We start from the raw sequence: 55797 nt of genomic DNA, 5'->3' as shown, positions 1-55797 counted from the left end.
TGCGGCACCGAACGGATCCGACGACGCGGAGTCCTACCTGCGGGCCGGACGAACGGCCATCACCGCCAACGCGGCAGCGACGACGTGCGGTTGGGTGCTGGACCTCAGCGACAACAGCGGAGGCAATGGGCTCACGATGCTGGATGTCATCGGGCCGCTGCTGGATACCGACCAGGCGATTGGGCTCCGCTATCCGGATGGGCGCGAAGAGTGGCTATCGCCTCAGGGCGACGACGCTCCGCATGGCCTCGGGCCGGTTGCGATCGTCACCAGCGGGGTGACAAGAAGCGCCGCGGAGATGGTTCTCGCCGCATTCGACCGTCAGGCCGACACGGTGCGTGTCGGGCAGCCCAGCGCGGGCATGACGACGAGCAACCAGGTCTTTCCGTTGGAGGACGGAGCAGAGATCGTTCTCACCACTGCGTGGTTCATGAACCGCAATGGCGAGAAGCTGGACGGCCCGATGGAGCCGGGAGTCGGCGTTCCCCGCGGAGAGGGGACGCAAGCTGCGAAGCTCGCGGCACAGGGTTGGGTCCGTTCAACATGTCTCGGGAAGTGACTGAGTCGCTTCGTGCCGCCGGATCCTTGTCAGCGGATCATCCGCGGCATGGTCGCACCGTTGTGACCATGATCAGCGGCTCCGCGAGTCTGCACAACGCGAGCAGACGGTCCTTCGCTCGGCCGGCGGGTCCTGTGAACACGATCACGTCGTCCACGCAGAGAGCCAGCAGGACATCGAGCACCGGCATCGCGAGCGGGCGCAGCGCGGCGCCCGACGGCACCAGGATCCCTGCTAGGCCCCGAGCACGATCGCCGCGAGGTAGAGCGTCACCTGATGGCGCTCCGCCCAGACCGTGATCCGCTCCACGAGTCCAGCTTGTCCGGTCGGGGTCAGTGGCGCGAGACCTTGCGTGCGACGTGGGGCGCAAGTGAGAATCATCCCCATTCCCGACTAGGCGAAAAGGCCTCCGACCGGGAGATCCCGGCTCTACCCTTGAAGCATGCACGACCACGCACCCGCCACGGGGATCCGCTCTGCAGGCCACCGCCGCCTGCTTGCGATCTCGCTGACGCTCACGTCCGTGATCATGATCGTGCAGGTGGTCGGCGCGATCCTCAGCGGCTCCCTCGCCCTGCTGGCGGACGCGGCGCACATGTTCACGGATGCCTCCGCGCTCGTGATCGCCCTCATCGCGAGCACCGTCGCCGCGCGCCCGGCCGACGATCGGCGCACCTTCGGCTATCAGCGCGCCGAGGTCTTCGGCGCGCTGATCAACGCGATCATCCTCATCCTGCTCTCCGCCTGGGTGGCGTTCGAGGGGATCACTCGGCTGGTGAACCCGGGAGAGGTCGAGGTCGCCGGATCCCTCATGCTGATCGTCGCCGCAGTCGGCCTCGTCACGAACGCGATCTCGATGTGGCTGCTCAGCGCCGCGCAGCGCGAGAGCATCAACGTGCGAGGGGCGTATCTCGAAGTCATGGGGGATCTGATCGGATCCGCCATGGTCATCGTCGCGGCGATCGTCATCATCACGACCGGCTGGATGCCCGCCGACGCGATCGCCTCGCTCGTGATCGCCGCCATGATCATCCCCCGCGCGATCGCGCTGATGCGGGAGGTGTTCTCGGTGCTCGCCGAGTCGGCGCCGAAGGGCACCGCGGTCAGCGAGATCCGTCAGCATCTGCTCGGTTACCCGGGCGTGACCGGCGTGCACGACGTGCACGTGTGGCAGCTCACGCGCGGCGCACCCGTGTTCACGGCGCACGTCTCGGTGCAGCCCGCGGTGCTCGCCGGCGGGGGAGCGGCGGCGCTCCTCGTCCAGATGCAGACCTGCCTCGCGCAGCACTTCGACGTGGAGCACTCCACGTTCCAGATCGAGCCCGATGCGAGCGGCGCCGGAAACGCGGGCGACTGCGAGGCCGTGCACACCTGAGCCGTGCGCCTGAGTCTGTGGGGTCAGGACTCGACGACGACCTCGTCCGGCCGCTTGTCGGGACGGAGCCCCCGCCATCGGGCGTGGCGCAGCACGCCGTCGTCGGTCCAGTTCGCGAACTCGACCTCGCCGACGAGCTCCGGCCTCACCCACAGCGCGTCCGAGGCGTCCGCGACGGGCACGCCGTCGACGGACGCCGACGGCGTGCGCAGCGCCTCCAGCCGCGCGCCGAGGTCCTGCAGCACCCGGTCGGTGAAGCCCGTGCCGACCCGGCCGACGTAGCGCAGCCCGGATGGCAGCGCGGGTTCGGGGATCGCGAGCAGCAGAGATCCGATGCGCCCGGCGCGGTCTCCCTTGCCCGGCCGGATGCCGACGATCACGACCTCCTGCGCCCGGGTGAGCTTGATCTTGAGCCAGCGCGGGGAGCGCCCGCCCGACGCGTAGGCCGAGGCGGGATCCTTCACGACGACCCCCTCGAGGTCGAGTGCGGCGCTCGTGGCGAGGGCCGCGTCGACGTCGTCGAACACCGGCGGCACGAGCACCGGGGCGGGCAGATCCGCGGCGATCTGCTCCAGGAGCTCGCGCCGGTCGCGCAGCGGGAGCGGGGTGAGGTCGTGGCCCTCGAGGTGCAGGAGGTCGAACAGGTGGTAACGCACGGGGGTGCGGACGACCTCGCGCTCGATCTCTCGCGCGCGGGTGAGGTGCATCCGGTCCTGCAGTCGGTGGAAGCTCGGCCGGCCGGCCGCATCCAGCGCCACGATCTCGCCGTCGACCACGGCCTCGCCGACGGGGAATCCCGGCGCGCCGTCCGCGGTGAGCTCGGGGTAGCGGTCGGTGATGTCGGTGCCGCTGCGGGCGTGCAGCCGGAAGCGCCCTTCGGACCAGCTGCCGATCGCGCGAACACCGTCCCACTTGATCTCGGCCCAGCCGAGTCCCCGGGCCGTGCCGGGGGTTCCGCGTTCGGCCAGCATGGGGGAGTACACGGGGACGGGGGATCCTCCGGTTCCCCGAATCGGGGCTGGCCCGCGCTCGCGCGCGTCCGGCCGGGGCTCCGAAGGCGCATCGGTCGGAGTCGCGCGAGCCGGAGTCGCGCCGGCCGGAGTCGCATCGGTCGCGGCCGTGATCGCCGCGAACGGATCCAGGCCCCGCCCCGCGCGCTCGAGCACCTCGTCGAATCGCAGCTGACGGAGGTCCGGGTCTTCCAGCTCGGCCCAGGTGCGCGGGGCAGCGACCCACGGCTGCGGCCGGCCGCGCAGCGAGTAGGGCGCGATCGTCGTCTTCTTGCCGTTGTTCTGGCTCCAGTCCAGGAAGACCTTGCCCGCGCGCAGGGTCTTCGTCATGACGCTCGTCACGAGGTCAGGACGATCGGCCTCGATCGCGCGGGCGAGGGCGTGCGCGAAGCCGGAGATCTCGTCGCTCGTGCGATCGCCGGGGAGATGCGCGTACAGGTGGATCCCCTTGCTCCCGCTCGTGACGGGGACGGCATCAAGGCCCATGCCGGTGAGGATCCCTCGGGCGAGGAGCGCGACCTCGGCGCACTGGGTGAGCGTCACGCCGGGACCCGGATCGAGGTCGAGCACCAGCCGATCCGGGTTGCCGCGGCCGCCGCCTGGGGCGAAGCGCCACTGCGGGATGTGCAGCTCGATCGCGGCGACCTGCGCCATCCAGACGAGCGTCGCGACCTCGTCGACGAGCGGGTAGTCCTTCGCGCCGCCCGAGTGCGGGATCTCCTGACGCGGGATCCACCCCGGCGCGCCGGGTTCGAGCTGCTTCGCGAAGAAGGATCCCTGCGGATCCGCCGCGGTGCCGATGCCCTCCACCCAGCGCTTGCGGGTGACAGGGCGTCCGGCGACGACGGGCAGCAGCCGCGGGGCGATCCGCGCGTAGTAGTCGATCACCTCGCCCTTGGTGGTTCCCGTCTCCGGGTACACCACCTTGTCGAGGTTCGTCACGCGCAGCCGCCGCTCTCCGATGCGCACGAACTGCGGGCCGTCTGCCATGTGGTCACAGTAGTGCGCACGGAGGTATCCGTCGTGAGCGCCGGTGGTGTGTACTGGTGCCATGAGGACGATCTGGAAGGGCTCGCTCACCTTCGGCCTGGTCAACGTGCCGGTCAAGGTGTACTCGGCGACGGAGGACCACGACGTCGCGCTGCACCAGGTGCACGACGCCGACGGCGGGCGGATCCGGTACAAGAGGGTGTGCGAGATCTGCGGGCAGACCGTCGCCTACTCGGAGATCGATCGGGCCTACCAGGATGAGTCGCAGACCGTGGTGCTGACCAAGGACGACCTCGAGTCGCTGCCAGCCGAGCGCAGCCGCGAGATCGACGTCGTGGAGTTCGTGCCGTCCGACCAAGTGGATCTGCTGACGCTGGACAAGGCCTACTACCTCGAGCCGGATTCCACCTCGCCCAAGGCTTACGTGCTGCTGCGCAAGACCCTCGAAGCCACGGACCGCACCGCGATCGTGCGCTTCACTCTCCGCCAGAAGACGCGGCTTGCGGCCCTGCGGGTGCGCGGCGACGTGCTCGTGCTGCAGACCCTGCTGTGGGCCGACGAGGTGCGCGAGGCCGACTTCCCCGCGCTGCAGGAGGAGGTCACGGTCTCCGACAAGGAGCTGGAGCTGTCGGCGTCGCTCGTCGACGGGTTCTCCGCGGACTTCGATCCGAGCGCGTTCGTCGACGAGTACCAGGTCGAGCTGCGCGCGCTCATCGACGCCAAGATCGAGAAGGGCGAGGCCTTCGAGACCGAGGAGACGTTCGCGCCGGCCGAGAAGGGCGGCGAGGTCATCGACCTCATGGAGGCGCTGCGGGCGAGCGTCGAGAAATCGAAGGCCGCGCGGGCCGCGGCCTCCGCGAAGGGCGACGCGGACGGAGCCGCCCGCGACGCCGGCTGAGCCCGGGTCAGGTCTCCGGCTCGACGGCCGGGATCCCGGCAGCCGCCTCCTTCTTCGCCTTGCGGCGCTCGTTGAGGTAGTGCCAGACGGTGACCGCGAGCGTGAGCGCGACGACGCCGAGCAGGATCACGTCGATGTACTTGGTGACGAGATCCGCAATCCAGGGGATGTACGCGATCAGGTAGCCGACGTAGGTGAGTCCGAAGCCCCAGATGAGCGCGCCGATGAGGTTGTACAGGCTGTACTTGCGCCACGGCATGTGCCCGACGCCTGCGGCGACGGGCGCGAAGGTGCGCACCACCGGGACGAAGCGCGCCATGATCACCGTCAGGCCGCCGAAGCGCTCGAAGAAGTGGTTCGTGCGTTCCACGTTCTTCCGGCTGAACAGCCCGGACTCCTTGCGCTCGAAGACCGCGGGTCCGCCCTTGTGCCCGATCAGGTAGCCGACCTCGCCGCCGAGGAACGCCGCCAGTGCGATCAGCAGGCCGACCGCCCAGATGTCGACCCCGAACACGTGGTTCGTGTGGGTCAGCAGGCCAGAGATGATCAGCAGGGTGTCGCCCGGGAGGAGGAACCCGATGAGCAGGCCCGTCTCGGCGAAGATGATGAACAGCACCACGGCGAGTGCCCAGGGGCCGGCGCCGTTGATGATGACGTTCGGGTCGAGCCAGGGGATGAGGGCGGCGTGGTGCACAGGTGGTTCCCGTCCGTGGAGTCGTCGCTGGAATGACCGCCGAGATCTCGGCGTCCCTGAAGTCTAGAGCGGGCTCCGCCAGCAGTGCCTGAGAGGGTGCCGGGGGCTCGGCGCCGGCGGGGGCTCGACATAGACTGGGGATCGCCGCGCGGGAGTGGTGAAATCGGTAGACACGCAGGATTTAGGTTCCTGTGCCTTCGGGCGTGTGGGTTCGAGTCCCACCTTCCGCACACGGGCGCGTTCCCGGTGGCGGCCGCGTGGCCGGCCCCGGGAACGCGCGCATCCGTCAGCCGTGGAACTCGTGCGGATGCGGGCCGCTGCGGCCGTCGCGGTCCAGCGCATCGATCGCCGCGAGCTCGGTGGCGTCCAGTTCGAAGCCGAACACGTCGAAGTTCTCCGCGATGCGACTCGGCGTCACCGACTTCGGGATCACGACGCGCCCCTGCTGAAGGTGCCAGCGCAGTACCACCTGGGCCGGAGTGCTGCGGCCGTGCCGGGCGGCGATCGCCGCGATGGCAGGATCCTGCAGCACCGCGCCCTGGGCGAGCGGACTCCACGCCTCGGTCACCACGCCCGCCTCCGCATCCGCATCGATCACTGCGCGGTTCTGGAAGGCGGGGTGCAGTTCCACCTGGTTGACCGCGGGCACGACGGATCCGGTCTCGAGGATGCGCGTGAGATGTATGGGCTCGAAGTTCGAGACGCCGATCGCGCGCACGCGGCCCTGGGCGTACAGCGCCTCGAGTCCGCGCCAGGTGCCGGTGAAGTCGCCATCGCCGAGCTCGGGCCAGTGGATCAGGTAGAGGTCGAGCGCATCGAGGCCGAGCTTGTCGAGGCTCGCGTCGTAGGCGCGCAGAGTCGCGTCGTATCCCTGCTCGGCGTTCCACGCCTTCGAGGTGATGAACAGCTCGTCCCGAGCGATGCCGGACTCGGCGATCGCGCGGCCGACGCCGCGCTCGTTGCCGTAGATCGCGGCGGTGTCGATGCTGCGGTAGCCCGTCTGCAGGGCGGCGGCGACGGCCGCAGTGGTCTCGTCGTCAGGAACCTGGAACACGCCGAAGCCGAGCTGGGGCATCGCGATGCCGTTGTTGAGCGTGAGGGAGGGGACGGTCATGTCGTTCGTCTTTCTCTGTCGTTGCGGAGTGGAGGAGGGGTGGATCAGCGCGCGGCGACGGGAATCGGATTCGTGGCGGTGGGCGCGCTTGCGGGGCCGGGTCGTGCGGATCCGCGCCGGGCGAGCATCGCGGCGATGATCATCACGAGGAGCGCCAGTGCGGTGATCCCGGCGCCGATCCAGATGGGGGAGGTGTATCCGAATCCCGCGGCGATGCCGACTCCTCCGGCCCAGGCGCCGAGGGCGTTGCCGACGTTGAACGCGCCGATGTTGGCGCCGGAGGCGAGTGTCGGAGCCGAGGACGCGTAGCCCATGATCCGGGACTGCAGGCCCGGCACGGTGCCGAACCCGAAGCCGCCCATGAGGAACAGGGCGACGGTGGTCGCGGCGCCGTTCGACGCCACGAGCGCGAAGCCGACGAGCACGAGGACGAGAGCCGCGATGAAGACGATGAGGGTCGCGTCGATCGACCGGTCCGCCGCCTTGCCGCCCGCCCAGTTCCCGAGGAACAGGCCCGCCCCGAACAGCACGAGCAGCCAGGGGACCATGCCGGACGCGAAGCCGCTGACCTCGGTGAGCGTGTACGCGATGTAGGTGAACGCACCGAACATGCCGCCGTAGGCGAGCACCGTCACGGTGAGGGAGAGCCACACCTGGCTCGACCGGAAGGCGCCGAGCTCGTCGCGCAGACGCGTGGGGGCGATGTCATGCGCCGTGGGCACGAGCAGGGCGATCCCCGCGAAGGCGACGACGCCGATGATCGCGATCGCCCAGAACGTGGCCCTCCAGCCGAACTGCTGGCCGAGGAAGGTGCCGAACGGAACGCCGAGCACGTTCGCGGCGGTGAGGCCGGTGAACATGATCGCGATCGCCCCGGCCTTCTTCGCGGCGGGCACGAGCGAGGCGGCGAGGACGGATCCGATCCCGAAGAACGCGCCGTGCGTGAGGGCGGCGACGATGCGGCCCACCATCGCCAGGCCGTAGCCGGGGGCGAGGGCGGTGAGCGCGTTGCCGATGACGAAGAGGACGATGAGGCCGAGCAGCACGGGCTTGCGGGGAAGTCGCGTCGTGGCGGCGGTGAGGAACAGCGCGCCGACCACGACGCTCAGCGCGTAGCCCGAGATGAGCCAGCCGGCGGCGGCCTCGGTGACGCCGAAGTCGGCGGCAACCTCGGGCAGCAGGCCCATGATGACGAATTCGGTGAGGCCGATTCCGAAGGCGCCGAGGGCGAGGGCGATCAGGCCGAGAGGCATGGGGGAACTCCTGGTACAGTGAGATAGTTGCAGGCGCGGGTTGTTGCGTCGGTGATCACAATACTTGCACGCGCAAATAAAAAGCGCAAGCAACTACCTTTGGAGGATCCATGGGCATCGCCGATGACGCCGTCGAGATCCGCGCCCGCGGATGGCGCACGATGGCCGCTCTGCACGCCATGATCGAGGCCGAGCTGGAGCGTGCTCTGTCGACCGAGGCGGGGCTCTCCGTGGTCGAGTACACCGTGCTGGAGGCGCTGAGCCGGCAGGACGGCTGGCACATGCGCATGCAGCAGCTGGCCCGTGCCGCGGCGCTCAGCCCGAGCGCGACCACGCGCCTGGTGAACCGGCTCGAGGACAGGGGACTGCTCACCCGGATCCTCTGCGCCGACGACCGTCGCGGGATCTACACGGAGCTCACCCCGAGCGGGCAGAAGCTGTACGAGCGCGCCCGACCGGTGCACGACGAGACGCTCGAGCGCGTGCTCGCCGATGCCGCGGAGCAGCCCGAGTTGCTGCCGATGGTCGACGCGCTGCACGACGTCGCCCGCGTCGGCTGACGCGCGTCCGGCGCGCTGAGCCGCGGCGCCTGTGGATAACTTCCGAGGCAGCTCCGCGGATCCTGCGACGATGCGGGGATGAGCCCGACCACTGCCTCCGTCGCCGAGAGGGTGCGTGCGCGGCTGCGTGCCGAGCGGACGGATCCTTCGTCCCATCCCGATGAGGCGCGGCGGATCGCGCAGTTCGAGGTGCGCCGGCACAACGATCAGGCGCTCGCCCGCGGCACCGCCACGATCGATGACGAGGCGGCGTGCGTGCGGGACGTCCTCGCCGGTGTCGCCGGCTACGGGCCGCTGCAGCCGCTGCTCGAGGACGACACGATCGAGGAGATCTGGCTCAACGGCCCCTCACGCGTGTTCATCGCCCGAGAGGGGCGCAGCGAGCGCGTGCCGATCACCCTGACCGAGGCGCAGCTGCGCGATGTCGTGGAGCGGATGCTGCACTCCGCGGGGCGGCGGGTCGACATCGGGCAGCCGTTCGTCGATGCGTCCCTGCCGGACGGATCCCGGCTGCACGTCGCGATCGCGGATGTCGTGCGCGGATCGTGGGCGGTCAACATCCGGCGCTTCCTCCCGCGGTACCGGAGCCTCGACGCACTGGTGTCGCAGGGCATGGTCCCCGCATCGGTCGGTGCGTTGCTGTCCGACGCGATGCGCGCGGGCCGCAGCGTGGTGGTCTCCGGGCCGACGCATGCCGGCAAGACCACGCTCCTGGCCGCGCTCGTCGCCGAATGCGGCCCGCAGCGGGTGATCACCGTGGAGGAGACGTTCGAGCTGGGCGTGCAGGCACCGGATCTCGTGGCTCTGCAGGGGCGTCAGGCGAGCCTCGAGGGCACGGGGGAGATCACGCTGCGACGTCTCGTGAGGGAGGCGCTGCGGATGCGGCCCGACCGGCTCGTCATCGGCGAGGTGCGCGATGCCGAGGCACTCGATCTGGTGCTCGCGCTCAACACCGGCGTACCCGGTGCGGCCACCGTGCACGCGAACTCGGCTGCGGAGGCGCTCGACAAGCTGACGATGCTGCCCCTGCTCGCGGGGCGCAACATCGACCGGGCGTTCATCGCACCGGCGCTCGCCGCCTCCGTGCACCTCGTCGTGCACTGCCGTCGGGAGGAGGACGGCGCTCGACGCGTCGCCGAGGTGATCGAACCGCTCGGCATCGACGCCGCCGGGCGCATCACGCACCGCGTCATCCACACAGAGCCGGAATCGTATGCCGCTTCGGGCATGCTCAGTCGCAGGGGCGTCGCATGACCCTGTTGCTGGGCGCGCTGCTCGCTGCAGGCGTGGTGCTGGCGGTGTCTGCGTGGCTGTGGCCCGCGAGGGAACGCACGGTGCGCACTCCGCGCCGGGGCGCTGCGACCCGGCTGCTCCGGGAAGCCGGGTTCCGGTCGGATGCGCGCGTGCTCGTGGTGAGCGTCGTGGCGGTCGGGCTCGTGACAGGGTCCGTGGCGTGGTTGATGACGGGGACACCTGCCTTCGCCCTCGTGCTCGCACTCGCGGGCGCCGCGATGCCGGTCGTGTTCCTGCGCACCCGGCGTCATCGGCTGCTCCGGCTGCGGCGCGGGTTGTGGCCCGACGTCTGCGACCTGCTGATCGCGTCGATCAGGGTGGGGATGCCGCTGCCCGATGCCGTCGCCGCGCTGGAGGAGGCCGCCCCTGCGCTGCTGCGCCCCGCGTTCGCGGCGTTCGCGCGCGACCTGCACGCGACGGGCCGGTTCGACGCGGCAGCGGCGCAGCTCAAGGAGGCGCTCGCGGATCCCGTCGGAGATCGGATCGTGGAGACCTTGCGCATGGCGCGGGAGGTCGGCGGCACCGAGCTCACTGCGGTCCTGCGCGCGCTGTCGGGTTCGGTACGGGCGGAGGCCGCCCTGCGCGCCGAGGTGGAGGCCCGGCAGTCCTGGATCCGCGGCGCCGCCGTGCTCGGTGCGATCGCGCCGTGGGTGATCCTCGTGCTGCTTCTTCTGCGCCCCGAGGGCGCCCGCGCGTACACGACCCCCGAGGGCGTGGCGCTCATCCTCGCCGGTGCCGCGGTGTCCTTCGTCGCCTTCCAGGTCATGCTGCGCATCGGCCGCCTGCCGGAGCCACGGCGGTGGTTCCGATGAGCTCGCTGTCCGACATCGCCGTCTCGGTCCTGCTCGGCGGCCTCCTGGCCGCGGGGTTGCTGCTCACGCTCGCGGCCTTCCCCCGCTGGCGGTGGGCGAACCTCAGCATGCGGATCGCACCGTACGTCCGCGACGTCGCCGACCTCGTGGATCCGACCGCGCGGCTGCCGTGGCGGATGCCCGCCGGGGGATCCTGGACCGTGCGGATCACCGGAGCGTTCGCGCTGTTCGGCGGTGGTGACGCGGGCGTCGCGCGGCGGATGAGTCAGGCGGGGCTGTCCGGCGGATCCGGCGCCTTCCGCCGCCGTCAGCTGGTCTGGGTGCTGTGCGGACTCGGAGCGGGTGCCGGTGCGACGGTCCTGCTCGTGCTGATCGGTCGGCTGTCGGCGCCGGCCGTGTTCCTCCCGGTGATGTCCGCGGCCACCGCCGGAGCCGGCTGCGATGCGCTGCTCGGCGTCCGGGCGAAGGCGCGCGTCCGCCGGCTCACCGAGGAGCTGCCGACGGTGCTGGAGTTCCTGGCGCTGTGCCTGTCGGCAGGGGAGGGGCTTCCGGATGCGCTCCGCCGTGTGGGGCAGGCCGGATCGGGCGAGCTGAGCGGGGAGCTGCGGGGCGTGATCCTCGCCGTCAACACGGGATCCTCGCTCGCCGATGCGCTCGGCGAGTGCGGGCAGCGGCTGCAGGTCCCGCCATTGACCCGCGCCATGGATCAGGTCATCGCCGCTCTCGAGCGCGGCGCCCCGCTGGCTGCGGTGCTGCAGGCGCAGGCATCGGATGCGCGCGACGAGACCAAGCGGGATCTCATCGAGCGGGCCGGGCGCAAAGAGATCCTCATGATGCTCCCGTTGGTGTTCCTGATCCTCCCGCTCAGCGTGCTCTTCGCGGTGTTCCCCGGTGTCTTCATTCTGCGGCTCGGCATCGGCTGACACCGTCCTCGTCTTCCGCCTCTTCGAAGGGAACCCCTCATGTCCGCAGATCGCCTGTCGCTCCGTCCCTCTTCGCTGCGTCTCGATGCGCGCGAGGACCCGGAGCGCGGAGACGTGCCCGGCTGGGTCCTGATCACACTCATGACCGCCGGGCTCGTCGTGCTGATCTGGGCCGTCGCGGGGCCGGCGCTCACGAACCTGTTCGAGCAGGCGATCGCGCGTGTGAGCGGACTCTGACACGCCATGCGTCATGTTGCGGGACGGATCGGCAGGATCGATGACCGAGGATCCAGCCCGGTCGAGTTCGTGCTCATCGGCGCGCTGCTGACCGCGCTCACGCTGGGCGTGCTGCAGTTCGCCCTGGCGGTCTACGTGCGCAACGTCGTGCACGACGCCGCTGTCGAGGGCGCGCACGTCGCGGCCCTCGCCGACACCGAGCCCGGTGAGGGCGTGCAACGCACCCGGACGGTGATCGGGCGCGCCATCGGAGCGGACTACGCGCAGGGTGTGACGGTGCGCGAGACGACCGTGCTGGGCATGCCGACGATGGAGGTCACCGTGCGCACGACGCTGCCGCTCATCGGGTTGCTGGGAGTGCCCTCGGGGCTGGAGGTGGTGGGCCGTGCTCCGGTGGAGTCGTTCACAGATGAGGGGTGACCTCGCCGGTCCGGCATCGGACGAGACCGGATCCGCGGCGCTCGAGTTCATCGGGCTCGGGGTGATCCTGCTCGTGCCGCTGGTGTACCTCGTGCTCGCGCTCGGCGCGATCCAGGGGCAGATGCTGGGGGTCGAGTCCGCGGCACGGCACACGGCGCGCACGACGAGCGCAGCGAGGGGTTCGGCCGAGGCCACCGCTCGGGCGGATGCCGCCGTGCGGTCCGCGATCGAGGAGTACGGGATGGACGCGGCCACCGTCGACGTCGCCATCCGATGCGCTCCGGTCGCCGCCGAATGCCCGGCTGCCGGCGCGACTGTCGTGGTCACCGTGACGGCGGAGGTCGCGTTGCCGTTCGTGCCGCCGGTGCTCGGCCTGGATCGCGTAAGCAGGGTGCGGGTGCAGGCGTCCTCGGCCTACAAGGTCTCGCGCACCTGGACGGACGGATGAGCGCGGTGGGGGCAAAGGAGCATCTGCTCGACGACGACCGTGGCAGCACGATGCCGCTCATCCTGGGCTACCTCGTGCTTGCGATCGCCGTGATCTACGTGTGCGTGTGCGCGACGGATCTGTACATCGCGCAGAAGCGACTCGACTCCGTGGCAGATGCGGCCGCGCTCGCCGGAGCCGACGGCTTCCGCCTGCAGGTCGAGGGCGAGGCGATCCGCGCCGAGCTCGACGATGGTGAGATCGCGGATCAGGCGAACGCGGTGATCGGGATCGTCGGCGGCGGCGCAGAGCTGGTCTCTGCAGGCAGCCCCGACGGGCGCTCGGCGCGGGTGACGGTGCGCGCGGCGTGGTCGCCCCCGCTGCTCAGCGAGCTCGTACCGTCGATGGTCATGATCCAGTCCACCGGCACCAGTCGCACGGCACTGGAGTGACGTCGGTGCGGAGGCGGTACGGGCTGCTGTCAGGCCGCGGGCCGCCGGGGCACGAACCGCGGGATCCACCGCAGGAACCCCACCGCGCCGAGCACGCCGATTGCGCCGATGACGGCGGCGCCGATCGCGAGGGAGCTGATCGCGGCGATGCCGGAGAACAGCAGGGGAGCGACGGCGCCTCCGGCATCGGTGAGCGTGCGCCAGGAGCCGAGGAACGCCGCGGGCTCCGACTGCGGGGCGACGTCGGCGCCGAGCGTGAGCAGGATGCCGCTGGAGAGGCCGTTGCCGACGCCGAGCACGGCGGCGATCATGCCGAACCAGAGCACGTTCGTCGATGCATCGTGCGTGAGCGAGAGCACGAGGAAGCCCGCCCCCATCAGCACCATCGCCGGCAGCGCGGCCCAGAGCCGGCCGAAGCGGTCCATGACCTGGCCGCTCGCGTAGAAGAGGGCGAAGTCGATCGCGCCGGAGACGCCGACGACCAGCGCGATCGAGGAGGCGTCCAGGCCGATCGAGACGCCCCACAGCGGCAGCACCACCTGCCGGGCCGAGCGCACCGCCGACAGACTCGCCGCGGCGAGGCCGAGGCGGCCCAGCACGTCGCGGTTGCGCCACATCGTGCGGAACACGCCCGCGCGTTCGATCGTGGGGATCGACCCGCTCACCGGCTCGCCGGTGTCCTCGACCGCGTCCGGCGCGCGGTCGGCGGCCGCGGCCTGCGCCTCCGGATCCGGCCCGAACAGCACGAGCAGGATCAGCGCGACCAGCAGGACGGCGAAGAACCAGAGGGTCGCATTCTCGGTGTGGAACAGTGCGAGCAGCGCGGCGGCGAGGAAGGGGCCCACGAACATGCCCGCACGGAAGGATCCGCCGAGCAGCGACAGCGCTCTGGCGCGGAACTCGAGCGGCACCCGGGTGGTCATGAAGGCGTGGCGGGCGAGGCCGAACGCCGCGGCCGACATGCCGACCACGAACACCGCGATCGTGAACACGACGAGGCTCGACGCCAGGGCTCCCGAGATCACCCCGATCAGCGAGAGCATACCCGCGATGACCATCGTGAGGCGTTCGCCGACCTTCGCGACCAGCCAGCCCGCGGGGATGTTGCCGCACAGCTGTCCGACTACGAGGGCCGAGGCGATGAGGCCGGCGGAGGCGAGCGACGCGCCCCGGCTCGCCGCGATCACGGGGATGAGCGGCAGGACCGCGCCTTCGCCGAGCGAGAAGAGCAGCGTCGGCAGGTACACCATCGGGCCGAACTTCCAGAGCACTGAGATCGACCGTTCCGCCACGTCTCCACGGTAGACCCGTGCACCGTCCGAGGCGGAGCGGCCGAGTCGTTCAGAACGGCGCAGGCGCGGAAGTGCGGAACCCGGTCGGCGTGATGACCTGAACCGTGCGCTCCTCGGGGCGGGTGCGATACCTCGCTCGCGTGCGATGTCTCAGGCGATGATCCCGGGGGCAGAGGGGCCGCAGCAGGCGGATATCGGTGGTCCCGCCGTCGGCCCAGGGACGGTCGTGGTCGATGTCGGCATCGAGCGCAAGGCGGGTGCAGCCGTCGCGGGAGCAGGTGCCGTGCTGCAGGATCAGCCAGTCGCGCTGCGCCCGGGTAGGACGGTAGGTGCGGCGATCCATGTCGACGATGACGCCCTTGACCGGATCCGTGATGACGCGGTGGAAGGATCCGGCGTCGAGGAAGATCTGCGCGGCCGTGAGCGGGTCGATGGGACCGACGCCGACGATCTCCGCCTGCTCTGCCGGAGGACGCTCGCCCGCGAGCAGCTGCACGGGCACCGTGACGAACACCTTCGTCGTCACCGCCGTCGGGGTGCCGTCGCCCTTCAGCCAGGCCGCGGCGAGGTCCGCACGGAGCTGATCCCGCGTGCGGTCGCCCCGCTCCGCCTTCTGCATGTGCTTCGCGGTCGTCGAGAGCCGGTGATAGGCGGCGTGCAGGTCGGCGGTCGGACCGTAGATGCTCAGCCACGACATGCCGTCACCGGCTTCGGTCAACGTCACCGCCCTGTCCTCCATCGCCCGCGCATGATGGCGCACGGTGCGGTCGCCGAGCAGCCTGTCCACGAGGGTGCGGACCTTGCGCCGCAGCATCGCCGGAGGGCAGGTCAGCACCCAGTCGGCGGCCGCCTCGTCGGCGGCCGCGATCGCCGTGAGCGCCTCCGCCCGGACGTCGTCCGGTGCATCGATCGGCGCCTGAAGCACCCGCACGCGAGAGACGACGTCCTGTACCGCCGCGGGGGAGGCGAAACCGGAACGAGCGCGTTCCCAGACGTTCGGCAGCAGCGTCATCGCGAATTCGGCGGTCGCCTGCATGGTGCGCACCTGGTCTTCGGAGAGCTGCAGCCGCAACGCCATGTCCAGCACCGCCGCCCGCTCGGCGAAACCGGGATCCGCGTCGGCCGTGTAGAGGTCGGGGTGTCGGCGCGCCAGTTCGATCACCTCGAGGATCCGCTCCGCGCGCAGAGCCGCCCGGCGGTTCACCTCATGGTCGTGGCGGGCGAGATCGCCCAGCACGAAGCCGACGATCTCCGCCGCGGACGCGAGTCGCGGGGCCGGATCGTCGATGTTCTCCATGATCCGAGTATAGTACAAAAGTGCGAACAAAGCCAGGGTTCGACGCCTGCCCCGGCGGTCGTTCCCGGCCTCTTCCGGAGGGGGAGAGGCCGATGGGTCGTCAGGGCGTCGCCGCGCGCGATACTCTGAGGTGCCATGCTCGAACTTGATCTCTCCGCCGAAATCGCGGCCCTCCGTCAGACCTTCGGCGACATCCGCGAGGTCGCCGACGTCGAGGGGCTCCGCGCCGACATCGAACGCCTCAGCGAGGAAGCCGGCGCGCCCGACCTCTGGGACGATCCCGAGAAGGCCCAGAAGGTGACGAGCGCACTCAGCCACCGCCAGGCGGACCTGAAGCGCGTCACCGAGGTGGAGCAGCGTCTCGACGACCTCGAGGTGCTCATCGAGCTCGCCAACGAGATGGAGGATGAGGACTCCGCCGCCGAGGCGCGCGCCGAGCTCGCCTCCCTCACCGAGACCGTGAACCAGCTCGAGGTGCAGACCCTGCTGGACGGCGAGTACGACGAGCGCGCCGCGATCATCACGATCCGCTCCGGCGCGGGCGGCGACGACGCCACCGACTTCGCCGAGATGCTGCTGCGCATGTACCTGCGCTACGCCGAGCGCCACAAGTTCCCCGTCAAGATCATGGACACGTCCTACGCCGAGGGTGCGGGCATCAAGTCCACGACGTTCGAGGTCGACGCGCCGTACGCGTTCGGCACGCTCTCGGTCGAGGCCGGCACGCACCGTCTCGCCCGGATCAGCCCGTTCGGATCCGCCGACAAGCGGCAGACGTCGTTCGCCGCGGTCGAGGTCATCCCGCTCATGGAGGAGGCGACCGAGGTCGACATCCCCGAGGGCGACATCCGCGTCGACGTGTTCCGCTCGTCCGGCCCCGGCGGCCAGTCGGTCAACACGACCGACTCCGCCGTGCGCCTCACGCACCTCCCGACCGGCATCGTCGTCTCGATGCAGAACGAGAAGTCGCAGATCCAGAACCGCGCCGCCGCCATGCGCGTGCTGCAGACCCGCCTTCTGCTGCTGCAGAAGGAGGAGGAGGCTGCGAAGAAGAAAGAGCTCGCCGGCAACATCACCGCGAGCTGGGGCGACCAGATGCGCTCCTACTTCCTCTACGGCCAGCAGCTCGTGAAGGACCTCCGCACGGGACACGAGTCGGGCAACCCGGCGACCGTGTTCGACGGAGACCTGGACGGCTTCATCTCCGCGGGGATCCGCTGGCGCAAGCGCAAGGATGACGACGACTGACCTTCGGTATCGTCGATTCAGCGACTTTCCAGGGCGTGGCGTCCGCGCGTGTCATAGGGTGGTGACCCGATGGCTGTGACACGGAGAACCCCGATGACTGTGACACGGAAGACGGCGGCCGGCTGCGCGATCGCGGCGCTGATCGTCCCGGTGGCGGCGACGGCTGCGTACGCCTTCGCACCGGGAGCATCGGCGTCCCCGGCGCACACGGTGTCGCTCGTCGTCGCGCCGCAGACCTACACGGTCGCGTCCGCCGCGCAGGAGCCCGGTACGACGAGGGCTGTCTTCGACGTGCTGTACACCCCGCCGGCGCCGGTCGTCGAGCCGAGCGCCGCACCTGCGCCCGCCGCGAGTTCCCCGACGTCCGTGGCATCCGCGGCTCCGGCGCAGGAGTTCTCCGGGGACGCGGTCGTCGCGTACGCGCAGACGTTCGTGGGCGTCGTCCCCTACGGCTGGGGCGCGGATCCGAGCGACTCCTTCGGCTGCGACGGGCTCGTGCAGTACGTGTACGGGCGCTTCGGCATCAGCCTTCCCCGCGGCGCCGACAACCAGGCGGCGCTGGGCACGGTGATCTCCGCCGACGAGGCGCGCGCCGGCGACCTGGTGTGGTGGCCCGGCCGGCACATCGGCATCTGGGACGGCGCGGGCGGCATCATCGACGCGCCGGACTGGGGCCGCTACGTCGAGCACCACGCGCCCTGGGCGAGCTCTGGTCCGCCGATCTTCATCCGGCTCTGACGCGCGAGGACCCATCCCAGGCACCTCATAGCCGGGGAACCCGCCGGGGTGGGGTGTCGCTCGCGGGCTGCGTGCGGTGCCCGTTTAGGCTCGACACGCCATGATCCGATTCGAGAACGTCACCAAGCGCTATCGCGGCACCAAGCGTCCCGCGCTGTCCGGGGTCGATTTCGAGGTGCAGCGAGGCGAGTTCGTCTTCCTCGTCGGCGCGTCGGGATCCGGGAAGAGCTCCTGCCTGCAGCTGATCCTCCGTGAGGAGTCGCCCACGTCCGGCCGCGTCGCCGTACTCGGGCGCGACCTGAAGTCCATCGCGAACCGCAAGGTCCCGTACTTCCGCCGCAGCATCGGATCCGTCTTCCAAGACTTCCGCCTGCTGCCTTCCAAGACCGTCTACCAGAACGTCGCCTTCACCCTGCAGGTGACCGGCGCCTCCCGCGGATTCATTCAGCAGGCGGTGCCGGAGGCGCTCGCGCTCGTCGGTCTGAGCGGCAAGGAGAAGCGCCTCCCGCACGAGCTCTCCGGCGGTGAACAGCAGCGCGTGGCGATCGCCCGTGCCATCGTGAACCGTCCGCAGATCGTGCTCGCCGACGAGCCGACCGGAAACCTCGACCCCGGCACCTCGGTCGACATCATGCAGCTGCTCGCCCGGATCAACGCCGGCGGCACCACGGTGCTCATGGCCACGCACGAGGCCGCATTCGTCGACCAGATGCAGCGCCGCGTGATCGAGCTGCGCGACGGCGAGATGGTGCGCGACGAGGTCGGCGGCGGCTACGGCGACACGTCCAACGTCCCGCGCCTGGAGCCCGAGGCGATCCGCGGAGCCGCAGCCACCGCCGCCCTCCAGACCGTGCGCGAGGTGCACCGCCAGACGGAGGCCGCGATCGCGGATCCGGGTTCCGCGCCCGCTCCGGCCGTGGACCACCACGCGGCGGCAGCGACCGCCGCACCGCAGCAGGCGACGGTCAAGCCGTCCGACGACGCGCGTCCTGCGACGCATCCGATCACGATCCCCGCCGTCGACCTGGCCGAACTGGGCGTGGCGGACCGGCTCGGACTCGATACCGGCGACGACGAGGAAGTGGGTCCGACGTCATGAGGTTCGGACTCATCCTCGGCGAGGCGCTCACGGGCCTGCGCCGCAACGCCTCCATGGTCATCTCGGTCGTGCTCGTCACGTTCGTCTCGCTCACCTTCGTGGGCGCGGCGATCCTGATGCAGGCGCAGATCGGCACGATGCGCGCCTACTGGCAGGACCGCGCCCAGGTCGCGATCTACATGTGCTCGTCGGTCTCGACGTCGCCGGGCTGCATCGGCGGCACCGCGACGGAGGACCAGATCAAGGCCGTGCAGGCGGAGCTCGACGGCTCCACCCTCAAGCCGCTGATCTCCCAGAGCAGCTTCCAGACCGCCGACCAGGCCTATCAGGAGACCCTGAAGCTCGTCGGCAAGGACTATGCCGGCGTGCTCACCGCCGATCAGGTCAACGCGGTCTTCAAGGTCAACCTCAAGGACCAGACCCAATCCGCCGTCATCGCCGACGCCTTCAGCGGCGTCAAGGGCGTGGACGAGGTCAAGGACCAGCTCGAGTATCTGGATCCGCTCTTCAACGCCCTGACCGTCGCGACCTACATCGCCGTCGGGATCGCGGTGCTGATGCTGATCGCCGCGGTGCTGCTGATCGGCACCACGATCCGATTGTCGGCCTACGCGCGACGGCGGGAGATCGGGATCATGCGCCTCGTCGGCGCCTCGAACAGATTCATCCAGACCCCGTTCGTCCTGGAGGGCGTCTTCGCGGCCGTGATCGGATCCGTGCTCGCGAGCGCCGCGGTGCTGTTGGGCGTGCACTTCGGCGTGCAGGACTACCTCACCAAGCGGGTCTCCTTCATCACGACCTGGGTCGGGCTCAACGAGGCGATGCTCGTGGTGCCGGTGCTCATCGGCATCGGCGTGATCCTCGCCGCGCTCAGCGCCGGGTTCGCGATCCGCCGCTGGCTGCGCGCCTGAGCCGACCGTGCGGCAGGAGCCCTTCCGTGTATAGACTGGCGGGCTGGCCTTCTCGGGCCTGACCGGCGCGTGCCGGATCCGTCACACGAACAGCAGGAGACAACCATGCCCAGGGAACGCGGGGAGAAGGTCATCGCGACCAATCGTCGCGCACGTCACGACTACAACCTGGAGAAGTCGTACGAGGCGGGGCTCGTGCTCACCGGCACCGAGGTGAAGTCGCTGCGCCAGGGGCGTGCGAACCTGACGGACGGATACGCGTTCATCAAGGGCGACGAGGCGTTCCTCGACGCCGTGCACATCCCGGAGTACTCGCAGGGGCACTGGACGAACCACTCCGCCAAGCGGATCCGCAAGCTGCTGCTGCACAAGGAGGAGATCGCGAAGCTCTCGCACGCGGTCTCCGCGGGCGGCTACACGCTCATCCCGCTGCGGCTGTACTTCTCCGACGGGCGCGCCAAGGTCGAGATCGCCCTCGCGAAGGGCAAGCGCGAGTACGACAAGCGACAGGCCCTGCGCGAGCGTCAGGACTCCCGCGAGGCGGAGCGCGCGATGCGTTCGCGCAACCGCCTCGGGGAGTAACCCACGCCACCGGGTCGGATCGGAGCCGGTTACGGCGCCGGGTCGAATCCGAACGCCGAACCGAGGAACCGCAGCTCGGCCTCGGCCGCCGCGATGATCGTGTCCGCCTGCCGGAATCCGTGCCCCTCGCCCTCGAACAGCACGTACTCGTGCGGCACCCCGCGCGCGGCGAGCGCATCGCGGATCGCCTCCGACTGGGACGGCGGCACGACCGCGTCGTCGGCACCCTGCAGGATCAGCACGGGCACGTCGATGCGATCGGCGTGGGTGAGCGGGGATCTGTCGATGTACGTCTGCTCGGCCTCCGGCAGCGGTCCCACCAGGCCGTCGAGGTAGTAGCGCTCGAAGTCGTGCGTCTCCTCGGCGAGCAGGCGAAGGTCCACGACGCCGTACCGGTCCAGGCCCGCGGCGAACATCCCGCCGCGGACGAGGGCGGACAGCACGGTCCAGCCGCCGGCGGATCCTCCGCGGATCGCGATGCGGGCGGGGTCGGCGAGGCCGGCGTCCGCGAGTCCCTGAGCCGCGGCCAGCACGTCGTCCACGTCGACGACGCCCCACTCGCCGTCGAGCCGTGTGCGGTACTCCCGGCCGTAGCCGGTGGATCCGCCGTAGTTCACCTCGAGCACGCCGATGCCGCGGCTGGTGAAGTACGTGATCCATCCCGCCTGTGCGCCCGAGGAGTGGGCCGTCGGCCCGCCGTGCACCTGCACGACGTAGGGCGGCAGCGAACCCGGATCCGGATCGGCATTCGGGTTGGCCGGCGTGTGGTCGAACGCGTGCACCGGGCCGTGCGGTCCATCGAAGGTCACCGCGCGCGCGCCGGGCACCCACGCGGGGTCGACGGGATCACCGCCGCGGATCGCGCGCGCGACGCCCGCATCGATATCCAGTTCCCAGAGGCCCGGTGTGACCCGTCGTCCCTGTCCGGTGATCAGCACGCGGGACCCCTGCGCGTCCTCCAGGCTGAGGTCGCCGTCGAAGGGCACGTCGAGTTCACGCAGGAGCGCGCCGTCGGCGTCGAGCAGCACGAGTGCATCGGATCCGTTCGTGCGGACGGCCAGGATCCTGCCGTCCTCGAGCACCCGGAACCATCGTTGGCCGAGCACCCACAGTCCGCCGCCGGTGTCGGCGTCGGCGGGCGAGACGGCGGTGGGTATGCCGCCGGGTGTCGCGCGGTAAAGGTTCCATCGTCCGGTCGCGTCATGGCTGAACAGCAGCTCGTGGTCGCTGAGCCACTCGGGCTGCAGCGCGGCGCAGCCCGTCATAGTGGCTCGCGATCCCGTCACCAGATCCACGACGAGCGCTTCGGACGCCTCCCACGGCATTCGCCGCACATCCCACGTCACGAGTGCGAGCCTGGTCCCGTCAGGAGAGAGCGCCGGATGGGCGAAGAAGCCATCGTCGTCGAGGATCGTGGTGACAGCGCTGTCGTCTTCCGCCGCGGACCCGTCGAGCGGGATCTCCACGATCGCGCGCTCGTGCGGGTCGGCGCGCAGATCTTCGCGCACCGCGAACAGACGCCCCTGCTGCACCCGCAGCCCGCCGTACCGCGGACCCGGCGCGGTGAGCGGGACGGGCGCGTCCGTCTCGGGATCCAGCCGGTGCACGCGCTGATCCTCGCCGTCGACGAAGAGCAGAGTGCCGTCCTCGGCGACCGTCCACGCGCCGCCGCCGTACTCGTGCACGCGGGAGCGCGCGCTCCACGGCGCGCGCAGCACCTCGCGCGCGCCGCCGTCGCCGTCGCGGCGCATCACGCGCATGCGCCCTCGCTCCTGCGGCACGGATTCGCTCCACCAGATCCCGCCCGCGGCGTAGCGGGCGCCGTCGATCTTCGTGCCGGCGACGGCGAGGTCGGCCGCGGAGAGCGGGGAAGGCCAGGATCCGTACGGAGTCGTCATGATTCGAGCCTAGGAGAACAGGCGCTCGCGGTCTCATCCGGCGCCGCGTGCCGGGCACGCCCGGGGCGCCGACACATGGCGAAACACAGCATGCGTCGCATGGCGGCGCCGCCTAGCGTGGGGTGACCGCCCCGACCCAGGAGAGAGATGTCCTTCGACGCGCCGCCGTTCGCCCCCGTGGGGGCCGTCGTTCCGCGCGTCCCGATCTCCTTCGAGCTGTATCCGCCGCGCACCACGGCGCCCATCGAGGCGCTGCACGAGACGATCCAGCAGCTCGCCTCGACCGCGCCGCGATTCATCTCGGTGACCTACGGCGCGGGCGGATCCGTCGGCGGGCGCTCGCTCGACGTGCTGCGCTACATCCGCGAGCACACGTCCGTCGACCCGCTCGCGCACCTCACCTGCGTGGGCAACACGTACGCCGGAGCCTCGCGGCTGATCCGGGAGTTCCTCGACGCGGGGATCCTCAGCTTCCTCGCCCTGCGCGGCGACCCGCCGCTCGACGAGAGCCAGCCGTTCCTCGGAGACCTGGAGAGCTCGGCGCAGCTCGTGCAGCTGATCGACCGCGCGCAGGCCGAGCGGGCGCCGTACCAGGAACGACCGATCCCGGGCGTTCCCGGAGCCGTGCAGGTCACGCCGCGCCGGAAGGTGAACATCGCCGTCGCCGCCTATCCCAACGGGCATCCGCGCTCGACCTACCGCAACCAGGACATCGACGCGTTGCTGGCCAAGCAGGCCGCGGGGGCGACACTCGCGATCACGCAGCTGTTCTTCCACCCGGACGACTACTTCGCCTTCGTCGAGCGCGCGCGCCGCGCGGGCGTGACGATCCCGATCCTGCCCGGCATCATGCCGATCACGTCGCCCGCGCGCCTGCGCCGCGTGCTGGAACTCAGCGGCGAGGAGCTTCCCGCCGAGCTGTCGATCGACCTCGAGGTCGAGCCGACCGCCGAGGGCCGCACCGAGATCGGCGTCGCGCATGCGTCGGAGCTCGTGCGGGAGCTCGTGGACGGCGGGGCGCCGGGGATCCACCTGTACGCGTTCAACCAGCACCGCACCGTGCTGGACGTGCTCACGGCCGCCGGGGTCCTCCCCGAAGGCTCGGCGGCGTCCTCCACGGGCGCCGCCCTCCCGTTGGCAGAGACCCGCGGCGCGCACTAGGCCGCATCCTTCCCCCCTTCCGTCAGAGAGGACCGTCATGACCGCATTCCCCGAGGGCACCGTCCTGGGCTACCCGCGCATCGGCCGTCGCCGTGAGCTCAAGAAGGCCGTCGAGGCGTTCTGGGCCGGACGGATCGACGAGGCCGAGCTCGAGCGCACCGCGGCCGAGCTGCGCGCGACGACGCGCGAGCGCCTCGCCGCGCAGGGCCTCGGCCGCTCCGACTCGGCGATCCCCGAGTCCTTCTCGTACTACGACCAGGTGCTCGACGCCGCGGTCACCGTGGGCGCGATCCCCGCCCGCTTCGAGGACCTGCGGTCCGCCGACGGCACGATCGGCCTGCCGGCGTACTTCACCGTCGCCCGTGGCGAGGGCGAGCGCGCGCCGCTCGAGATGACGAAGTGGTTCGACACGAACTACCACTACCTCGTGCCCGAGATCGGTCCCGACACCGTCTTCTCCCTGTCCAGCGACCGTGTCGTGCGTCAGGTGCAGGAAGCGGCGGAGGCCGGCTTCCGCACCCGCCCCGTGCTCGTCGGCCCCGTCACGTTCCTCGCGCTCGCCAAGGCCGCCGACGAGGCGCCGGAGGGCTTCGACCCGCTGTCGCGCCTGGACGACCTCGTCGCGGTCTACGCCGAGGTGCTCGGTGCGCTCAAGGCCGCCGGCGCCGAGTGGGTGCAGCTGGATGAGCCGGCGCTCGTGAGCGAGTCGCTGCCCGCCTCGACCGCCGCGCTCGGCACGGCTGCGGAGCGCGCGTACGCGGTCCTCGGCGGTCTCGCGGAGCGCCCGGCGATCTTCGTCGCGGCCCCGTATGCGGCCCTCGACGCGAACCTCGCGGTCCTCGCCGCCGCTCCGATCGAGGCGATCGGCCTCGACCTCGTGCGCGGCGCGGTGCCGGCATCCGTCCCCGGTCTCGCCGACAAGGTGCTCGTCGGTGGCGTGGTCGACGGCCACAACATCTGGCGCGGCGACCTCTCCGCGGCGTTCGACACCCTCGAGGCCCTGCGCGGTCTCGGCGCGGCCGGCGTGGCCGCGGCCACCTCCACCTCGCTGCAGCACGTGCCGCACGACGTCGAGGACGAGACGAAGCTCGACGCCCGCCTCGTGAGCTGGCTGGCGTTCGCCGACCAGAAGGTCGCTCAGGTCACGACCCTCGCCAGGGGCCTCGCCGAGGGTCGCGCCGCGATCGCCGCCGAGCTCGACGCCGCCTCCGCCGCCCTGGCTGACCGGCTCAGCGCTCCCGGCGTGCGGGTGGACGCCGTCCGCGCGCGCACCTCGGCGCTGACGGACGCCGACTTCGACCGCGGCGACTACGAGGCCCGAGTGGCCGCGCAGTCGATCGCGCTCGACCTGCCGGCGCTGCCGCTCACGACGATCGGATCCTTCCCCCAGACGGGCGAGATCCGTCGCGCCCGCGCGCAGTTCACCAAGGGCGAGATCACCGCGGACGAGTACGACGGCTTCCTCCGCGAGGAGATCGGCCGGGTCGTGACGCTGCAGGAGGAGCTGGGCCTGGACGTGCTGGTGCACGGCGAGCCCGAGCGCAACGACATGGTGCAGTACTTCGCCGAGAACCTCGACGGCTTCGACGTCACCGAGAACGGCTGGGTGCAGTCCTACGGATCCCGCGCCACGCGCCCGTCGATCCTCTGGGGCGACGTCTCCCGTCCGGCGCCGATCACCGTCGCGTGGTCCGAGTACGCGCAGTCACTCACCGCGAAGCCGATGAAGGGCATGCTGACCGGTCCGGTCACGATCCTCGCGTGGTCGTTCGTCCGCGACGACCAGCCGCTCGCCGAGACGGCGAACCAGGTCGCCCTGGCGCTGCGCGACGAGATCGCGGACCTCGAGGCCGCCGGGATCGGCGTCATCCAGGTCGACGAGCCGGCACTGCGCGAGCTCCTGCCGCTCAAGAAGGCCGACCAGCCGGCGTACCTGGACTGGTCCGTCGCCTCGTTCCGCCTCTCCACGGCGGGTGCGGAGACGGCCACGCAGGTGCACACGCATCTCTGCTACTCGGAGTTCGGCGTCGTGATCGACGCGATCCGTGCGCTCGACGCGGACGTCACCTCGATCGAGGCCGCCCGCAGCCGTATGGAGGTCGTCACGGACATCGCCGCGGCGGGCTTCGACCACGGCATCGGCCCCGGCGTGTACGACATCCACTCGCCGCGCGTGCCGGACGCGTCCGAGGTCGAGGCGCTTCTGCGCCGCGCGGTCGAGGAGATCCCGACGCGTCAGCTCTGGGTCAACCCGGACTGCGGCCTGAAGACGCGCGGCTACGAGGAGACCAACGCCTCGCTGCGCAACATCGTCGAGGCCACCCGCCGCGTCCGCGAGGACGTGTCGGTCGCCGTCTGATCCCTCCGCGTCGGGCGTCTTCACCGAAGCCCCCTCGCAGCACCGAGGCCCCCTCTCAGATACGGATCTGAGAGGGGGCCTCGGTGCTGAGAGGGGGCCTCGACGTGGACGGGGTGGGATCAGACGGCGCGCAGCACCGCCACGATCTTGCCGAGCACCGTGGCGTCATCGCCCAGGATCGGCTCGAAAGCGCTGTTGCGGGGGAGCAGCCACACGTGGCCGTCCCGGCGGCGGAACGTCTTGACCGTGGCCTCTCCGTCGAGCATGGCTGCGACGATCTCGCCGTTCTCGGCGGTGCCCTGCGAGCGCACGACCACCCAGTCGCCGTCGCAGATGGCGGCGTCGATCATCGACTCGCCCGAGACCTTGAGCATGAACAGGTCGCCCTTGCCGACGAGCTGACGGGGAAGGGGGAAGATCTCCTCGACCTGCTGCTCGGCCGTGATCGGCACGCCGGCGGCGATCCTGCCCACGAGGGGCACGAGCGCGGCATCGCCGACCGAGGGGGCGGCGTCGGCGGGGTTCTCGGTCGAGAGGCCCGGCAGGTCGATCAGGACCTCCATGGCGCGGGTCTTGCCCGCGTCGCGGCGCAGATAGCCGCTGAGTTCGAGCTGACCGAGCTGATGCGTCACGCTGCTGAGGGACTTGAGACCCACGGCGTCGCCGATCTCGCGCATGCTCGGCGGGTAGCCGTACCGGGCGATCGAGGTCTGGATGACCTCGAGGATCGCCATCTGCTTCGCACTGAGGCTCTTGCGGCGCCGCGTCCGCGGGGCCTCGGAGCCGAGGTTCGCACCGTCGCTCATGCCATCTCCTTCGTGTGCGTCGGGCCCTCACGGATCCGGGGATCGGCATGGATTCGCGGGCGGCGATTCGAATGTCGGTGGTCCGTGATGGGGTCTTCGTATCGAAACCGTATCCGAGATCGGGGCGGAATCGATAGATCTGTTCGAGCGTGTCGGCGAATCATCGGAACCGATATTCGAAGACCGCTTGACAGATGTTCGAACTCGAAAGTAGTTTCGGTACGTAGGTTCGCCTCTCCAGAGGCCCGGATTCGAAGATCCTCCACACGGGATCCCGATCCGGGGAGAGGCGGACCGACACAGACACTGAGGAGAAGCACCATGAGCAGCATCACCTTTGCCGGTCCGGTTCCCGCCACGCGACTGCGGATCACCGCACGCGGTCGGCGCGTGCTCGCCGCGCTGGTCGCGCTCCCGGTGGCCGCGGCGATCGCGTTCGCGGCGCTGAGCGGCGGATCCGCGCTCGCCTCCGGTGAGCAGACGACGGGCAACACGTTCACGACCATCACCGTGCAGCCCGGCGACACCCTGTGGTCGATCGCGGGCGAGGTCGCTCCGAACGCCGACCCGCGCGATGTCGTCGCCAAGATCTCCCAGCTGAACCTCGTCGACGGCGGCGTGATCGAGGTCGGGCAGCACCTGGCCATCCCCGCGGAGTACGGCGCGACCGGACGCTGATCTTACTTCGACGGAGCTCAGCAACCGCGGTCATCTGTGCGATCGGCCACAGCCGGGCCGCCTAGCATGGCAGGGTGACTGTCTCGCTCGACGACTTACCCCTTCGTGACGACCTCCGCGGGCTGCGCCCCTACGGCGCCCCGCAGGCGCCTCTGCCCGTGGCGCTGAACGTGAACGAGAACACGCATCCGGTTCCCGAGCGGGTCGCGAGCGACATCCTCGACGACATCGCCGTCGCGCTGCGCGACGTCAACCGCTACCCGGACCGCGAGTTCACCGAGCTCCGTGAGGCGTTCGCCGGCTACCTCGGCCACGATCTCGTGGCCGCGAACATCTGGGCGGGCAACGGATCCAACGAGGTTCTCCAGCATATCCTGCAGGCCTTTGCAGGTCCTGGCCGCACCGTGTTCGGATTCGCGCCGACCTACTCGATGTACCCGCTGCTCGCCCAGGGCACGGGTGCCACCTGGGTCGCCGGCGTCCGCCACCCCGACTACGAGCTGACCGTCGACGAGGCGGTCGCGCAGGTCCGGGAGCACGATCCCGACGTGATCCTGCTGTGCGCGCCGAACAACCCCACGGGCACCCCGCTGCCGCTCGACGTGATCGAGGCGGTGTACGAGGCCGCGCGAGGCATCGTGATCGTCGATGAGGCGTACCAGGAGTTCGCCCCGAAGGATTCGCCGTCGGCGCTCACGCTGCTCGAAGGACGGCCGCGCCTCGCCGTCTCCCGCACCATGAGCAAGGCCTTCGCGTTCGCGGGAGCGAGGGTCGGCTACCTCGCCGCGGATCCGGCGTTCATCGACGCCCTGCGTCTGGTGCGCCTGCCGTACCACCTGAGCGCGCTCACCCAGGCGGCGGCGATCGCAGCGCTGCGGAATGCTCCGATCATGCTTGCGATGGTCGACGAGATCGTCGCGCAGCGCGATCGGATCTCCGCCACGCTCGAGGCCCTGGGGTACGACCCCCACCCGTCCTGGTCCAACTTCGTGCTGTTCGGCGGGGTCGCTGACCCCGCCGCGACCTGGCGTGCCCTGTACGACAAGGGGGTGCTGATCCGCGATGTCGGCATCCCGCGCCACCTGCGCGTCACGGCCGGCACCGAGGCCGAGACCACCGCATTCCTGGACGCCCTCGCCTCGATAGGATCGGCCTCATGACCGCTGAGACCCCTGCTGCGGCCCGGACCGCGCGCCGTACCCGTTCCACGTCCGAGTCGACGATCGAGCTCGAGCTCGACCTCGACGGCACGGGGCAGAGCCACATCGACACCTCGGTCCCGTTCTTCGACCACCTGCTGACGGCGTTCGCGAAGCACTCGCTCACCGATCTGACCGTGCGCGCCTCGGGCGACACCCACATCGACGCGCACCACACCGTGGAGGACGTGGCGATCGTGCTCGGCCAGGCGATCCGCGAGGCGCTCGGCGACAAGAGCGGCATCTCCCGCTACGGCGACGCGCTCGTCCCGCTGGACGAGGCTCTCGTGCAGGCGGTCGTCGACATCTCCGGTCGTCCCTACCTCGTGCACGAGGGCGAGCCGGCTGGCTACGAGCACCACCTCATCGGCGGCCACTTCACCGGATCCCTCGTGCGACACGTCTTCGAGGCGATCGCGTACAACGCCGCCCTGACCGTGCACGTGCGCGTGATCAGCGGCCGCGACCCGCACCACATCGCGGAGGCCGAGTTCAAGGCGTTCGCGCGTGCGTTCCGTCAGGCCAAGGCTCTCGACCCCCTCGTGGTCGGCGTGCCCTCCACCAAGGGCGCGCTGTGACCGAGGGCGCGGAGGGACGTCGTCCGACCGTCGCGGTCTTCGACTACGGATCCGGCAACGTGCACTCCGCCGTGAAGGCGCTGATCCGCGCCGGCGCCGACGCGCAGCTGACCGGCGACCGCGCGGCCGCGCTCGAAGCCGACGGGCTCGTGGTGCCCGGCGTCGGCGCTTTCGCGGCCGTCCGCGAGGCGCTGGCGGCGCACGGCGGCGACGAGATCATCGAGCGGCGCCTGGCCGGCGGCCGCCCCGTGCTGGGCATCTGCGTGGGCATGCAGGTTCTGTTCGCGGGCGGCGTCGAGCGCGGCGCCGAGGTCGACGGGCTCGGCGAGTGGCCCGGCATCGTGACCGAGCTCGATGCGCCGGTCCTGCCGCACATGGGCTGGAACACCGTGGAGCCCGACCCCGGCAGCGTGCTGTTCCGCGGGATCGAGCACGAGCGGTTCTACTTCGTGCACTCCTTCGCCGCTCAGACGTGGGAGCTGGATGTCATTCCGCCGTTCCCGCAGCCGCACCTCACCTGGGCCGAGCACGGCTCGCGGTTCCTGGCCGCGGTCGAGAACGGCCCCCTCTCCGCCACGCAGTTCCACCCGGAGAAGTCCGGCGAGGCGGGCATCCAGCTGCTGCGGAACTGGATCTCCACGCTCTGATCCGTGTGGTCCGTGTGACGGCGGGGGATTGGTGCCCCGACCATGCGCGGACTACTCTCTTCTCTCGTGCCGCGCTCGAAGCGCGCGGTGCATCGTGACCCGAAGGACGACATGAACGAGTTCGCGCAGTCCCCCTCCCTGACCCTCCTCCCGGCCGTGGATGTCGCGGGCGGGCAGGCCGTCCGCCTGACGCAGGGCGAGGCCGGAAGCGAGACCAGCTACGGCGATCCGATGGACGCCGCCGCGGAGTGGGTGGATCAGGGCGCCGAGTGGATCCACCTCGTCGACCTCGACGCCGCGTTCGGCCGCGGCAGCAACACCGCGATCCTGCGCCGCGTGATCAAGCAGTTCCGCGGCGTCAACGTCGAGCTTTCCGGGGGCATCCGCGACGACGCGAGCCTCGAGGCGGCGCTGGAGTCGGGCGCTTCCCGCATCAACCTCGGCACCGCGGCGCTCGAGAACCCCGAGTGGGCGGCCGACGTCATCGCCCGCTACGGCGACGCGGTCGCGGTGGGCCTGGACGTGCGCGGCACGACCCTTGCGGCCCGTGGCTGGACCAAGGAGGGCGGCGACCTCTGGACGGTCCTCGACCGCCTCGAGGATGCCGGCTGCAGCCGCTACGTCGTCACCGACGTCACCAAGGACGGCACGCTCAAGGGCCCGAACCTCGACCTGCTCCGCGAGATCACCGCACGCACCCCGAAGCCCGTCGTGGCATCGGGCGGCATCGCGAACCTCGACGACATCGCCGCGCTCCGCGAGCTCGTGCCTCTCGGCGTCGAGGGCGCGATCGTCGGCAAGGCGCTGTACGCGGGCGCGTTCACCCTGGCCGAGGCGCTGGATGTCGCCGGATCCTGACCACGCCGCGTCCGGGGCGTGCGACCACGACCACGGCGCGCACGGCAACACGGGCGACTCGGCGGGCGTCCCCTGGGCGGGACGCTCCTTCCAGGAGAACACCCGCGCGAGCGACGACGGATCCGCGGATCCGGCGCTCTGGGACGCGCTGACGCGCTTCCGGGGCGGAGACGGCTCGCAGGCCGAGGTCGTGGACGCGTTCCGCGCGGCGCGCGTGCTGGTGCCGCTCGTCGCGGAGAAGGGCGAGGAAGGCGTGGCGCCGTCCGGACTCACGGTCGACAAGACGCAGGAGCTCTCCCTCGTCACGGTCGCCGCGCCCGACGGGCGCACAGTGCAGCCGGCCTTCACGAGCGTGGACGCCATGCGCTCCTGGGATCCGGTCGCGCGCCCCATCCCTGTCGAGGCCACCCGCGTGGCGCTGTCCGCCTCGTCGGGCGATGCGGAGCTGATCGTGCTGGATCCCGGATCCGCGACTGAGTTCGTCCTGCGCCGCCCCGCGGTGTGGGCGATCGCGCAGGGGCAGCAGTGGGAGCCGAGCTTCCTCTCGCCCGAGGTCTACGCGGGGCTCCTGGAGAGCGTCGGCAGCGAGCTCGCCGTGATCGACGTCGCCGTCTCCGCGGGCGACCCCGATGCGCGCCTGCGCGGGCCGGAGCTCGTCGTGACGCTGGAGCTCGTCGAGGGGCTGGACCGCGAGACGCTCGATGCGGTGCTCGCCCGCCTCGCGCAGCGCTGGGCGGCCGACGACCGCATCGCGGTGCTCGTCGACTCGCTCACCGTGCGCCTGCGCGCGAGCGCCTGACGGCGGAGGCGAGCGCACTCGCCCCCGCCGGCATCGGCCTCAGGTGACCGGACCGGTCCACTTCTCGCCGGGACCCTGCCCGATCGGGTCGGGGATGACGGAGGCCTCACGGAAGGCGAGCTGCACGGAGCGCAGGCCGTCGCGCAGGGAGCGCGCGTGCATGTCGCTGATCTCGGGGGCGGCGGCGGTGATGAGTCCGGCCAGGGCGTTGATGAGCTTGCGCGCCTCGTCCAGGTCCTTCTGTGTCTCGGGGTCGTCCGCGAGGCCCACCTTGACCGCGGCCGCGCTCAGCAGGTGCACGGCGGCGGTGGTGATCACCTCGACGGCCGCGACGTCCGCGATGTCGCGCGCGGCTCCTGAGGCGTCGGGGGAGAGGGGGGTGACGTGCTCGTGGCCGTCGGGCGCGGGAGTGCTCACTGTGCCGGCTTTCCGAAGGTCTTGCCTTCTGATAGACTTCTGCGGGCTCCGGGGCTTATGTCCCGGCACGAAAGAGGATTCACTTCCCACCCGCGCTTGCCGCTCAAGGCTACCGGGTTCAGCACTCCGCCGATTCACGTCGGTAGCCGCTGTGCAGCGAAGGCTGCGCAGCGGGTCAGGGTGCCGCCGGCGTCTGAATGCCGGCGGGTGGGACGATTCTGATTTCGCCCGTGATCTGTCCGGATCACGGTGGCTGAAACCATCGTCTAAGGAGTCCGCATCAGCGATCCCCGCACCAATGAGCGCATCCGCGTCCCCGAGGTCCGCCTCGTCGGCCCCGCGGGTGAGCAGATCGGCGTCGTCCGTATCGAGGCGGCGCTGCGTCTTGCGCAGGAAGCCGACCTCGATCTCGTCGAGGTCGCCCCGAACTCGAAGCCTCCCGTGGTCAAGATCATGGACTACGGCAAGTTCAAGTACGAGGCCGCGCAGAAGGCGAAGGAAGCTCGCCGCAACCAGGCGAACACGATCCTGAAGGAGGTGCGCTTCCGTCTGAAGATCGAGGCGCACGACTACACGACGAAGCTCAAGCGCGCCGAGGGCTTCCTCAAGGCGGGCGACAAGGTGAAGGCGATGATCCTGTTCCGCGGCCGGGAGCAGTCCCGTCCCGAGCAGGGCGTGCGACTCCTCCGCAAGTTCGCGGAGGACGTGGCCGAGTTCGGCACGGTGGAGTCCAACCCCACCATCGACGGACGCAACATGGTCATGGTGGTCGCCCCGCTGAAGAACAAGTCCGAGGCGAAGGCCGAGCAGAACGCCGTGCGCGACGCACAGCGCGCGGCCAACAAGCAGGCCGCCCGCGATGCCAAGGCGCCCGGCGCCCCGGCCGAAGCGGCAGCCCCGGCCGCCCCGGCCGCTCCGGCTGAGTGATCCCCGGATCCGACAGCCCCACACAGACCTCCCGCACGACGGGCAGAACCCTGTCGCCCAGCTGGGCGCCATACGAAGGAAGAGAAGATGCCGAAGCAGAAGACCCACTCGGGTGCCAAGAAGCGCTTCAAGATCACCGGCAGCGGAAAGCTGAAGAAGCAGCAGGCCGGGATGCGCCACAACCTCGAGCTGAAGTCGAGCCGTCGCACCCGTCGCCTCAACCAGGACCAGGTGCTGTCGAAGGCAGACGCCAAGGTCGCCAAGAAGCTCCTCGGCCGCTGACGCCGATCGCACGATAGGAATACACGAAAATGGCTAGAGTCAAGCGCGCCGTCAACGCTCACAAGAAGCGCCGCGTCATCCTCGAGCGCGCCTCGGGTTACCGTGGCCAGCGCTCGCGCCTGTACCGCAAGGCGAAGGAGCAGGTCACCCACTCCCTCGTCTACGCGTACCGCGACCGTCGCAAGCGCAAGGGCGACTTCCGCCGTCTGTGGATCCAGCGCATCAACGCCGCTGCCCGCCAGAACGGCATCACGTACAACCGCTTCATCCAGGGCCTCGGTCTCGCCGGCGTCCAGGTCGACCGCCGCATGCTCGCCGAGCTCGCGGTGAACGAGCCGGCGACCTTCGCCGCTCTGGTCGAGACGGCCCGCAAGGCTCTGCCGGCGGACGTCAACGCGCCCAAGTCGGCTGCGTAAGCGCTTCGACAGGCTCAGCGACCGATTGTTGTCGAAGGGGCGCCGTCCGCGAGGACGGCGCCCCTTCCGTGTCCCTAGACTGTGATGGTGCTGGAGAATCCCCGATCCCCGCGCGTGCGCGCCGTCGCCAAGCTCACCAAGCGCAGTGCCCGCACCGAGACCGGCCTGTTCCTACTGGAGGGACCGCAGGCGGTGCGCGAGGCGCTGTCCTATCGGCCCGAGGCGATCGTCGAGCTCTTCGCGACGCCGACCGCGTGGGACAAGCACGGCGACCTGCGTCAGGCCGCGGCCGACGCGGACGTGCGCTTCGAGTACGTGACAGAGTTCGTGCTCGCGGCGATGGCCGACACCGTCACGCCCCAGGGCGTGGTCGCGGTCGCCCGGCAGACGCCCACCTCGGTGCGGGACATCTTCGCCGCGTCGCCGCGCCTCGTCGCGATCTGCGAGGAGATCCGCGATCCGGGCAACCTCGGCACGATCATCCGCGCCGCCGATGCGACCGGTGCCGATGCGGTCGTGCTCACCGGCCGCACGGTCGACCTGTACAACCCGAAGGTCGTGCGCTCGACCACCGGATCCCTGTTCCATCTGCCGGTCTCGGTCGGCGGAGAGCTCTCCGACGTCGTCGCACGCGCGCACGCGGCGGGCCTGCAGGTCGTCGCGGCGGACGTGAAGGGCGACGACCTGCTCGCGGCCCGCGCCGAGGGTGCGCTGGCCCGGCCGACGGCCTGGCTGTTCGGCAACGAGGCCCGAGGGCTCGAGGAGCCTGCGCTGAAGCTGGCCGATCGCGCGCTGCGGCTGCCGATCTTCGGCCGCGCCGAATCCCTGAACCTCGCGACCGCCGCGAGCGTGTGCCTGTACGAGAGCGCGTTCGCGCAGCGGGCCTAGGCGCACCAGGAGACACGCCCCCGGTATGAAGATCCTCATCGTCGAAGACGACGAACGCGTGGCCGATGCGCTTGCCGGCTTCCTCGGCCGCGCCGGTTACGCGGTCGAGCGCGTCGGGGACGGGCGCGGCGCCCTCGACATGCTCGGGACGGACACCGAGGCCGTGATCCTCGATCTCGGCCTCCCCGACATCGATGGCATCGAGCTGTGCCGGCGCATCCGCGCGGTCAGCGGGGTTCCGATCCTCATCGCCACGGCGCGCAGCCAGGTTCACGAGCGGATTCGGGGGCTGCGGGCCGGCGCCGACGACTTCCTCGTCAAGCCCTACGACGTGCAGGAGCTGCTGGCCCGCATCGAGGCGGTCACCCGCCGCAGCCACGCGATCGGCGCCGAGGTCGGGCCGGTGGGCATCGACATCGACGGCGTGCGGATCGATCTGGTCGCGCGCCGGGTGCTCGTCGACGGCGAACCCGTGGAGCTGACCCGCAAGGAGTTCGACATCGTCGCGGTGCTGGCCCGCTATCCGGGCGTGCCCGTGCCGAGGGAGCGGCTCATCCGCGAGGTGTGGAACACCGACTGGCAGAGCTTCGCCCGCTCGCTCGAGGTGCACGTCGCCTCGATCCGCCGCAAGCTCGGGCGGCCCGCGCTCATCGAGACGGTCCGCGGCGTGGGCTACCGCCTGACGGGGCTGTGACCCGTGCGGAAGCGATTGTTCATCGTGTTCCTGGTGCCGCTCGCGGCCGTGCTGCTGCTGCTCGGCGGCGCCTACGGCTGGACGGCCTCGCGCGGCGTGCAGCAGAGCTTCTACACGCAGCAGGTCGGCGACATCGGCACCTTCGTGACGAGTGCGCGGCAGGCGCTGCTGTCCGGGAGCGCCGAGGTGCTGGACGGTGAGCTGCGGCGCTACCACGAGCTCTACGGCACCCGCGTGATCGTGGTGGACCGTTCCGGTCGGCCGTGGTCGCCCCAGCAGGGCGACGCCCCGGTGCTGGACGACGCGACAGCCGACAAGGTGAAGCTCGCCCTCTCCGGGCGGCGCAGCGATCTGCCGGAACCGGTCCTGCTGCCGTGGCAGTTCGCCGAGCAGTCCCTCGTGGAGCCGATCTTCGACCAGGGCGACGTCATCGGAGCCGTGGTCATGTCGGCGAGCGTGGAGGCGCCGCGGGCCGAGATCGTGCGCCAGTGGGTCCTGCTCGGCGTCGTGAGCGTGATCGCGATCGGGGTCGGCCTTCTCGTGGTGCTGGGTCTCGCGCGGTGGGTGCTCAAGCCCGTGCATCGTGTGGACGAGGCGATGGAGGCGATCGAGCGCGGCGACATGGAGGCGCGGATCGCCGACGACACCGGCCCTCCGGAGCTGCATCGCATGATTCTGCTCTTCAACCGGATGGCGGAGGAGATCGAGCGCGTCGTGTCGCGTCAGCAGGAGTTCGCGCTCAACGCCTCGCACGAGCTGCGCAATCCGCTCAGCGCTCTGCTGCTGCGGGTGGAATCGCTCGCCACGGGCCTGGATCGCGGCTGGGACCGGGAGATCGAGGCCACGCGCGAGGAGGGCAGGCGGATGACCAGGATCCTGGACACGCTGCTGTCCTTCGCACGCGGGGCGGATCCGGCGCCGCTGCAGGATCCGATCGATCTCGCCGCCCTCGCCGAGCGCCGCGTGGCGGCCTGGCGGGATGCGGCGGCCGCGAAGGGCGTCGCGCTCGTGCTGCACATCGAAGGCCCCGTGCGCTCCCGCACGGACGAGACCATCGCGGAGAGCGCACTGGACGCCGTGATCGACAACGCCGTGAAGTTCTCGCCCGCCGGCACCGCGATCGAGGTCACGGCGGCGCGGGGCGAGGCGGGCTGCGAGCTGTCGGTGCGCGATCACGGCCCTGGGATCCCCGAGGAGGAGCTCGCGCACGCGACCGACCGGCACTGGCGCAGCGACCGGACGCGCGCGATCCCCGGCACCGGCCTGGGACTCGCGATCGCCACGGATCTGCTGGCCACGGTCGATGCCGGAGTGCGCGTCGAAGCGGCGGACGGCGGCGGGCTGCGCGTGGTCCTGATGCTCCCTGCGGCGGAGGTGCGATGACCAGGCGATCCCCGCGAGCGACGGTGCGGATGCTGCTCGCGCTCCTGCTGTGCGTGCTGAGCGCGTCGGCGCTCGCCTCGTGCGCGCCCGAGGATCGCAGCTGGGCGGACAAGCCGCAGGCGATCGCGGGTGGGGGAGCGACCGGCGTGTACTACGCCTACGGCCAGCAGTTCGCCGAGGTGCTCACCGCGCGCCTGGGGGCCAGGTTCGCCGCACAGCAGACCAACGGATCGGTGGACAACCTGGAGCGGGTCGGGTCAGGACGGGCGGTGCTCGGCTTCGCCCAGGGCGATGCGGTCGCCGACGCCGTGGCCGGCACGGGCGCCTTCCCCGAGGCCGTCCCCATCGTCGCGGTCGCGCGGCTGTACGACGAGTACGTGCACATCGTGGTCCGGGAGGGGTCCGACGTGCGCGACCTCCGGGACCTCGCCGGCCGCGCGGTGTCCCTCGGTGCGCGCGGATCGGGCGTGGAGCTCGTGGCCGGCCGCGTGCTCGCGGCCGCCGATGTCGACGCCGCCACGATCCGCAACCCCGAGCTGGGGCTGGAGGGCTCGATCGCCGCCCTCCGCAGGGGCGAGATCGAGGCCTTCTTCTGGGTCGGCGGGCTGCCGACACCGGGCATCGCGACGCTCGCGGCCGACACCCCGATCCGGCTGCTGTCGATCCCTCCGTCCGTCGTCGACGCGGTCAACGCGGCGCACGCGGGGGCCTACCGGCAGGCGGACTTCCCGATCGGCGGCTACGGCATCGACACCTCGACGGTGACGATGACCGTGCCGAACTACCTGGTCGCCCGCGCCGATGCGCCGGAGGGGCTCATCCACGATGCGACCGCGGTGCTGTTCGACGAACGCGTGACGATCGCCCGGCGCGCGCCGGCGGCCGCGCTGCTCGATCGACGGCAGGCGATCTTCACCGACCCGATCGCGCTGCACCCCGGCGCCGTGCGCTACTACCGCGAGACTCACGACTGACCGGATCCTTCCGCGGAACATCGCGGTCGCATGCAGGAAACAGCCCGGAAACGGGGGTGACGAAACCCTCAAGGAATCCTCAAGCGCGGCGCTCCGGCTGCCGTCGAGCTAATAGCGTCATCGGCACCCCGCGGTCTCATCCGCCCCGCTCGTCCTCACGGAGTTCCGACATGCCCGATTCCCGCCCCGCCTCCGTCGGCGCCCCTCTCGTCGTGGTCGACCACGTCCAGAAGCACTATGGCGACTTCCAGGCGCTGACCGACATCGACCTCACCGTGCACAAGGGCGAGGTGGTCGTGATCATCGGCCCGTCCGGGTCCGGCAAGTCCACGCTCTGCCGCACGATCAACCGCCTCGAGACGATCACCAGCGGATCGATCACGATCGACGGCAACGAACTGCCCGCGGAGGGCAAGGGCCTGGCCCAGCTGCGCGCCGATGTCGGCATGGTGTTCCAGTCCTTCAATCTGTTCGCCCACCTGACGATCCTGGAGAACGTCACGCTCGGGCCGATCAAGGTGCGCGGACTCAAGAAGGCGGACGCCGAGAAGGAGGCGATGCAGCTGCTCGAGCGGGTCGGCGTCGCGGCTCAGGCCTCGAAGCTCCCCGCACAGCTCAGCGGCGGCCAGCAGCAGCGCGTCGCGATCGCGCGCGCCCTCGCCATGCACCCCAAGGTCATGCTCTTCGACGAGCCCACGAGCGCCCTGGACCCGGAGATGATCACCGAGGTGCTCGACGTCATGATCGAGCTGGCCGCGAGCGGGATGACGATGATCGTTGTCACGCACGAGATGGGCTTCGCCCGCAAGGCGGCGAACCGCGTCGTGTTCATGGCGGACGGCCGGATCCTCGAGGAGGCCGGGCCCGAGGAGTTCTTCACGAACCCGCAGTCGGACCGCGCCAAGGACTTCCTGTCGAAGCTCCTCACCCACTGACCTGATCCCCGCACCACAGCACCTGCACCGAAGGAGAAGCACATGCGAAAGTCACGGATCCTCACCGGCCTCGGCATCGCTGCCGTCGCCCTGATCGCCCTCACGGGCTGCAACAGCGGCAGTCCCACGAGCCCCGGAGCCACGGGGGAGGGCACGACTCCGACCAGCGACAAGCCGCTGTTCGAGGTCGCCAAGGACGTCAAGCTCGAAGGCAGCCCGACGTTCGACCGGATCACCAAGAACGGCAAGATCACCATCGGGGTCAAGGAGGACCAGCCCGGCCTGGGCTTCAAGGACGCGACCACGGGTCAGCGGAGCGGCTTCGACATCGACATCGCGCGATGGATCGCGGCGTCGCTCGGTTACAGCGAGGACAAGATCGAGTTCAAGCCGATCCCCTCGGCCAACCGCGAGCAGTCGATCGTGAACGGCGACATCGACTATTACGTCGGGACCTACTCGATCACCGACAAGCGCAAGGCCGTGATCGACTTCGCCGGCCCGTACTTCGTCACCGGCCAGGGCCTGCTGGTCCGCAAGAGCGACGACACGATCAAGAGCGAGAAGGACCTCGCCGGCAAGACGGTGTGCTCCGCGACCGGATCGACGCCGCTGCAGAACATTCAGGCGAACTTCCCCGACACCAAGACCGTCGGCCTCGACCTGTACTCCGCGTGCGTGGACCAGCTGATCAGCAAGCAGGTCGACGCGGTCACGACCGATCAGGCCATCCTGATCGGCTATGCCTCTCAGGATCCGGACGAGCTCAAGGTCGTCGGCGAGCCGTTCACGACCGAGAAGTACGGCGTCGGCCTCGCCAAGGGGGACACCGCGTTCCAGACCTTCGTGAACACGATGTTCACCGACGGAGGCGACACCTGGAAGGCGATCTTCGAGAAGAACCTGGGCGCGAGCGGCATGAAGGTCACGCAGCCCGCTGTCGAGAAGTGATTCCGAAGCGGCCGGCGGGCCTGATCCCGTCGGCCGCTTCTTCCCCGACGTCCTCGGACGTCCCCGAACCGGAAGGAGAGATCGCGTGGACGCACTCCTGGGCAATCTCGACCTGTGGGGGCAGGCGACCCTGAACACGGTCCTGCTCTTCGTCGGCGGCGGCGCGCTGGCGCTCGTGCTGGGCACCATCGTCGGCGCCATGCGGGTCTCGCCGGTGCCGATCGCCCGCGGCGTGGGCACGGCGTACGTGAACCTGGTGCGCAACACCCCGCTCACCCTGGTGTTCTTCTTCTTCGTCTTCGGATATCCGAAGCTCGACCTGCCGGACATTCCCGCCTTGCCGCTCGCGATCATCGCGATCGGCATCTACACGGCGACCTACGTCGCCGAAGTACTGCGCGCCGGTATCAACACGGTGCCGGTGGGGCAGGCCGAGGCCGCCCGCGCGATCGGGCTGTCCTTCGGGCAGGTCATGACCCTGGTCATCATGCCGCAGGCGTTCCGCTCGGTCGTGCCGCCCATGATGAGCGTGTTCATCGCGCTGCTGAAGAACACCACCATCGCTGCCGGGTTCGGAGTCGCCGAGCTTGCAGCGCTTCGCGCCACAGTCGCCGACTCGGGCGACCGTCCCGGCACGGTCATGGAGATCCTGCTCTGGGTCGCCGTCGTGTTCATCGTCCTGGTGTTCCTGCTGAGCCTTGTGCAACGGCACTTCGAGAAGAAGTGGAGGATCGTCCGATGAGCGGCGCATCCGTTCTCTACGACGTTCCCGGCCCCAAGGCCGTCCGGCGCAACCTGCTCCTCGGCGTGGCGACCGTGCTGGTCGTCCTCGCAGTGATCGGGTTCGTCGTCTACCGCTTCGCGGTGACCGGGCAGTTCGACGCCGCGCGCTGGAACCTGTTCACGTACAGCCTCGTGTGGCAGGGCATGGCTCAGGCGCTGTGGGCCACGGTCAGCGCGTTCCTCGCCGCTGCGGTCGGCAGCCTCGTCCTCGGCTTCGTGCTCGCGATCGGCCGCGTCTCGGAGCACGCCTGGGTGCGGGTGCCCGTCACCGTCGTGATCGAGCTGCTCCGCGCCGTGCCGGTGCTGGTCATGATGATGATCTTCTACTACGGCATCAACTCCATCCCGGGCAGCACCTTCCGGATGACGCCGTATGCGGCGGTCGTGATCGGGCTCGTGCTCTACAACGGATCCGTGCTCGCCGAAGCGCTCCGCGCCGGCATCGAGGCGCTGCCGAGGGGTCAGAAGGAAGCCGGCTACGCGATCGGGCTCCGCAAGTCCGGCGTGATGGCGTTCATCCTGCTGCCGCAGGCGCTGCGGGCCATGCTCCCGATCATCGTGTCCCAGCTCGTGGTCACGCTGAAGGACACCGCGCTCGGCTTCATCATCACCTACCCCGAGCTCATCTACTACGCCAAGTACCTCAGCGGGCAGCCGGGTCGGCCGCTCCTGCAGGCGGGCCTGATCGTCGCGGTCATCTACATTTCGATGTGCCTGATCCTCTCCGGGGTCGCGAAGTGGCTCGAGGTGCGCACCCGGCGCTCGCCCAAGGTGCTCCACAACGCCGGCAACTCCGCAGCGGACGACGAGTCGACCCTGACCGAGGTCATCGCGCTGCAGAGCCGCGCAGGCAACCTCGACGCCGGCGGCGGGCCGCGCTGACTCCGGCGCGCTCAGCGAGGGGCTGAGCGCGCCGGTACCCGCCGGGCAAGGCGGAGTGCCCTGTAGCCTCGCGATCATGGTGCACGTCGAACCCGTCTCCGCCTACCCGCCCCCTTCGAGCCGGACGCTGGAGCAGTGGCTCGACCCCGGGCTCGGGACGACGCACCAGCCGGAGCTCCGCACGCGGCTGCGGGAGATCGCGGATGCGCGGGCGGCGCTCGCCGCGATGTGGGCGGCGTTCCTGAGTCTCGGCGTCTCGGCGATCCTCTTCGCGGGAGTGCTGCTCGCCGTCACCGGGCGCGCGGCGTCCACGGTGCCGTGGATCGCGGTCGGGGTGGTGCTCGCCGCCGTCAGCGCACTGTTCCTCAGCCGGGTGCGTCGCTGGGTGCCGCGCCCCAGAACCTCCCTGTCGGTCCGAGGTCCGGGGAACCTGCGAGGCGGTCTGTGGGCGGCGGGAGGGATCCTGTTCCTGCTCAACGTGTTCCTGGTGATCGGGGCGCTGACGACCGGTCGGGTGCTGGTCATGGTTCTCGTCGATCTCGGCATGGTGCTCCTGCTCACCTCCGCCTTCGTGGTGCCGTCCGCGATCCTCGGTCGGAGCCGGCTGACCCTGCGGCGGCAGACGCAGAAGGACCCCCGCCTTGCGGCGACCCTGGAGCGGGAGCGGCTGTCGTGGAGGCCGGATGGACGCACCGCGATGTTCGGACCGCTCTGAGCGGTCGGCAGGGAGCAGGACGGTCCCCGGCACGCCGGTAGACTCGGTTCTCGTGTCCGACAACGCACAGACCACATCTGAGATCACCCCCGAGGCGGTGGAGACGGCCGTCGCGGCCGCGCTCGCCGCGATCGGATCCGCGGCCGACAGTGCAGAGCTCAAGGCCGCACGCGCGGCGCACGTCGCGGAGGGGTCGCCGCTCGCGGCCCTCAACGCGTCCATGCGCCAGGTCGCGCCCGAGCACAAGGCCGCCTTCGGAAAGCTCATCGGCCAGGGTCGCGGGCGCGTCACGCAGGCGCTCGCCGCGAAGGAGGCGGAGCTGGCCGAGGCCGAGACCGCCGCGCGGCTCGAGGCCGAGCGCGTCGACATCACCGCGGTCGCCTCGCGCACCCGCGTCGGCGCGCGGCACCCGCTCACCCTGCTGCAGGAGCAGATCAGCGACGTGTTCGTCGGGATGGGGTGGGAGATCGCGGAAGGCCCGGAGCTCGAGCACGAGTGGTTCAACTTCGATGCGCTGAACTTCGACGTCGACCACCCCGCGCGTCAGGAGCAGGACACGTTCTACGTGGATCCGCCCTCCCGCCACCTCGTGATGCGCACGCACACCAGCCCGGTGCAGGTGCGCTCGATGCTCGACCGCGAGGTGCCGATCTACGTGCTGTGCCCCGGGCGGGTCTACCGCACCGACGAGTTCGACGCCACGCACCTGCCGGTGTTCACCCAGTTCGAGGGCCTCGTCGTCGACAAAGGCATCTCGATGGCGCACCTCAAGGGCACGCTCGACCACGTCGCGCGTCAGCTCTTCGGCCCGGAGGCGAAGACCCGCTTCCGTACCAACTTCTTCCCCTTCACGGAGCCCTCCGCCGAGCTCGACCTGTGGCACCCGACCTTCAAGGGCGGCGCGCGCTGGATCGAGTGGGGCGGCTGCGGCATGATCAACCCGAACGTGCTGCGCGCAGCGGGGATCGATCCCGACGTGTACAGCGGCTTCGCGTTCGGCATGGGCGTCGAGCGTGCGCTCATGTTCCGCAGCGACGTGCAGGACATGCGCGACATGGCCGAGGGCGATGTCCGTTTCAGCGAGCAGTTCGGGATGGTGGTGTGATGCGCGTCCCGCTTTCGTGGCTGCGTGAGTACGTGGATGTGGCCGAGACGGCCACGCCGGACGACGTCTTCGCGGCGCTCGTCTCCGTGGGCTTCGAGGAGGAGGAGCTGCACGGCTTCGACATCTCGGGCCCGGTTGTGGTCGGACAGGTCCTCTCCTTCGAGGACGAGCCCCAGTCCAACGGCAAGACCATCCGCTGGTGCCAGGTCGACGTGGCCGGGGCGAATGGCGGCGTCCGCGGCATCGTCTGCGGCGCGAGCAACTTCGCCGTCGGGGACAAGGTCGTCGTGACCCTGCCCGGCGCCGTGCTGCCCGGCCCGTTCCCGATCGCCGCGCGCAAGACCTACGGGCACGTCTCGGACGGCATGATCGCCTCCGCCCGCGAGCTGGGTCTCGGCGACGAGCACAACGGGATCCTGATCCTCTCCGAGCTCGGCGTCGACGCCCCCGTCGGCACCGACGCGATCGCGCTGCTGGGCCTGGACGACGTCGCGGTCGACGTGAACGTCACGCCCGACCGCGGCTACGCCTTCTCGCTGCGCGGCATCGCCCGCGAGTACGCGCACGCGACCGGGGCGGCCTTCCGCGACCCGGCCGACCGCGACTTCGCCGAGCTGCAGCCCGGCAGCGGTCGCACCGCCGTGGTCGAGGACGCCGCTCCCATCCGCGGCGCCACCGGCGCGAGCGAGTTCGTCACCCGCGTGGTGCGCGGCGTGGATCCGTCTCGTCCCACCCCGCCGTGGATGATCGCCCGCCTCACCCTCGCGGGCATGCGGTCGCTCGGCGTGCTGATCGACATCACGAACTACGTGATGCTCGAGCTCGGCAACCCGGTGCACGGCTACGACCTGGACAAGCTCGACGGCGACATCGTGGTCCGCCGCGCTGCGCAGGGCGAGAAGATGGTCACGCTCGACGGCCAGGAGCGGACCCTGCACGCCGAGGACCTCCTCATCACCGACGGATCGGGTCCGATCGGCCTCGCCGGCGTCATGGGCGGCGGCACGACCGAGATGAGCGAGACCACGCGCAACGTGTTGATCGAGGCGGCGACGTTCGACCCGATCACGATCGCGCGCTCCGCCCGACGGCACAAGCTGCCCAGCGAGGCGTCCAAGCGGTTCGAGCGCGGTGTGGATCCGCTCATCCCCTTCGCCGCCGCGCGTCGCGTCGCCGACCTCATGGTCTCCCTCGCCGGCGGCACGCTGACCGATGAGGGCGGCGCGCTCTTCACGGAGGTCCTCATCGAGGGCATCGACCTTCCGGCGGGCTTCGTGCAGGGCCTGATCGGCGTCGACTACACCGACGAAGAGGTGACCGGTGCGCTCGAGACGATCGGCGCCGAAGTGACGGCCGCCGACCCTGCGACAGGCTCAGGGACCGGTTGGACCGTGATTCCGCCGAGCTGGCGCCCCGACCTCACCGACAAGTGGTCGCTGGCCGAGGAGGTCGCGCGCATCCACGGACTGGACCGGATCCCGTCCGTGCTGCCGACGCCGCCGTCCGGCCGAGGGCTCACCGACCTGCAGCAGGGCCGTCGTCGCGTCGCGAACGCCCTGGCCGCCGCGGGGCTCGTGGAGACCCCGTCGTTCCCGTTCACGACGCAGGAGCAGAACGACCTGCACGGCTCGGCCGCGGGGGAGAGCATCCCCGGGGTGCGCCTGGCGAACCCGCTCGACGGGCAGGCGCCGTTCCTGCGCCGTTCGCTGCTCCCCGGCCTGCTGCAGATCGCGCACCGCAACATCGCCCGCGGGCTCGTGGATCTCGCGATCTTCGAGACCGGCGTCGTGTTCCTGCCCGAGCCGGGGGTCGTCTACGGTACCGACGAGGTGCCGCCGCTCGGCGCCAGGCCCTCGGATGAGACGCTCGCCGCCCTGAACGCCTCGATCCCGCCGCAGGCCCGCCTCGTCGCGGCCCTGTTCACGGGGCATGTCACCCCCCGGCAGCCGGGGCGCGCCGCCGAGGAGTACGGTCTCAGCGAGGCGCTCGACGCCGTGCGCGTGATCGCGGATGCGGCCGGCGTCGAGATCGACGTCGTGCAGGGGACCCGCGCTGCTCTGCACCCGGGACGCACCGGCGTGCTGCGAGTGCGCGACGCGTCGACGGGCTCGGCGACCGAGGTCGGCTACGTCGGAGAGCTGCACCCGCAGGTCTCGGCCGACGCCGACCTGCCGGGCCGCGCGGTGGTGCTCGAGCTCGACCTCGACGGCCTCCTGGCGCTGGCGGGCGAGCGCGTGGTCGCGGCCTCGCTGTCGACCTACCCGGCCGCGACGCAGGACGTGTCGCTCGTGGTCGACGCGGGGACGCCCGCCTCCGACGTGAGCGCGGCCCTGTCCGAGGGGGCGGGCGCGCTCCTCGAGTCGGTCCGCCTCGTCGACGACTACCGCGGAGAAGGCGTTGCGGACGGATCCAAGAGCCTGAGCTTCGCGCTGCGCTTCCGGGCCGATGACCGCACCCTGACCGCCGCCGAGGCGACCGAGGCGAAGCTCGCCGGCGTCGCCGCCGCGGCCGAGCGGTTCGGGGCCCAGATCCGCTACTGAGACGAGACGCGACGCACGACAGAGAACGCCTGCACGACGGATCCGCGGATCCATCGCGCAGGCGTTCTCTGGCTAGACTGACCGGCAGTGACACGGGGTGCCGCATCCGCGGCTGAGAACACACCCGTCGAACCTGATCTAGGTCGTACTAGCGAAGGGATGTCGCGATGAGCGCGCGTCTGGAAATGTCGTCCGAATCCGTGGGGGAATCCGCCGCGGACCTTCTCATCGAGCTGCGGGCGGAGCCCCCGCTCGTGCACTGCATCACGAACTCGGTGGTCACCGGGTTCACCGCCAACGTGCTGCTCGCGCTGGGGGCCGCGCCTGCCATGGTGGACATCACGGGCGAGGCCGGCATGTTCGCCGCGATCTCGTCCGGGCTGCTGGTGAATCTCGGCACGCCCACACCCGAGCAGCGCTCCGCGAGCCTCGAGGCCGTCGGCGGCGCCCGCACGGCCGGCACCCCGTGGGTGCTGGATCCGGTCGCGGTCGGCGCACTGCCGGTGCGCACCGCGCTCGCGCAGGATCTGCTCGACCTGCGCCCCACTCTCATCCGCGGCAACGCCTCCGAGATCCTCGCGCTCGCCGGCCGCAGCCAGGGCGGGCGCGGCGTCGATGCGCTGGACGGCACCGAGGCCGCGGCCGACGCGGCCCGAGACCTGGCCAGGATCACCGGGGGAGCGGTGGCGGTGTCCGGCCCGGTCGATCTCCTCGTCGACGCGGATCGCGGGGTCCGCATCGCGAACGGCGACGTCCTGCTCACCCGCGTCACCGGCGGAGGCTGCGCGCTCGGCGCCGTGATGGCCGCGTTCCTCGGCGCCGCGCGACGGACGGGCGACAGCCCGCTGGTCGCCGCCGCCGCGGCCACACTCGCGTACACGATCGCCGCCGAGGACGCCGCGGCGCGGTCCGAGGGTCCCGGATCCTTCGCGGTCGCGCTGCTCGACGCCCTCGCCGCGATCCGGCCCGACACCCTCCCTGCCCGCGCTCGCGTCGAGGCGGGGAACACCGAGACGGCGGGAGTCGCGGCATGACGCCGACCGGCCTCGCCGCCGCCTCCCGGCCGGTGAGCACGCTCCTGGCGGGGCCGCGCAGGAGGCTGACGGTCGAGGACCTCGCCCTCTACCTCGTCACGGATCGCGTGCTGAGCGGGGCGCGCGGCGTGACGGCCGTGGTCGACGCAGCGGTCTCGGGCGGCGTGCGGTTCGTCCAACTGCGCGACAAGCACGCCGACGATGCGTCGATCGTGGAGCAGCTGATGGAGCTCTCCGAGGTCATCGCGGGGCGGGCGCTGCTGGTCGTCGACGACCGCCTCGACGCGGTCGTGGAGGCGCGGCGCCGCGGCGCCCGCGTGGACGGGATCCACCTCGGCCAGTCCGACGCCTCGCCGCTCCTGGCGCGCTCGGTGCTCGGCCCCGACGCGATCGTGGGCCTCACCGCCAACACTTCTGCGCACCTCGACGCCGTGCGGGCCCTGCCCTCAGGCGCCGTGGATTACCTCGGCGTGGGCGTGATCCACCCCACGAGCACCAAGGCCGATCACCCCGCGCCCCTCGGTGTGGCGGGGTTCGCCGCGTTCGCCGCCGCGAGCCCGCTGCCGTGCGTCGCGATCGGCGGCATCGAGCGGGCCGACGCGGCAGCGCTCCGCGCGGCGGGAGCGGCCGGGGTCGCGGTGGTGTCGGCGCTGTGCGCCGCGCCGGATCCGCGCGTCGCCGCCCGCAAGATGCTCCGCGCCTGGGGTGCGGGCGGGGTGCCGCGCGTGCTCTCGATCGCCGGAAGCGACCCGTCGGGCGGGGCCGGGATCCAGGCCGACCTCAAGGCCATCGCCGCGAACGGCGGCTACGGCATGGCCGCGATCACCGCGCTGACCGCGCAGAACACCCGGGGGGTCAGGGGCGTGCACGTGCCGCCCGCCGCGTTCCTGCGCGCTCAGCTCGACGCGATCGCCGACGATGTGCGCATCGACGCCGTGAAGATCGGGATGCTGGCCGGATCCGCGGTGATCGAGGAGGTCGGATCCTGGCTGCGGGAGCACCGGCCGCCCACCGTCGTCCTGGACCCGGTCATGATCGCCACCAGCGGCGACCGGCTGCTGGACGCCGATGCCGAGCAGGCCCTGCGCGCCCTGCTGCCGCTGGCGGATCTCCTCACGCCGAACCTGCCGGAGCTGGCCGTCCTCGCGCGCGAACCCGCGGCCACGAACTGGACCGGCGCCCTCGCCCAGGCGCGGCGGCTCTCGGCCGAGACCGGCGCCCTGGTGCTCGTGAAGGGAGGGCATCTCGGCGGCGACGAGGCGCCCGACGCACTCGTCGGTCCCTCCGGGCCGGTGCGCGAATACCCCGGATCCCGCATACGCACGACGAGCACGCACGGCACCGGCTGCTCGCTCTCCGCGGGGCTCGCGACCCGTCGGGCGGCCGACCACGACTGGCGCGACGCGGTGGCCGAGGTCCGGTCGTGGCTGCGCGAGTCGATCGTCGCGGGTGCCGGATTGCAGGTCGGGTCCGGTCACGGTCCGGTCAGCCACTTCGCGGGGCTGTGGCGGCGCGGAGGCCTCGACGCCGCTCCGGGCCGCGAGGCGATCGCCGGGGAGTGGTGGTCCTCGATCGCTCCGATCCGCCGGGCGATCGACGATCTGCCGTTCCTGCAGCGTCTCGCGGACGGGAGCCTGCCTGAGACCGCGTTCCGCTGGTATCTCGCGCAGGACGCGCTCTACCTGCGCGACTACGCGCGCACTCTCGCGGAGGCGGCGCGCATCGCACCGGACTCGGCGGAGCAGGCCTTCTGGGCGCACTCCGCCGAGCAGTCCGTGATCGGCGAGCTGCAGCTGCACGCGAGCATGCTGTCGCCGGAGGGGGTCGGTGCCGAGACGTTCCGCGCGGATCCCGCCCCTGCGACGGTCGCCTATCTCGACCACCTGCGCGGCGCGGCGTTCGACGGCGACTACCGGGTGCTCATCGCCGCGCTCCTGCCGTGCTTCTGGATCTACGCCGATGTCGGCATGCGGCTGCACGCGCAGGCGGGAGGAGACCCTGCGCACCCGTTCGCGCCCTGGCTGGACGAGTACGCGGACCCGCGCTTCGCCGAGGCGACCGAGGAGGCGATCCGGATCGTCACCGCGCATGCGGCCGCCGCCGACGTGCAGACCCGAGAGCGGATGCGGATCGCGTTCACGCGCTCGAGCGAGCACGAGCGCGCATTCTTCGCCGCCGCCGCGCTCTGAGCGCCCTTCGTCTCGCCTTCGGCTCGCTCAGGGACCATCATCGGTTCCTGAGCGCCCTTCGTCTCGCCTTCGGCTCGCTCAGGGACCGCTATGCGAGACGAGGACGATTTGGTCGCAGGCCCCACCGCGCGATATCGTCGCCGCATGCTTCCGGCTCCGCACACGACCACCCCGAAGGGTGCTGCCGTGGTGCGTCGACGCCGTACGGGCGACCGCCGACTCTAGGCGACCCTGCGCTCCCGCGTCGATGACGGCGGGGTGCCGGTGTCGCCGCCTCCGGCCCCGCATCTGCACTGCTGCCGCACGCCGCCTTCTTGGGCGTCGTCGACAGGCCCGACCGTTAAGGTGGAAGCATGACGTATTCCGTCGCCGTCTCCGGCGCATCCGGCTATGCGGGCGGCGAGATCCTTCGCCTGCTCGCGAGCCATCCCGACGTCGAGATCCGCACCGTCACGGCGCACTCGAACGCCGGACAGAAGCTCTCCGAGCACCAGCCGCACCTGCGCTCCCTGGCGCACCTGACCCTGCAGGACACGACGCCCGAGATCCTCTCCGGGCACGACATCGTGTTCCTCGCGCTGCCGCACGGCCAGTCGGGTCAGTACACCGACGCGCTCGGCGAGGTCCCGCTCGTGATCGACGCGGGCGCCGACCACCGGCTCACCTCGCCGTCCGCGTGGGACTCGTTCTACGGCGGCGCGTTCCACGAGCCGTGGGCGTACGGCGTCCCCGAGCTCCTGGTCGAGCCTGCCTCCCGTGGTTCCGTGAAGCAGCGCGAGCATCTCCGCGGCGCCCGCCGGATCGCGGCCCCCGGCTGCAACGCCTCCACCGTGAGCCTGAGCCTCGCGCCGGGCGTCGCGGCGGGCGTGATCGACCCGTCCGACATCGTGACGGTCCTCGCCGTCGGCCCCTCCGGCGCCGGCAAGAGCCTCAAGACGCACCTGCTGGGAAGCGAGATCCTCGGATCCGCCAACCCGTATGCGGTCGGCGGCACGCATCGGCACATCCCCGAGATCCGGCAGGCCCTCGCGGCCGCGTCCGGCGCCGATCCGGACGGGATCCGGATCTCGTTCACCCCGGTCATCGTGCCGATGGCTCGAGGAATCCTCGCCACCTCGACCGCGCCCATCGCCCCCGGCGCCACCGACGCGCAGATCCGCGCCGCGTGGCAGGCCGCCTACGGCGACGAGACCTTCGTGCAGTTGCTGCCGGAGGGATCCGTCCCGCGCACCGCCGACGTGCTGGGCGCCAACACGGCGCTCATCGGCCTCGCGATCGACCGCGCGGCGAACCGCGTCGTCGTCGTCACCGCCGTCGACAACCTCGTCAAGGGCACGGCGGGCGCCGCCATCCAGTCCATGAACATCGCGCTCGGCCTCACCGAGACCACGGCGCTCAGCATCAACGGAGTCGCCCCATGAGTGTGACCGCACCCCAGGGATTCGAGGCGGCGGGTGTCGTCGCGGGTCTCAAGTCCACCGGAAGGCCCGACGTGGCGCTGGTGGTGAACCGCGGCCCGCGCAAGGTCGGCGCCGCGGTGTTCACCAGCAACCGCGCCAAGGCCAACCCGATCATCTGGTCGCAGGAGGTGGTGAAGGACGGCGTCGTCGAGGCGGTCGTGCTGAACTCCGGCGGAGCCAACTGCTTCACGGGTCCCTTCGGTTTCCAGACCAGTCACCTCACGGCGGAGCGCGCCGCCGAGCTGCTCGGCGTGAGCGCCGGCGACGTGGTGGTCTGCTCGACCGGTCTCATCGGCACGGGGGACGAGGTCTTCCGCGGCAAGGTGCTCGCGGGCGTCGAGGCCGGTGTCGCGCAGCTGAGCGCCGACGGCGGACAGGCCGCGGCCGAGGCGATCATGACCACCGACACGGTCGCGAAGACCGTCGTCGTGAGCCGCGACGGCTGGACCATCGGCGGAATGGCGAAGGGTGCGGGCATGCTCGCCCCGGGTCTTGCCACGATGCTCGTGGTGCTCACCACCGATGCGGACCTCGAGGCGTCGGAGGCCCACGCCGTGCTGCGGCGCGCGACCGGCACGACCTTCGACCGGCTCGACTCCGACGGCTGCATGTCGACCAACGACCAGGTGACGCTGCTCGCCAACGGCGCGAGCGGGATCCGGCCCGATCTGGACGACTTCGCGGCGGCGCTCACCGAGGTCTCCGACGAACTGGCCCGCAAGCTGCAGGACGATGCCGAGGGCGCCAGCCACGCGATCTCGATCGAGGTCGCGCACGCCGCGAGCGAACAGGACGCTGTCGAGGTGGGTCGCGCGGTCGCGCGCAACAACCTGTTCAAGGCCGCGATCTTCGGAAACGACCCGAACTGGGGCCGCGTGCTCGCCGCGATCGGCACCACCCGGGCCGCGTTCGATCCCTACGACGTGGACGTGTGGATGAACGGCGTACGGGTGTGCACCGCCGGCGGTCCCGACCGGCCCCGCGAGGAGGTCGATCTGGCTCCGCGCGCGACGCACGTGCTGATCGATCTCAAGGTCGGCGAAGCGGCGGCGACGATCCGCACCAACGACCTGACCCACGACTACGTGCACGAGAACAGCGCGTACTCCTCATGAGCGATCTTCAGGACACAGCGCCCGAGGAAGCCGCGATCAAGGCGCAGACGCTGATCGAGTCGCTGCCCTGGTTGAAGCGGTACCGCGACCAGATCGTCGTCGTCAAGTACGGCGGCAACGCGATGATCAGCGACGAGTTGCAGGAGGCGTTCGCGCAGGACATCGCCTATCTCCGCTATGTCGGCGTGCAGCCGGTCGTCGTCCATGGCGGCGGACCGCAGATCTCCGACATGCTCGAGCGGCTCGAGATCCCGAGCGAGTTCAAAGGCGGCTACCGGGTCACGAACACCGAGGCGATCAGTGTCGTACGGATGGTGCTCACCGGACAGGTGAACCCGCAGCTCGTCTCCAAGATCAACTCGCATGGTCCGATCGCGACCGGACTGAGCGGTGAGGACGCGGGGCTCTTCGGAGGTCGCCGGCGGGGCGTGATCATCGACGGGGAAGAGGTCGACCTCGGCCGCGTCGGCGACGTGGTCGAGGTGGATCCCACGCCGGTCCATGACCATCTCGCCGCCGGGCGCGTGCCGGTCGTCTCCAGCATCGCGCCGGATCTCGATCACCCCGGTCAGTCTCTGAACGTGAACGCGGACGCGGCTGCAGCGGCGCTGGCGACGGCTCTCGGCGCGGTCAAGCTCGTGATCCTGACGGACGTCGCGGGGCTCTATGCGGACTGGCCGAACCGCGACTCGCTGGTCTCGCATCTGACCACGACAGAGCTGAAGACCATGCTCCCGTCGCTCGAGTCGGGCATGATCCCGAAGATGACCGCGTGCCTGGAGGCCGTGGAATCGGGCGTGCATGCGGCGGCCATCATCGACGGACGGGTGCCGCACTCGGTGCTCGTCGAACTTTTCACCAGCAAGGGAATCGGAACGGAGGTGGTGGCGGGATGACGTCGCCGGCCGAGGGAACATGGCAGCAGAGCGCTGATCGCGACCTGATCTTGAATGCGGGGCCGCGGTTCGAACTGCTCGTCCGCGGTGAGGGATCGCACCTGTGGGACGGTGAGGGGCGACGCTACCTCGACTTCCTCGCGGGGATCGCGGTCACCGCGCTCGGGCACGCCCACCCCGTCTTCGTCGAGGCCGTGTCCCGCCAGGCGGGCACGCTCGCGCACGTGTCGAACTACTTCGCCACACCTCCGCAGCTCGAGCTCGCGGCGCGGCTGAAGCGGCTCGCCGGAACCGGAGACGAGGGGCGCGTGTTCTTCGGCAACTCCGGAACCGAGGCCAACGAGGCCGCGTTCAAGCTCGCCCGCCTGCACGGCGGCACCGAGCGCCCGCGGATCCTGTCCCTCGACAACGCCTTCCACGGCCGCACGATCGGTGCGCTCGCGCTCACGGCGAAGGCGTCGATGCGCGACCCGTTCCAGCCTCTGCCCGGCGGCGTCGAGCACATCCCCGCCACGATCGAGGCGCTCGAGGCGGCGATGGACGACCGCGTCGCCGCGCTGTTCGTCGAGCCCATCCAGGGCGAGGCCGGCGTGCTCGAACTGCCGGAGGGCTACCTCCGCGCAGCACGCGAGCTCACTGCGAAGCACGGTGCGCTGCTCATCGTCGACGAGATCCAGACCGGCGCCGGCCGCACGGGCGATTGGTTCGCCTTCCAGCACGAGGGGATCGTGCCCGACGCGATCACCCTGGCGAAGGGCATCGGCGGCGGTTTCCCGATCGGCGCGCTCGTCGCATTCGGCGCGGCCGCGGCGCTCCTGCAGCCCGGATCGCACGGTTCCACCTTCGGCGGAAACCCGCTCGCCACCGCCGTCAGCAACGCGGTCCTGGAGGAGATCGAGAATTCCGGCCTCGTGCAGAACGCACGGGACCGCGGTGCGCAGGTGCGCGAAGCCGTCGAGGGCATCGGATCCCCGCTCGTCGCCGGCGTGCGCGGCCGCGGTCTGCTCATCGGCGTGGCACTGGCCGCCCCGGTCGCCGGCGATGTCGTCGCCGTCGCGCAGCGCCTCGGACTCGTCATCAACGCCGCCAACCCGTCCTCGGTCCGGATCGCCCCCGCGCTCACGATCGGCGACGCCGAGATCGCCGAGTTCACCGAACTGTTCGCGGCCGCCCTCGCCGAGGTCGCGGCCACCGCACTCACGGAGACATCAGTATGACCCGCCACCTGCTGCGCGATGACGACCTGACCGCGCTCGAGCAGACCGAGATCCTCGATCTCGCGCTCGAGCTGAAGAAGGACCGCTGGGCGGACAAGACGCTCGCCGGTCCGCAGACCGTCGCCGTGATCTTCGACAAGTCCTCGACCCGCACCCGCGTCTCGTTCGCGGTCGGGATCGCGGATCTCGGCGGATCCCCGCTGATCATCTCGACGGCGAACAGCCAGCTCGGCGGCAAGGAGACTCCGGCCGATACGGCCAGGGTGCTCGAGCGCCAGGTCGCCGCGATCGTGTGGCGCACCTATGCGCAGGCGGGTCTCGAGGAGATGGCTGCAGGCACCAGGGTGCCGGTGATCAACGCGCTCTCCGACGACTTCCACCCGTGCCAGCTGCTCGCCGACCTGCTCACGATCCGCGAGCACAAGGGCGACCTGAAGGGTCTCACGCTCTCGTTCTTCGGCGACGGGCGCAGCAACATGGCGCACTCGTACGTGCTCGCCGGCGTCACCGCGGGCATGCACGTGCGGGTGGCCTCTCCCGAGGCCTATGCGCCTCGCGCCGATGTCGTGGCCGACGCCCACCGCCGTGCCGCGGAGACCGGCGGATCCCTGACCCTGGTCGCGGATCCGGATGAGGCCGCGGCGGGCGCCGACGTCATCGTCACCGACACCTGGGTGTCGATGGGCAAGGAGGAGGAGAAGGCCCAGCGCCTTCGCGACCTCGGCGCCTACAAGGTCACGAGCGCGACCATGGCGCTCGCCGCCCCTGACGCGATCTTCATCCACTGCCTGCCCGCCGACCGCGGCTACGAGGTCGACTCCGAGGTCATCGACGGCCCGCAGAGCGTCGTCTGGGACGAGGCCGAGAACCGCCTGCACGCGCAGAAGGCGCTCTTGGTCTGGCTCATCGGGAAGCAGGACCAGCCGTGAACGCCGCGCACGGCACGAATCAAGGCGCCCTCTGGGGCGGCCGGTTCGCCGGGGGTCCCAGCCCCGAGCTCGCCGAGCTGAGCCGGTCGACGCAGTTCGACTGGATCCTCGCGCCCTACGACATCGCGGGCTCGCACGCGCACGCCACCGCGCTCGAGGCGGCGGGCTATCTGGAGGCGGACGAGGCCGTGCGGATGCACGCGGGTCTCGACGCCCTCGCCGCGAGGATCGCCGACGGCACGCTGCTCCCGCAGCCGGCCGACGAGGACGTGCACGGCGCGCTCGAGGCGGCGCTCATCGCCGAGGTGGGCGCTGATCTGGGCGGGCGGCTGCGCGCCGGGCGCAGCCGCAACGACCAGATCGCGACGCTCGTGCGCATGTACCTGATCGACCACGCGCGGGTCATCGCACGAGAGGTGCTCGGCCTCGTCGACGCCCTCGTCGCCCAGGCGGTGGCGCATGACGGCGCGATCCTGCCGGGCCGCACGCATCTCCAGCACGCGCAGCCCGTGCTGCTCGCGCACCACCTGCAGGCGCACGCCTGGCCTCTGGTGCGCGATCTCGAGCGGCTCGTCGACTGGCGCGCGCGTGCGGGCGTCTCTCCGTACGGCGGGGGAGCACTGGCCGGATCCACCCTGGGACTCGACCCTGCGCTGGTCGCCCGCGAGCTCGGCCTGGATCGCCCCGCGGAGAACTCGCTGGACGGCACCGCCGCACGCGACGTCGTCGCGGAGTTCGCGTTCATCACGGCGATGATCGGCATCGACCTGTCCCGCATCTCCGAGGAGATCATCCTCTGGAACACCCGCGAGTTCGGCTTCGTCACCCTCGACGACGGCTACTCGACCGGATCCAGCATCATGCCGCAGAAGAAGAACCCGGACATCGCCGAGCTCGCGCGCGGCAAGTCCGGGCGCCTCATCGGCAACCTGTCCGGCCTCATGGCGACGCTCAAGGGCCTGCCTCTCGCGTACAACCGCGATCTGCAGGAGGACAAAGAGCCGGTGTTCGACTCGGTCCGCACCCTCGAGGTCGTGCTGCCGGCGTTCACCGGGATGGTCGCGACGCTGCGATTCGACACGGCGCGCATGGCGGAGCTCGCTCCCCAGGGGTTCTCGCTCGCGACCGATGTTGCGGAGTGGCTGGTGAAGAACCGGGTGCCGTTCCGCGAGGCCCACGAGATCTCCGGATCCCTGGTGCGCGCCTGCGAGCAGCGGGGGATCGGCCTCGAGGATGCGGACGATGCGCTCCTCGCCGAGGTGTCGCCGCACCTGACCCCTGCCGTGCGCGAGGTGCTCACGATCGAAGGATCCGTCGCGAGCCGCGACGGCGTCGGAGGCACCGCCCCGGTGCGCGTCGCCGAGCAGCGCACCGAGCTCGTCGCCCGCGCGCAGGCCGCGGCCCACGCCCTCGGGATGTGACCGAAGCCCCGGCAGCGGACGCCCGTCAGAACGGTGAAACCCCCCCTCCAGGCCGTCGCCTGGGAGGGGGTTTCGCCGTTCATCAGGTCTTTCATCATCACGGGGTCCGGCAGTGGGCCCGCGCGACACGCCCGGGCTGCGACCGCGATTTGCCGGAACCCCGGGATCCGCGTAACTTATTACTTGTTCGCCCCAAGCGGTAGAGCGAAAGGCCGGAAGGTCTGACTCCCCAAGCGGCGAACGAATCCCGATCTCGTCGAAGAACTTCCCTTGCGGAAGATCTTCGACTATGATGGGGAACTCCCACCTCAGGTTCGCCGCAAGGCGCAGCGAGGGGGAGTGAGATCAAGCCCTACTTGTGATGCCGCGAGGCTGAACTGTGGGAGCATCCGATCCTTGAGAACTCAACAGCGTGCACTTGTCAAATGCCAATTTATTCCTCGTTCCAGTCTTTGGGCTGGTTTGAGAAATTCCTTT

56 protein-coding genes, 1 tRNA gene and 1 riboswitch (1 of these 58 only partly in view) are annotated in these 55797 nt (G+C 70.7%); of the genes, 47 read left to right on the top strand and 10 right to left on the bottom strand.

Going from position 1 to position 55797, the window contains the following annotated elements; translation table 11 throughout:
- On the top strand, positions 1 to 559 hold the 3' portion of the coding sequence (locus ACFC1J_RS14070; RefSeq protein ID WP_375907155.1) for a S41 family peptidase. The gene continues 431 nt to the left of window position 1, outside the view; the window shows 559 of its 990 coding nt (coding positions 432–990); the start codon falls outside the window, past its left edge; the stop codon is at positions 557 to 559.
- 37 nt (positions 560 to 596) lie between these two features.
- Here ACFC1J_RS14070 and ACFC1J_RS14065 read toward each other — a convergent pair whose 3' ends face one another.
- Entirely contained in the window at positions 597 to 782 is a 186-nt protein-coding gene (locus ACFC1J_RS14065; protein ID WP_375907153.1) for a hypothetical protein, read from the bottom strand.
- A 219-nt stretch (positions 783 to 1001) separates the two neighbouring features.
- On the opposite strand from ACFC1J_RS14065, the gene ACFC1J_RS14060 reads away from it, so the two are divergent.
- Positions 1002 to 1934 (top strand): cation diffusion facilitator family transporter, encoded by a 933-nt coding sequence (locus ACFC1J_RS14060; protein ID WP_375907150.1) that lies wholly within the window; start codon positions 1002 to 1004, stop codon positions 1932 to 1934.
- A 23-nt stretch (positions 1935 to 1957) separates the two neighbouring features.
- On the opposite strand, the gene ligD is transcribed toward ACFC1J_RS14060, so the two are convergent.
- Positions 1958 to 3934, bottom strand: a complete 1977-nt coding sequence (gene ligD / locus ACFC1J_RS14055; RefSeq protein WP_375907147.1) for a non-homologous end-joining DNA ligase — start codon at positions 3932 to 3934, stop codon at positions 1958 to 1960.
- A 61-nt stretch (positions 3935 to 3995) separates the two neighbouring features.
- Here ligD and ACFC1J_RS14050 point away from each other — a divergent pair, with 61 nt between their 5' ends.
- Complete coding sequence (locus ACFC1J_RS14050) at positions 3996 to 4832, top strand: Ku protein (RefSeq protein WP_375907144.1); 837 nt, start codon at positions 3996 to 3998, stop codon at positions 4830 to 4832.
- Positions 4833 to 4839: 7 nt separating this feature from the next.
- Here ACFC1J_RS14050 and ACFC1J_RS14045 read toward each other — a convergent pair whose 3' ends face one another.
- Positions 4840 to 5526: a DedA family protein gene (locus ACFC1J_RS14045; RefSeq protein ID WP_375907141.1), complete on the bottom strand. Its 687-nt coding sequence runs from the start codon at positions 5524 to 5526 to the stop codon at positions 4840 to 4842.
- Positions 5527 to 5674: 148 nt separating this feature from the next.
- On the opposite strand from ACFC1J_RS14045, the gene ACFC1J_RS14040 reads away from it, so the two are divergent.
- A tRNA-Leu gene (locus tag ACFC1J_RS14040) sits at positions 5675 to 5756 on the top strand.
- A gap of 56 nt (positions 5757 to 5812) precedes the next feature.
- Here ACFC1J_RS14040 and ACFC1J_RS14035 read toward each other — a convergent pair.
- Positions 5813 to 6640 (bottom strand): aldo/keto reductase, encoded by an 828-nt coding sequence (locus ACFC1J_RS14035; protein WP_375907138.1) that lies wholly within the window; start codon positions 6638 to 6640, stop codon positions 5813 to 5815.
- Between the two features lie 44 nt (positions 6641 to 6684).
- Positions 6685 to 7893: an MFS transporter gene (locus ACFC1J_RS14030; RefSeq protein WP_375907135.1), complete on the bottom strand. Its 1209-nt coding sequence runs from the start codon at positions 7891 to 7893 to the stop codon at positions 6685 to 6687.
- Positions 7894 to 8003: 110 nt separating this feature from the next.
- Here ACFC1J_RS14030 and ACFC1J_RS14025 point away from each other — a divergent pair, with 110 nt between their 5' ends.
- The 8 genes from ACFC1J_RS14025 to ACFC1J_RS13990 all read left to right on the top strand — a co-directional run bounded on the left by ACFC1J_RS14025 (position 8004) and on the right by ACFC1J_RS13990 (position 13017).
- A complete protein-coding gene (locus tag ACFC1J_RS14025) occupies positions 8004 to 8453 on the top strand; it encodes a MarR family winged helix-turn-helix transcriptional regulator (RefSeq protein ID WP_375907132.1) in 450 nt (149 codons plus the stop codon).
- Positions 8454 to 8531: 78 nt separating this feature from the next.
- Entirely contained in the window at positions 8532 to 9707 is a 1176-nt protein-coding gene (locus ACFC1J_RS14020; protein ID WP_375907130.1) for a CpaF family protein, read from the top strand.
- Positions 9704 to 10558 (top strand): type II secretion system F family protein, encoded by an 855-nt coding sequence (locus tag ACFC1J_RS14015; RefSeq protein WP_375907128.1) that lies wholly within the window; start codon positions 9704 to 9706, stop codon positions 10556 to 10558. Before ACFC1J_RS14020 ends, ACFC1J_RS14015 begins: the two co-directional genes overlap by 4 nt.
- Entirely contained in the window at positions 10555 to 11481 is a 927-nt protein-coding gene (locus ACFC1J_RS14010; protein ID WP_375907125.1) for a type II secretion system F family protein, read from the top strand. Before ACFC1J_RS14015 ends, ACFC1J_RS14010 begins: the two co-directional genes overlap by 4 nt.
- Before the next feature lie 39 nt (positions 11482 to 11520).
- Entirely contained in the window at positions 11521 to 11718 is a 198-nt protein-coding gene (locus tag ACFC1J_RS14005; RefSeq protein ID WP_375907122.1) for a hypothetical protein, read from the top strand.
- Positions 11719 to 11724: 6 nt separating this feature from the next.
- Positions 11725 to 12138, top strand: a complete 414-nt coding sequence (locus ACFC1J_RS14000) for a TadE family protein (RefSeq protein WP_375907119.1) — start codon at positions 11725 to 11727, stop codon at positions 12136 to 12138.
- A complete protein-coding gene (locus tag ACFC1J_RS13995; RefSeq protein WP_375907117.1) occupies positions 12128 to 12586 on the top strand; it encodes a TadE family protein in 459 nt (152 codons plus the stop codon). Before ACFC1J_RS14000 ends, ACFC1J_RS13995 begins: the two co-directional genes overlap by 11 nt.
- Positions 12587 to 12591: 5 nt before the next feature.
- A complete protein-coding gene (locus ACFC1J_RS13990; protein WP_375907114.1) occupies positions 12592 to 13017 on the top strand; it encodes a pilus assembly protein TadG-related protein in 426 nt (141 codons plus the stop codon).
- Between the two features lie 29 nt (positions 13018 to 13046).
- Here the strand turns inward: ACFC1J_RS13990 and ACFC1J_RS13985 are convergent, their stop codons facing one another.
- Positions 13047 to 14267, bottom strand: coding sequence for an MFS transporter (locus ACFC1J_RS13985; protein WP_375907734.1), 1221 nt, complete (start codon positions 14265 to 14267; stop codon positions 13047 to 13049).
- Positions 14268 to 14358: 91 nt separating this feature from the next.
- On the bottom strand, positions 14359 to 15606 hold the full coding sequence (locus ACFC1J_RS13980; RefSeq protein WP_375907111.1) for a DUF222 domain-containing protein: 1248 nt from the start codon (positions 15604 to 15606) through the stop codon (positions 14359 to 14361).
- Between the two features lie 135 nt (positions 15607 to 15741).
- Between ACFC1J_RS13980 and prfB the strand changes: the two genes are divergently transcribed.
- From prfB to smpB, 5 genes are all read left to right on the top strand, one after another.
- The gene (prfB, locus tag ACFC1J_RS13975) at positions 15742 to 16854 is read left to right on the top strand and encodes a peptide chain release factor 2 (RefSeq protein ID WP_375907108.1); all 1113 of its coding nucleotides are present in this window, start codon (positions 15742 to 15744) and stop codon (positions 16852 to 16854) included.
- A 93-nt stretch (positions 16855 to 16947) separates the two neighbouring features.
- Entirely contained in the window at positions 16948 to 17592 is a 645-nt protein-coding gene (locus ACFC1J_RS13970; RefSeq protein ID WP_375907105.1) for a C40 family peptidase, read from the top strand.
- 100 nt (positions 17593 to 17692) lie between these two features.
- Positions 17693 to 18691 (top strand): cell division ATP-binding protein FtsE, encoded by a 999-nt coding sequence (ftsE, locus tag ACFC1J_RS13965; RefSeq protein ID WP_375907102.1) that lies wholly within the window; start codon positions 17693 to 17695, stop codon positions 18689 to 18691.
- A complete protein-coding gene (gene ftsX / locus ACFC1J_RS13960) occupies positions 18688 to 19602 on the top strand; it encodes a permease-like cell division protein FtsX (protein WP_375907099.1) in 915 nt (304 codons plus the stop codon). Before ftsE ends, ftsX begins: the two co-directional genes overlap by 4 nt.
- Before the next feature lie 105 nt (positions 19603 to 19707).
- Positions 19708 to 20184, top strand: a complete 477-nt coding sequence (gene smpB, locus ACFC1J_RS13955; protein ID WP_375907096.1) for an SsrA-binding protein SmpB — start codon at positions 19708 to 19710, stop codon at positions 20182 to 20184.
- Positions 20185 to 20213: 29 nt separating this feature from the next.
- On the opposite strand, the gene ACFC1J_RS13950 is transcribed toward smpB, so the two are convergent.
- On the bottom strand, positions 20214 to 22082 hold the full coding sequence (locus ACFC1J_RS13950; protein ID WP_375907093.1) for a S9 family peptidase: 1869 nt from the start codon (positions 22080 to 22082) through the stop codon (positions 20214 to 20216).
- A 147-nt stretch (positions 22083 to 22229) separates the two neighbouring features.
- Here ACFC1J_RS13950 and ACFC1J_RS13945 point away from each other — a divergent pair, with 147 nt between their 5' ends.
- The gene (locus ACFC1J_RS13945) at positions 22230 to 23243 is read left to right on the top strand and encodes a methylenetetrahydrofolate reductase (protein ID WP_375907090.1); all 1014 of its coding nucleotides are present in this window, start codon (positions 22230 to 22232) and stop codon (positions 23241 to 23243) included.
- A gap of 37 nt (positions 23244 to 23280) precedes the next feature.
- Entirely contained in the window at positions 23281 to 25602 is a 2322-nt protein-coding gene (gene metE / locus ACFC1J_RS13940) for a 5-methyltetrahydropteroyltriglutamate--homocysteine S-methyltransferase (protein WP_375907087.1), read from the top strand.
- Positions 25603 to 25721: 119 nt separating this feature from the next.
- Here the strand turns inward: metE and lexA are convergent, their stop codons facing one another.
- Entirely contained in the window at positions 25722 to 26408 is a 687-nt protein-coding gene (gene lexA / locus ACFC1J_RS13935) for a transcriptional repressor LexA (RefSeq protein WP_292716078.1), read from the bottom strand.
- A gap of 321 nt (positions 26409 to 26729) precedes the next feature.
- Between lexA and ACFC1J_RS13930 the strand changes: the two genes are divergently transcribed.
- The 6 genes from ACFC1J_RS13930 (at position 26730) to ACFC1J_RS13905 (ending at position 31167) form a co-directional block, all read left to right on the top strand.
- The gene (locus ACFC1J_RS13930) at positions 26730 to 27086 is read left to right on the top strand and encodes a LysM peptidoglycan-binding domain-containing protein (protein WP_375907084.1); all 357 of its coding nucleotides are present in this window, start codon (positions 26730 to 26732) and stop codon (positions 27084 to 27086) included.
- A 74-nt stretch (positions 27087 to 27160) separates the two neighbouring features.
- Positions 27161 to 28246 carry a histidinol-phosphate transaminase gene (locus ACFC1J_RS13925; protein WP_375907081.1) on the top strand — a complete coding sequence of 362 codons (1086 nt, stop codon included), beginning with the start codon at positions 27161 to 27163 and terminating at the stop codon, positions 28244 to 28246.
- Entirely contained in the window at positions 28243 to 28863 is a 621-nt protein-coding gene (hisB, locus tag ACFC1J_RS13920) for an imidazoleglycerol-phosphate dehydratase HisB (protein ID WP_045272301.1), read from the top strand. Before ACFC1J_RS13925 ends, hisB begins: the two co-directional genes overlap by 4 nt.
- Positions 28860 to 29510, top strand: coding sequence for an imidazole glycerol phosphate synthase subunit HisH (hisH, locus tag ACFC1J_RS13915; RefSeq protein ID WP_375907078.1), 651 nt, complete (start codon positions 28860 to 28862; stop codon positions 29508 to 29510). Before hisB ends, hisH begins: the two co-directional genes overlap by 4 nt.
- A 111-nt stretch (positions 29511 to 29621) precedes the next feature.
- Positions 29622 to 30368, top strand: coding sequence for a bifunctional 1-(5-phosphoribosyl)-5-((5-phosphoribosylamino)methylideneamino)imidazole-4-carboxamide isomerase/phosphoribosylanthranilate isomerase PriA (gene priA / locus ACFC1J_RS13910; protein WP_375907731.1), 747 nt, complete (start codon positions 29622 to 29624; stop codon positions 30366 to 30368).
- Positions 30352 to 31167, top strand: a complete 816-nt coding sequence (locus ACFC1J_RS13905; RefSeq protein WP_375907075.1) for an SseB family protein — start codon at positions 30352 to 30354, stop codon at positions 31165 to 31167. Before priA ends, ACFC1J_RS13905 begins: the two co-directional genes overlap by 17 nt.
- A gap of 39 nt (positions 31168 to 31206) precedes the next feature.
- Here the strand turns inward: ACFC1J_RS13905 and ACFC1J_RS13900 are convergent, their stop codons facing one another.
- Positions 31207 to 31584 (bottom strand): DUF1844 domain-containing protein, encoded by a 378-nt coding sequence (locus ACFC1J_RS13900; RefSeq protein ID WP_375907072.1) that lies wholly within the window; start codon positions 31582 to 31584, stop codon positions 31207 to 31209.
- A 279-nt stretch (positions 31585 to 31863) separates the two neighbouring features.
- Here ACFC1J_RS13900 and infC point away from each other — a divergent pair, with 279 nt between their 5' ends.
- The 22 genes from infC to argH all read left to right on the top strand — a co-directional run bounded on the left by infC (position 31864) and on the right by argH (position 55320).
- Complete coding sequence (infC, locus tag ACFC1J_RS13895; protein ID WP_375907728.1) at positions 31864 to 32511, top strand: translation initiation factor IF-3; 648 nt, start codon at positions 31864 to 31866, stop codon at positions 32509 to 32511.
- Between the two features lie 87 nt (positions 32512 to 32598).
- Entirely contained in the window at positions 32599 to 32793 is a 195-nt protein-coding gene (gene rpmI / locus ACFC1J_RS13890) for a 50S ribosomal protein L35 (RefSeq protein WP_182253581.1), read from the top strand.
- 29 nt (positions 32794 to 32822) lie between these two features.
- Entirely contained in the window at positions 32823 to 33209 is a 387-nt protein-coding gene (gene rplT, locus ACFC1J_RS13885) for a 50S ribosomal protein L20 (protein ID WP_045272308.1), read from the top strand.
- Between the two features lie 87 nt (positions 33210 to 33296).
- The gene (locus ACFC1J_RS13880; protein ID WP_375907068.1) at positions 33297 to 34097 is read left to right on the top strand and encodes a TrmH family RNA methyltransferase; all 801 of its coding nucleotides are present in this window, start codon (positions 33297 to 33299) and stop codon (positions 34095 to 34097) included.
- Between the two features lie 25 nt (positions 34098 to 34122).
- Positions 34123 to 34791, top strand: a complete 669-nt coding sequence (locus tag ACFC1J_RS13875; protein WP_375907065.1) for a response regulator transcription factor — start codon at positions 34123 to 34125, stop codon at positions 34789 to 34791.
- A 3-nt stretch (positions 34792 to 34794) separates the two neighbouring features.
- On the top strand, positions 34795 to 36174 hold the full coding sequence (locus ACFC1J_RS13870) for a sensor histidine kinase (RefSeq protein ID WP_375907062.1): 1380 nt from the start codon (positions 34795 to 34797) through the stop codon (positions 36172 to 36174).
- A complete protein-coding gene (locus ACFC1J_RS13865; protein WP_375907059.1) occupies positions 36171 to 37148 on the top strand; it encodes a TAXI family TRAP transporter solute-binding subunit in 978 nt (325 codons plus the stop codon). Before ACFC1J_RS13870 ends, ACFC1J_RS13865 begins: the two co-directional genes overlap by 4 nt.
- 170 nt (positions 37149 to 37318) lie before the next feature.
- Complete coding sequence (locus ACFC1J_RS13860; protein WP_375907056.1) at positions 37319 to 38083, top strand: amino acid ABC transporter ATP-binding protein; 765 nt, start codon at positions 37319 to 37321, stop codon at positions 38081 to 38083.
- Positions 38084 to 38125: 42 nt separating this feature from the next.
- Complete coding sequence (locus ACFC1J_RS13855) at positions 38126 to 39034, top strand: glutamate ABC transporter substrate-binding protein (protein WP_375907053.1); 909 nt, start codon at positions 38126 to 38128, stop codon at positions 39032 to 39034.
- 85 nt (positions 39035 to 39119) lie between these two features.
- On the top strand, positions 39120 to 39776 hold the full coding sequence (locus ACFC1J_RS13850) for an amino acid ABC transporter permease (RefSeq protein WP_375907051.1): 657 nt from the start codon (positions 39120 to 39122) through the stop codon (positions 39774 to 39776).
- Positions 39773 to 40699: an amino acid ABC transporter permease gene (locus ACFC1J_RS13845; RefSeq protein WP_375907048.1), complete on the top strand. Its 927-nt coding sequence runs from the start codon at positions 39773 to 39775 to the stop codon at positions 40697 to 40699. Before ACFC1J_RS13850 ends, ACFC1J_RS13845 begins: the two co-directional genes overlap by 4 nt.
- A 76-nt stretch (positions 40700 to 40775) precedes the next feature.
- Entirely contained in the window at positions 40776 to 41414 is a 639-nt protein-coding gene (locus tag ACFC1J_RS13840) for a hypothetical protein (RefSeq protein ID WP_375907046.1), read from the top strand.
- Between the two features lie 52 nt (positions 41415 to 41466).
- Entirely contained in the window at positions 41467 to 42519 is a 1053-nt protein-coding gene (gene pheS, locus ACFC1J_RS13835; protein WP_375907043.1) for a phenylalanine--tRNA ligase subunit alpha, read from the top strand.
- Complete coding sequence (gene pheT / locus ACFC1J_RS13830) at positions 42519 to 45059, top strand: phenylalanine--tRNA ligase subunit beta (RefSeq protein ID WP_375907040.1); 2541 nt, start codon at positions 42519 to 42521, stop codon at positions 45057 to 45059. The genes pheS and pheT overlap by 1 nt, the downstream gene beginning before the upstream one ends.
- 83 nt (positions 45060 to 45142) lie before the next feature.
- Positions 45143 to 45236: riboswitch (TPP riboswitch) on the top strand.
- A complete protein-coding gene (thiM, locus tag ACFC1J_RS13825; protein ID WP_375907037.1) occupies positions 45227 to 46093 on the top strand; it encodes a hydroxyethylthiazole kinase in 867 nt (288 codons plus the stop codon). (Overlaps the previous riboswitch by 10 nt.)
- Positions 46090 to 48282, top strand: coding sequence for a bifunctional hydroxymethylpyrimidine kinase/phosphomethylpyrimidine kinase (locus ACFC1J_RS13820; RefSeq protein WP_375907034.1), 2193 nt, complete (start codon positions 46090 to 46092; stop codon positions 48280 to 48282). Before thiM ends, ACFC1J_RS13820 begins: the two co-directional genes overlap by 4 nt.
- A gap of 353 nt (positions 48283 to 48635) precedes the next feature.
- On the top strand, positions 48636 to 49703 hold the full coding sequence (gene argC, locus ACFC1J_RS13815; RefSeq protein ID WP_375907031.1) for an N-acetyl-gamma-glutamyl-phosphate reductase: 1068 nt from the start codon (positions 48636 to 48638) through the stop codon (positions 49701 to 49703).
- Positions 49700 to 50857, top strand: coding sequence for a bifunctional glutamate N-acetyltransferase/amino-acid acetyltransferase ArgJ (gene argJ / locus ACFC1J_RS13810; protein ID WP_375907028.1), 1158 nt, complete (start codon positions 49700 to 49702; stop codon positions 50855 to 50857). The genes argC and argJ overlap by 4 nt, the downstream gene beginning before the upstream one ends.
- The gene (argB, locus tag ACFC1J_RS13805; RefSeq protein ID WP_375907025.1) at positions 50854 to 51753 is read left to right on the top strand and encodes an acetylglutamate kinase; all 900 of its coding nucleotides are present in this window, start codon (positions 50854 to 50856) and stop codon (positions 51751 to 51753) included. The genes argJ and argB overlap by 4 nt, the downstream gene beginning before the upstream one ends.
- On the top strand, positions 51750 to 52970 hold the full coding sequence (locus tag ACFC1J_RS13800) for an acetylornithine transaminase (RefSeq protein WP_375907022.1): 1221 nt from the start codon (positions 51750 to 51752) through the stop codon (positions 52968 to 52970). The genes argB and ACFC1J_RS13800 overlap by 4 nt, the downstream gene beginning before the upstream one ends.
- Positions 52967 to 53899: an ornithine carbamoyltransferase gene (gene argF / locus ACFC1J_RS13795; protein ID WP_375907020.1), complete on the top strand. Its 933-nt coding sequence runs from the start codon at positions 52967 to 52969 to the stop codon at positions 53897 to 53899. The genes ACFC1J_RS13800 and argF overlap by 4 nt, the downstream gene beginning before the upstream one ends.
- Positions 53896 to 55320: an argininosuccinate lyase gene (argH, locus tag ACFC1J_RS13790; RefSeq protein WP_375907018.1), complete on the top strand. Its 1425-nt coding sequence runs from the start codon at positions 53896 to 53898 to the stop codon at positions 55318 to 55320. The genes argF and argH overlap by 4 nt, the downstream gene beginning before the upstream one ends.
- Positions 55321 to 55797 lie beyond the last annotated feature (477 nt).

This window comes from Microbacterium sp. NPDC056052, assembly GCF_042266785.1.
In the GTDB taxonomy this organism is placed as follows: Bacteria; Actinomycetota; Actinomycetes; order Actinomycetales; family Microbacteriaceae; genus Microbacterium.
This window is presented reverse-complemented; position numbering and strand designations above follow the sequence as displayed.

Excerpts from the sequence above, each read along its gene's own strand:
- ACFC1J_RS13800 (WP_375907022.1), top strand. The coding sequence starts at position 51,750 with ATGACGTCGCCGGCCGAGGGAACATGGCAGCAGAGCGCTGATCGCGAC.
- ACFC1J_RS13820 (WP_375907034.1), top strand. The coding sequence starts at position 46,090 with ATGACGCCGACCGGCCTCGCCGCCGCCTCCCGGCCGGTGAGCACGCTC.
- ACFC1J_RS13980 (WP_375907111.1), bottom strand. The coding sequence starts at position 15,606 with ATGGAGAACATCGACGATCCGGCCCCGCGACTCGCGTCCGCGGCGGAG.
- ACFC1J_RS13995 (WP_375907117.1), top strand. The coding sequence starts at position 12,128 with ATGAGGGGTGACCTCGCCGGTCCGGCATCGGACGAGACCGGATCCGCG.
- ACFC1J_RS14050 (WP_375907144.1), top strand. The coding sequence starts at position 3,996 with ATGAGGACGATCTGGAAGGGCTCGCTCACCTTCGGCCTGGTCAACGTG.
- pheT (WP_375907040.1), top strand. The coding sequence starts at position 42,519 with ATGCGCGTCCCGCTTTCGTGGCTGCGTGAGTACGTGGATGTGGCCGAG.
- ACFC1J_RS13845 (WP_375907048.1), top strand. The coding sequence starts at position 39,773 with ATGAGCGGCGCATCCGTTCTCTACGACGTTCCCGGCCCCAAGGCCGTC.
- ACFC1J_RS13930 (WP_375907084.1), top strand. The coding sequence starts at position 26,730 with ATGAGCAGCATCACCTTTGCCGGTCCGGTTCCCGCCACGCGACTGCGG.
- ACFC1J_RS13855 (WP_375907053.1), top strand. The coding sequence starts at position 38,126 with ATGCGAAAGTCACGGATCCTCACCGGCCTCGGCATCGCTGCCGTCGCC.
- hisB (WP_045272301.1), top strand. The coding sequence starts at position 28,243 with ATGACCGCTGAGACCCCTGCTGCGGCCCGGACCGCGCGCCGTACCCGT.
- ACFC1J_RS14010 (WP_375907125.1), top strand. The coding sequence starts at position 10,555 with ATGAGCTCGCTGTCCGACATCGCCGTCTCGGTCCTGCTCGGCGGCCTC.
- rpmI (WP_182253581.1), top strand. The coding sequence starts at position 32,599 with ATGCCGAAGCAGAAGACCCACTCGGGTGCCAAGAAGCGCTTCAAGATC.
- ACFC1J_RS13950 (WP_375907093.1), bottom strand. The coding sequence starts at position 22,082 with ATGACGACTCCGTACGGATCCTGGCCTTCCCCGCTCTCCGCGGCCGAC.
- ACFC1J_RS14035 (WP_375907138.1), bottom strand. The coding sequence starts at position 6,640 with ATGACCGTCCCCTCCCTCACGCTCAACAACGGCATCGCGATGCCCCAG.
- ACFC1J_RS13875 (WP_375907065.1), top strand. The coding sequence starts at position 34,123 with ATGAAGATCCTCATCGTCGAAGACGACGAACGCGTGGCCGATGCGCTT.
- ftsE (WP_375907102.1), top strand. The coding sequence starts at position 17,693 with ATGATCCGATTCGAGAACGTCACCAAGCGCTATCGCGGCACCAAGCGT.
- smpB (WP_375907096.1), top strand. The coding sequence starts at position 19,708 with ATGCCCAGGGAACGCGGGGAGAAGGTCATCGCGACCAATCGTCGCGCA.
- lexA (WP_292716078.1), bottom strand. The coding sequence starts at position 26,408 with ATGAGCGACGGTGCGAACCTCGGCTCCGAGGCCCCGCGGACGCGGCGC.
- argJ (WP_375907028.1), top strand. The coding sequence starts at position 49,700 with ATGAGTGTGACCGCACCCCAGGGATTCGAGGCGGCGGGTGTCGTCGCG.
- ACFC1J_RS13945 (WP_375907090.1), top strand. The coding sequence starts at position 22,230 with ATGTCCTTCGACGCGCCGCCGTTCGCCCCCGTGGGGGCCGTCGTTCCG.
- ACFC1J_RS13970 (WP_375907105.1), top strand. The coding sequence starts at position 16,948 with ATGACTGTGACACGGAAGACGGCGGCCGGCTGCGCGATCGCGGCGCTG.
- metE (WP_375907087.1), top strand. The coding sequence starts at position 23,281 with ATGACCGCATTCCCCGAGGGCACCGTCCTGGGCTACCCGCGCATCGGC.
- ligD (WP_375907147.1), bottom strand. The coding sequence starts at position 3,934 with ATGGCAGACGGCCCGCAGTTCGTGCGCATCGGAGAGCGGCGGCTGCGC.
- ACFC1J_RS14060 (WP_375907150.1), top strand. The coding sequence starts at position 1,002 with ATGCACGACCACGCACCCGCCACGGGGATCCGCTCTGCAGGCCACCGC.
- ACFC1J_RS13840 (WP_375907046.1), top strand. The coding sequence starts at position 40,776 with ATGGTGCACGTCGAACCCGTCTCCGCCTACCCGCCCCCTTCGAGCCGG.
- ACFC1J_RS14000 (WP_375907119.1), top strand. The coding sequence starts at position 11,725 with ATGCGTCATGTTGCGGGACGGATCGGCAGGATCGATGACCGAGGATCC.
- ACFC1J_RS14020 (WP_375907130.1), top strand. The coding sequence starts at position 8,532 with ATGAGCCCGACCACTGCCTCCGTCGCCGAGAGGGTGCGTGCGCGGCTG.
- ACFC1J_RS13860 (WP_375907056.1), top strand. The coding sequence starts at position 37,319 with ATGCCCGATTCCCGCCCCGCCTCCGTCGGCGCCCCTCTCGTCGTGGTC.
- ACFC1J_RS13905 (WP_375907075.1), top strand. The coding sequence starts at position 30,352 with ATGTCGCCGGATCCTGACCACGCCGCGTCCGGGGCGTGCGACCACGAC.
- argF (WP_375907020.1), top strand. The coding sequence starts at position 52,967 with ATGACCCGCCACCTGCTGCGCGATGACGACCTGACCGCGCTCGAGCAG.
- thiM (WP_375907037.1), top strand. The coding sequence starts at position 45,227 with ATGAGCGCGCGTCTGGAAATGTCGTCCGAATCCGTGGGGGAATCCGCC.
- priA (WP_375907731.1), top strand. The coding sequence starts at position 29,622 with ATGAACGAGTTCGCGCAGTCCCCCTCCCTGACCCTCCTCCCGGCCGTG.
- ACFC1J_RS13985 (WP_375907734.1), bottom strand. The coding sequence starts at position 14,267 with ATGGTGTACCTGCCGACGCTGCTCTTCTCGCTCGGCGAAGGCGCGGTC.
- ftsX (WP_375907099.1), top strand. The coding sequence starts at position 18,688 with ATGAGGTTCGGACTCATCCTCGGCGAGGCGCTCACGGGCCTGCGCCGC.
- argB (WP_375907025.1), top strand. The coding sequence starts at position 50,854 with ATGAGCGATCTTCAGGACACAGCGCCCGAGGAAGCCGCGATCAAGGCG.
- ACFC1J_RS14015 (WP_375907128.1), top strand. The coding sequence starts at position 9,704 with ATGACCCTGTTGCTGGGCGCGCTGCTCGCTGCAGGCGTGGTGCTGGCG.
- ACFC1J_RS14025 (WP_375907132.1), top strand. The coding sequence starts at position 8,004 with ATGGGCATCGCCGATGACGCCGTCGAGATCCGCGCCCGCGGATGGCGC.
- argC (WP_375907031.1), top strand. The coding sequence starts at position 48,636 with ATGACGTATTCCGTCGCCGTCTCCGGCGCATCCGGCTATGCGGGCGGC.
- rplT (WP_045272308.1), top strand. The coding sequence starts at position 32,823 with ATGGCTAGAGTCAAGCGCGCCGTCAACGCTCACAAGAAGCGCCGCGTC.
- ACFC1J_RS14030 (WP_375907135.1), bottom strand. The coding sequence starts at position 7,893 with ATGCCTCTCGGCCTGATCGCCCTCGCCCTCGGCGCCTTCGGAATCGGC.
- ACFC1J_RS14005 (WP_375907122.1), top strand. The coding sequence starts at position 11,521 with ATGTCCGCAGATCGCCTGTCGCTCCGTCCCTCTTCGCTGCGTCTCGAT.
- ACFC1J_RS13865 (WP_375907059.1), top strand. The coding sequence starts at position 36,171 with ATGACCAGGCGATCCCCGCGAGCGACGGTGCGGATGCTGCTCGCGCTC.
- prfB (WP_375907108.1), top strand. The coding sequence starts at position 15,742 with ATGCTCGAACTTGATCTCTCCGCCGAAATCGCGGCCCTCCGTCAGACC.